Genomic DNA, 57,671 nt, shown 5'->3' on the forward strand with positions numbered 1-57,671 from the left:
TCTAGTGGATCATGCTCTACCCAACCCGGCTGTGGATAAATTTGTGTGAACTCACGTTGAGAAACGCTGACGATATTTGCATCGTGGTCAAGAATAACTGCACGTGAGCTGGTTGTACCTTGATCGAGTGCAACAATATATTTTTTATCTGTCATTACGTTGTCCTTTATTTCAATAAGTTCGTTATTAGTAAATATTATGTGTTTTTAATTAATGTGTTTATGAGTTCGCTGTTTGTAGCGCTGGTGCTTCTGCTTCTGTTCCATCGTCACACTGGTTAGGAATAGTGCAACCGTGGCCTGCATTTGGTAAATAAGGTGCGATTAATTTCGGGTAAGCCCAGCCACCAAAGCACGCGCCAAAGATAGGAGCTAAAATAGGTACGATAAAGTAAGGGATTTCTTTTGCGCCACTAAGTGCAAAGTCCCAACCCGCTAAATAAGCGAATAGTTTTGGTCCAAAGTCACGAGCTGGATTCATTGCAAAGCCAGTCAATGGACCTAAAGAGCCACCGATAACGGCAATTAAAATACCGATTAAAATAGGGTTCATTGCACCACGTGGTGCGCCGTTGTTTTCATCACCTAAGGCTAAAATAGCGAACATTAATACGGCTGTGATAACAAACTCAACAGAGAAAGCACCAAGCATCGATAATGATGGGTGTGGATAAGTAGAGAAGATCCCGGCTGTAGATAGAGCTGCTTCACTGCTTCGTAGGAAACCGTTGGCAATTTCATAGTCAGTAAACAGGTTGCTATATAAAGCGTAAATTAAGGCCGCTGAACAAAAAGCACCTAATAACTGCGAGATGATATAAGGCAATACTTTACGTTTTTCAAAACCATGAAAGGCAGCTAGTGCGATAGTAACGGCTGGATTGATATGTGCACCGGAGACACCCGCGGTACAATAAATCGCGATAGCGACACCCATACCCCACATAATACTAATTTCCCACTGACCAAACTCTGCGCCGGTTAAAACCAATGCGGCCACACAGCCAACCCCAAAAAATATGAGTAAACCTGTGCCTATAAATTCAGCAATACATTGCCCGAGTAAAGAGTGTTGTTTTTGTTGAGCCATCTTATTTTCCTTTTCAGATTAGGTTGGTTGGATGTGTTGGTGTTGAAAGAATTTACTCTTTATTAACAAACGCGCAACAAGCTAAGGACTAAAGTGTGCGTTCGAGCGCAAAGTGAGTTAATTCGAGCTTTTTGGTGTTTTTGGTTTATTTCGAAGGTCTATTTGTGTTGATATTACAGATAAAAAAGGAGGAATTATGATTTTTTATCAATTAAACCGCCTCAATAGGGCAGGATATTGAGGTAACAAAAATCGCTAAATACTTTTATTAAAATACACTAAGCATCTGATTTTTAATTGTTATTAAACAGGTTCTAGTGCGGGGGATTCAATGAGGTTTTCTTTTTTTTGATAAGGATTTTGTGAGCGTAAAAAGTTGATTAAATAGTGCCTTTAATATTAACCATAACACTAAAAAAAAGCGATTAACGCTGTTATTAACAGAATTAATCGCTATTATTTTTTTTCGTTAATGACCATTAATGGTGATTTTCAGGGGTAATGTATCAGCTATCTAGCCAATTCAGCCGCTTCACGTGTTAGACGCGCAATCTCATCCCAGTTTTGGCCATTAATTAATTTTGGCGCCACCATCCAGGTACCACCACAACAAACAACTCTATCCAGTGCTAAATAATCACGGGCGTTATTGCTGTTAATGCCACCGGTTGGCATGAGCTTTAAATCGACATAAGGGGCTAATAAAGATTTCAGCATCGCAATACCGCCTGACGCTTCAGCAGGGAAAAACTTTAAGAAGTCTAAACCTAGCTCTAAACCTTGCTCCACTTGGCTTGGGTTATTAATACCCGGCACAATGGGAATACCTTTATCTTGGCAGTATTTTACGGTATTTGGATTTAACCCAGGAGAAACCATAAAGCTTGCGCCGGCTGCAAAAGCTTGATCAACCTGTCGTGGGTTCAAAATAGTGCCCGCGCCTAATAACATATCAGGACAAGCATCTTTAATGCGTGCAATTGACTCCGCTGCTGCCGCTGTTCTAAACGTCACTTCGGCTGCTGGTAATCCGTTTTCTGCTAATGCTTTTGCCAGTGGCACGGCCAATTTTGCATCGTCGATTTGAATAACCGGAATAATTTTAATTTCTGCTAATCGTTGAATTAATGAGAGTGAAGACATTGTTTTTTCCTTAATTTTTTTGAATTTTTATAAATTTGGCATATTTTCAGGGGCAATAATCGCACCTGGATATTGAATCACTGTACTTGCTAACAAATGGCCTGCTGTGGCTGATTGCTCTACGGTAGCGCCTAATAAACGTTTACTTAAATAACCCGCTGCAAAACTGTCACCGGCGGCACAAGTATCAACGACGTTGTTGACTTTAGTGGCGGCGACTTCTGCTATTTGTGACCCGTTAGTGGCGATAATACAGGGTAATAAACCACGTTTAATGACCACTTCATTAACCCCTAGTTGAGCACAACGGGTTAAAATATCTTGATAATGGGTATCTGCAAAAACGGCTATTTCATCGTCTTCGGTTAATAACGCGATATCAGTTAAGGTTAATATTTTTAGATAACATTGTTTTGCTTGTTCGGCTGACCATAACTGTGGGCGGAAGTTGTTATCAAAAATAACCTTGCCACCAGACTGTTTAAAGGTGGTTAATAACTCGAATAACTGTGCTTGGCTCTGCTCAGATAAAACCGCCAAACTAATACCACTAAGATAAATGTAATCTAATTCAGCTAAGTGCTTTTGCAGTGGGCTAATGCCACGTGAAAAGTATTCTTTTACTGCGCTATCACTGCGCCAATATAAAAATGAACGCTCGCCTGTAGCGTCGGTTTCAACCAAATATAAGCCGGGCTGTTTATTTTCAAACTGGCTAACCAATGCGGTATCTATTTGTTCATCTTGCCAAGCGTTGATTATTGTTTGGCTTAAGGCGTCAGTGCCCATCGCTGTTGCGTAGCTGACTTGTAAGTCATTATGCTGACTCAAACGCGCTAAATATAAAGCGCTATTCAGTGTGTCTCCACCAAAACCACGTTGTAGCGGTGAGCCACTTAATTCAATCATGCACTCACCAAAAAAGGCAATTTTCATGTTCGTTTCTCTCTTTATGACAATCGCTGTTGAGATTGAGGTAATCAATGCCAACAGCGATTAAGTGAATCAGACAGTTAATTTATCGTGCTAACTGTTCCGTTTCTGGTTCTGCTACCGGTTGAGAATTATCTCCACCTTCCATTACCGAACGTTCTTCATCTAAAATCAATAACGCTTGTTCATGCGTGACTGTATTTCTTGGTGTGATGATACTCACGAACATACCCACCGCAAAGGCTGTTGCTACTGATGGTAATACTGGGTTACCCCAATATGTCATCCAGCTATCGTTGAAGATTAATGAGAATGAAGCAGCCGATGCGCCGATTAATGTAGCAATCGCACCTTGCCAATTATAACGACCCCAGAAGCGACCTAATACACCACATACAAACATACCAGACATAACCGTACTGATCATTTTAGTGATGTAGCTGATAACATCGTTTGACGTTAGTGCAAAGAGTAACGCTAGTGCAATAACTACCACTAAAGCCGCACGAGAATAATTAATCATTTGGTCTTTTGGTGGCACAGTGCCCATGACCATGATGTACACATCACGTAATAAGATAGTCACACCGGCAATCGCGTCTGAACTTGCGCTCGACATAGTTGCTGATAAACCTGCAATTAAGATAATCATACCAAAAGCGGGCGGTAATACTGAGATAGCTAAGTATGGGAATGCATAGTTTTGATTCGCTAAGTCAGGGTTTAAAGCAAACGCTGCCATACCAATAATCGCCGGAATAAATGAGAAGAACAGATACAAACCACCAGAGATAACAAATGATTTACGTACTGTGCTGACATCTTTACCCGAATAAATACGTTGGCGGAAAGAAGGTGTAGCCAATACACCAACCCCAACAACGGTTGCTAATGAGATAGCAGGAATAACCCCTAAATGATTCACCCCTAAGAAACCACCATTGCTTGCATCAACCGCTTCAGAAAGTGCTGCGAAGCCACCCACTTGGTCGACCGCTAAATAAGCCATTAAGATGAAACCAAAGAATAAAATCACAGCTTGAATGGTATCTGTCCATACAACAGCGGTATAACCACCAATAACAACATAGATAGCAAAGGCGAGTGCGATCAAGACTTTTGCAGTACTTTGGTCGATGTCTGCAATCCAAGCGAGGTACATACCACCACCCAGAATGTGCGCGCCTAACCAACCAATACTAGCGACAAAAATTAACACACCCACGACGTTTTTCACGTAACGGTTAGCGCCAACATAATAAGAGAGTTCTTCACTCATTGTCATGAAACGAAGTTTACGCATCGGTGCAAACCACCATGCGGTTAATAGGATGCCGATTGCACCACCAATGCCGTATAACGCACCCGCCCAACCATTAGAATAACCAAAACCAACTGCGCCCATTGACGAGCCTGTGCCTACCATAGTGGCGACAGTGGTACCAAGGGTTAAAAATAAGGGTAATCCACGACCACCCAGTAGAAAATCTTCTCCACTTTTTTGGTTGCGTGAGACTCTCCAACCTATCCAAATTAGGAAGATAACGTATATAACAAAGGCGCTTAAAAAGAGTGTGCTGTTCATAGCAGATCCCATTCTCGTAAAGTTTTTACCCGTGATTTCTTAGGGTATTAAATGCGTACTGTAAATATCTGTTTATCAGTACAATCGGTGCGCGAGTTCCGTTGCGCAAGGTACTTATAGCGATTTCTTCACTATAAAATTAACTGCCTGTGGCGGTTAATTACCCGTCCTACTTTGCGTATCCTGTTTTCACTGCTTAACCAACAAGTCATTACTTTTTTAAGCCTCTTTGTGCTTTTAAGTAATAGTTAGTTGGTGGTAGCTGGGTGGAGCCAGCTTGTAGGTAATAGGTGATCAATCTATTACCTGTTTTTCTAAATAATTTGGTAACTGCTCTGGGCTAAGCCATTTAGGCTAAGTTCAAGGCGAAAAAGCGCAGTTTAATATTTTAAATGAGCACTTTTTAACGCCGAAATTAGTTTGAATGGCAACGACCAGAGTAGTTACTGCTTATGGTGCTTTGTAGCACGTAACGTCTACTTCAACTTTTACGTCAACAACCAAGTCACAAACCATACAAATACGGGCTGGTGGATGATCGCCAAAGACTTCTTTGAAGACTTTGTTAAACGATTGAAAGTAACGCGAGTCGGTTAATACCACTTTTACATGGATAACATCTTTAGCTTCGTAACCTGCATTAGTCATGATGTCGATACAGTTTTGAATCGCTAAACGTGACTGCTCAATAATGCCACCTTCAACTACTTCACCATCTGTCATCGGTGTTTGTCCTGAAACGTATAAGAAACCACCGGCTTCTACTGCGCTTGAAAAAGGTAAATGTTGACCGCCAGTACCTGTACCGCCTTCTGCGCCAAAACGTTTAATTGTCATTTTTTATCTCCACTTTATTTAATAAATAGTTAATAGTAATTAGCTTCTAGCTTCTAGCTTCTAGCTTCTAGCTTGTAGCTTGTAGCTTCTAGCTCGTAGCTTCTAGCTCGTAGCTTCTAGCTCGTAGCTTCTAGCTCGTAGCTTCTAGCTTCTAGCTTCTAGCTTCTAGCTTCTAGCTTCTAGCTTGTAGCTTCTAGCTTCTAGCTTGTAGCTTCTAGCTTCTAGCTTCTAGCTCGTAGCTTCTAGCTCGTAGCTTCTAGCTCGTAGCTTCTAGCTCGTAGCTTCTAGCTTCTAGCTTCTAGCTTCTAGCTTCTAGCTTCTAGCTTGTAGCTTGTAGCTTGTAGCTTGTAGCTTGTAGCTTGTAGCTTGTAGCTTGTAGCTTGTAGCTTGTAGCTTCTAGCTTCTAGCTTCTAGCTTCTAGCTTCTAGCTTCTAGCTTCTAGCTTCTAGCTTGTAGCTTCTAGCCTCTAGCTCGTAGCTTCTTCTCTACGCATGAATCGGCCATGTCGTTGTCCAATTAAGTTGCCTTTTTGATAACTTAGTTGTCCATTTACCCAGACTTTTTCAATGCCGTGAGATTTTCTAATTGGGTCTTCAAAGGTCGCTTTATCACAAATTGTTTTTGGGTCGAAAAGCACTAAATCGGCAAAGTTTCCAATTTTTATCTCGCCACGACCCGCAAGATGATATTCACCCGCTGATAAACCTGTCATTTTATGCACCGCTTCTGGTAGCTCAAAAAGTTGTTCATCACGGCTGTAATAACCTAATACACGTGGGAAAGTACCCCATAAACGTGGATGCGGATGAGGGTCATTGGGTAATCCATCAGAGCCAACCATCGTGCGTTTATATTTTAAAACACGTTTCACATCATCAGCATGCAAGCCATGGTAAACCGCGCCCGCTGGCTGTAGACGTTTGGCTGCATCGTGTAAACTAATGCCCCAATCTTTGGCAATAACAGCTAATAACTTACCCGCTTGTTGTGGCTCGCTTTCAGACCAAGTGATAAAAATATCGAAATCATCAGTGACTTGTTTTAAGTCTAAAGTTGAAGAGCTTGCGCTATACGGATAACAATCACAGGCGACTTTTTGTGTTTTAGATTTCTCTTCTAATAACGCTAATGTTTCCGTTGTACGGCCCCAATTTCCAGCACCTGCACATTTTAAATGGGAAATAATCAGTGGCACTTTGCCATGTTCTGCTGTTTCAAAGGCTTCGTTCATTGCCTCTAAAATTTCATCAAACTCAGTGCGCATATGCGTGGTATAAATACCTTGGAATGCGGCTAACTGTTTGACTAAGGCTTTTACTTCATCAATGTTCGCTTGTTTAGCGCTTGCGTAGGCAAGTCCTGAACTTAAGCCTAATGCGCCTTGAGACATCGCTTCTTTTAACTGCGTTGCCATTTTTTCTATTTCAATATCAGTGGCTGTGCGAAACAAATCATCCATATGATTGTTACGTAGCGCAGTATGACCAATTAAGGCTGCTACATTAACGCGCGGTTCGGCTTGCTTGACGGCGTTAATATAATCTTCAAAAGTTGGGTAGATAAAATCTTTTTGTGCGCCTAATAAATTCATTGGATCAGGTGGCGCGCCGGCGAGTGTTACTGGGCTCGCACTAATGCCACAGTTACCTACAATCACGCTAGTAACACCTTGGCTGATTTTGCACAGCATGTCTGGTGTGCGAATGACATTGGTATCATCATGGGTATGCACATCAATAAAACCGGGTGAGAGCACTAAATCGGTTGCATCAATGATCTGTGTTGCTTGGCTTGTTTGTGCTGTTGTGAGGTTATTAATCGCCACAATCTTGTCTTCAATAACCGCGATATCTGCGCTATAAGCGGCTTGGCCTGAACCATCAATGAGTTGCGCATTTTTTATTATTAGATCGTAACTTTGTTCGCTCATAGTTTCTCTGCTTATTTATATTGATGTTTGCGGCTATCGGTAATAATTACTGCTTTAAATCAGTCGCCTAAAGGCTGTCTATCCACACCGCCACGGTGTTTTTCTAAATCTATTTTTAAACGTCTTAATTTTTCACGTGATTTACGTTTATGTTTAATCGCTAACTCTGTCGCTAACACATCAATGGCTGCCATCATCACGTAACGTGAGGCCGTTGGTTTGAAAATGTAATCCGTTTCAATCGGTTCCATCGGAATTAATACATCGGCAATGTTCGCCAGCGGTGTACCTGCTTTAGTAATGACCACTGTGTTTGAGTGGTGCAAACCTGCAATTTCAGCCGCTTCTAATACATCGGGAGAATAACCGCCCATTGATAAACAAATTAATGCATCGTTGCTGTCCATCGTTGCCGCTGCCATGCGCATTAACATCGGGTCGCTATAAGCGGTCGTTGCATAACCTAAACGGAATAAACGATATTGCATCTCTTGCGCTAACATCGTTGACCCACCACCCACACCAAATACTAAAATTTGGCGCGCGCCACTGAGTTTCTCAATCGCGCTATCTACTATTTTTTGAGTAATTAAATGGCAGTTATGTTCGAGTGCGGATTTTATGCCGTCATAAATACCTGAAATGCCCGTAGGCTCGGTATTAACATCCTGAGAAAAACGTTTTCCAATCACTAAAGATTGTGCAATACGTAATTTAAGTTCACGTACATTTTTACATAACACAGCTTTTGCAAAGCGCGTAATGCTCGCTTCACTCACCTCTGCTGCTTGAGATAGTTCACTAATGCTGGCATTCGCTGCAAAGTTAAGATCACTTAATATAAGCTGTGCGACTTTTTTTTCGGCATCTCTTAATTGGCTAAAACCTTCATTAATCACTGCCACAATGTCTAAATCGTTATCCACGCTAAGCTCCCTAAATTTGGTAAAGTACCCGTTATCACTCAAAATGCATTTATCAGTCACTAGCTTGGGTATCAGGACAAGGCGCAACATGATGACAATGGCTAGCCCTTATCAAATGTTGCAACGCAGTAATGATGTTCAAGCTAGCGACCCGCAGGGCAAGCCGTGAGATAAATATCTTCGTTGTTAGTAAGCTTCGATTGAACAAGTTAGACCTTCAACTTCCTGCCTAGAAACTATTCACCTCACGGCTTGCTGATTTTTGCGTCTTGAATGATGACGGGTACAAATTATAGTAATCACTATAAATAATCCTCGATATGGATCACAGTTATTATTTTAATGTTTGAAACTATCACACTTCTATTTCTTTGTGTGATTGTAATCTACATTTTGATTCGTGATGCTAGATATTGCTTAAATGCTTATGCATTATTGGATGCAAGCGAGTCTTAACCTCTTAATGGTGGAAATATGTCTGTTACTAAATATCACGAAACTGGATTTTGCAAAGGCGGTGTTGATCCGCAGTTAACGCAATGGAATTTGCTTAATGAGGACGTCAGCCTACCGGTTGCTGTCGTTTACCAATCTCGGATTGATAATAATTTACAGTGGATGCAAAAATTTGCTGACCATTATCAGGTCAAGCTTGCACCTCACGGTAAAACCACCATGGCGCCAGAATTATTTAAGCGTCAACAAGAAGCAGGAGCATGGGCGATTACGTTAGCCAGTGCACCACAAGTTGTGGCTGCTTATGACCAAGGCTTAAGACGTATCATGATGGCTAACCAATTGGTTGGTAAACAAAATATGCGTGCGATTGCTGCTTTGTTATTAAAAGGCGATTTTACCTTTTATTGTTTAGTAGACAGTGTTGAAAATGTGCAACAGTTGGCCCGTTTCTTTGCGACAACAGGCATTACGCTCAACGTATTATTAGAAATTGGCGTACCTGGCGGTCGTTGTGGTTGTCGCGATCAACAGCAGATAGATGCCGTGGTTAATGAAATTGCATTACATAACTGTATTCAATTAAGCGGTATTGAAGTTTATGAAGGGGTTATTCATGGCGATAATGCAGAACAACTGATTCGTGATTTTTTAACTGGTGTTATTAATACCCTAGATGCTTTATTAGCGGTCAACGCATTTGCAGATGAGCCGGTAATTTTAACGGGCGCGGGCAGTGCTTGGTACGATGTGGTGGCAGAAACCTTTAACGAAGCAAAATTAGCGTCCTCAATTATTCCTGTTATTCGTCCGGGTTGTTATTTAATCCACGATACGGGTATTTATTTAGAGGCACAAAATGCGGTTAATGAACGTAACCAAGTGGCCTGTGAATCAACGGGTGACTTACAGTCGGCACTAGAAGTGTGGGCTTATGTGCAATCAATTCCAGAATCGGGAAAAGCCATTATCGGCATGGGTAAACGTGATGCCGCTTTTGATGCGGGTCTGCCAACTCCTGCGTTATTTTTCCGCCCGGGGCAATCTGCTCCAACGGCTGTGGATAAAAGTTGGCTGGTGACGGATATCATGGATCAGCACGCTTATTTATCCTATCCAGAAAATGCCGATATCAAAGTCGGTGACATGATTGCCTTTTCTACTTCTCACCCTTGTTTAACCTTCGATAAATGGAAAAACATCGCCGTACTCGATGATAACTACCAAGTCACAGATATTTTACAAACTTATTTCTAGCGGGTTGTTTTCACCCACAACATGCGTGATGGTCTTACTTTGTAAGGCTTGCCAAGGAAGGCATTTTTTCTTTTTACTTTATTAAGGTATAAACATGAAAATCAAACCTTTAGCTCTACTTACTCTTAGCCTGTCGGGTTTCGCTTCGCTAGGCGCTTTTGCGGCAGCACCGAATACCGATTTAAATTTAATGCCTTATCCACAAGAGGTGGTATTAAACCAAGGAGTGCTAAAGGTTGATGCAAACTTTTCCATCGCATTAACGGGATTCCAATCGCCACGTTTACAAGCAACGGCGCAGCGATTAGCGGAACGTATCGAATTACAAACGGGATTATTCCTGAAACAACCGATGACGCGCGATAGCAAAACAGCATCACTGATTATTAATGTCAAAGAGGGGCCTGCAAGTACTTATCCACAAGTCAAAGAAGACGAATCTTATTCGTTAATTGTCAAAAATCAGCAAGCAATGATTACCGCTAACTCTCCTTACGGCGCGATTCATGCTATCGAAACGTTATTACAATTAGTGACGAATGATAATCAGGGCGCCAGCATTCCTGCACTGACCATTAAAGATGAACCCCGTTTTAAATGGCGTGGAGTGTTGTTAGATACGGCGCGTCACTGGGTCGAAATCGACACCATTAAACGCCAGTTAGATGGTATTGCTTCGGCTAAATTAAATGTGTTCCATTGGCATTTAACCGATGACCAAGCATGGCGTGTGGAAGTCAAAAGCTACCCGAAACTTACGGATGTGGCGAGTGATGGAAAGTTTTATAGCCAAGAAGAGATTAAAGAGGTGGTCGCTTACGCTACTAATTTAGGTATTCGTGTTATTCCAGAAATCGATGTACCAGGTCATGCCTCAGCGATTGCAGTAGCTTACCCTGAGTTAATGTCTGCACCGGGACCGTATCAAGAAGAGATTAATTGGGGAGTGCATAAACCTTTATTAGACCCAAGCAATGCAGATGTTTATACCTTTGTGGATAAAGTGGTGGCAGAGATGGCCGCTTTATTCCCCGATGAATACTTACATATTGGCGGCGATGAGGTTGACCCAACACAATGGAATGAAAGTAAAAAAATAAAACAGTACATGGAGAAAAATAGCTTAGCGGATGATAAAGCGTTACATGCTTTCTTTAATCAAAAAGTAGAAACTATTTTAGCGAAACATGACCGTAAAATGATCGGTTGGGATGAGGTTTATCACCCTGATTTACCCAAGAGTATTGTTATTCAATCATGGCAGGGACAAGACGCTTTAGGTGATGCCGTTAAAGATGGTTTCCAAGGTATTTTATCAACGGGTTTTTACGTTGATCAACCCATGGATACGAGCTTCCATTACCGTAATGAAATTTTGCCACAACCTTTAACGGTTGATGATCAACTGCATAAAGGCGAGACCTTTGAAACATGGTCGTTCGATATGCCAAGAAAACGTGGTAGCAACGTGCAAGGTAGTTTTACGCTAATCACTGATGTAAAAGGTGTGCAACGTGGTTTTATCGACTTTAAAGGTAAAGCACGCCGTGGTGTTCAAGATATTCAGCTTGAGAAAGGGGTCACTAGTTTTTGGTTAGATACTTGGATGGGTCATACCAGCCCTCGCTTTGAAACCCAAGGCAATAAATTAACAGGTTATACACGTGCCGGTAATGGCCAGTATGTGATGACGGGTGAAAAGATTGCTTCATCGGCACAAAAAGGCACTGCAATTCCTGATAATCGCAAACCTAATAGTGTGCCGAGCGAGCAAGCGGATCGTATTTTAGGCGGTGAAATAACATTATGGGCAGAGAACATTAAAGATGATTTAGTCGATTTACGTTTATGGCCTCGCTCGTATGCGATTGCTGAACGTTTATGGTCTGATGTCAGCCTCACCGATGAAACCAGTATGTATAAACGTTTAGACGCGATGGATAACTGGTCAACGGTATCTGTTGGCTTGCAACAACAATGGCAAGAGCATAAAGGTTTCTTACGTTTAAGTAATGGCCAAGATGTTCGCCCGTTACAGGTATTAGCGCAAGCGGTTGAACAAGCACAGTATTATCATCGTCATCATGAAAAATCAGCAGCCGGTAATTACCATAAATTCGAACCTTTAAATCGTTTTGCAGATGCATTACCTGTGGAAAGTAACCAAGCACGCAGATTAAAACTTTTAGTTGATACGTGGACGGAAGATAAGTCGAATACCGAAGCAAAAGTAGAGATGCAAACGATGTTTAAACTGTGGGTAGATAATACCCCTGCAGCGCTCAAACTGGTTGATGCGAACTACCTGTTAACTGAGATAAAACCTGTCGTTGAATCAACAGATAAAATAGCTAAATTAGGCTTAGAACTGATTGATTATATTGAGTCAGGCAAAACTTACCCAGCAGCTAAAGTAAAACAAGCAAAACAGATTATCTTTGCCGCACAACAATTCCAAGACGAGCTAGTCGTTCGTGCCGCTTACCCTGTTGAGAAGTTACTTAATGCAGCTTATTAATAATTAACTTGTATCAGTTTGTTAGATGAATAAAAAAGCCAATCAGCAATGATTGGCTTTTTTTGTTTTGATTTATTTATGCATCTGTTGCTAACACCATAAACCCTGCAGGACTGAAGTCCCACTTCCCAATAACGCGTTACCAACGTGGCCTTGGAAGTGAGCCTTTAGGCTTGCCTCTGTTGCAGCATCGACAAACCCTGCAGGACTGAAGTTCCACTTCCGAGGAACATTAGCCTGTTTTTCTTCATTTATATAAATAGCTCTCATATGTTCAGTTAATCGCGTTTTCTACCTATCCGAGTTATGCACTTGTTTTTTAAGTCTAAGTAACGTGGGTATATGATCAGATAGTATTTTTATTTGCTGTGTTGTCAGGAAAAATATTGGATAATATGGCAATAATATATTATTGATGGAGAAAATGTGATGGGTAAAAAAATGACCATGGCGGAGATTTCAAAACGACTTGGGATATCAACAATGACCGTGTCACGTTACTTTAATGATGGTTATGTCTCGGCTGAGAACCGCCTTAACATTGATGCTATCGTCAAAGAAAGTCATTATACCCCCAATATATTTGCTCGCTCAATTCGTAGCCAATCTAATATTATTGGTTTCGTTGCCCCTCGGATTGAATCCTATACAACGAGTTTAGTGATTAAAGGGGCACTGGCTGCCGCTAATGAATCACAAGTCCGAATGCTGTTTCATGCTACAGGGTTTAGCCATGAGTCAGAATGCCAAGCCGTGAGGGAGTTTAATGGCTTAAATGCATTGGGCACTATCATTATTGCTTCAAAGCACAGTGTCGAAGAGCCTTTTTATCAAACCTTAGATAATGTGCTATTTATTGGTAAAAACACCCCCCATCATTGCTGTTTATATTACCCTGAACAAGCCGCGATTAAAGCGTTAGTCTCACAAACCATCACTCAGTTAAAACAGCAGCAGGCACCGCTCGAAGCCATACATTATATTTATGATGAACGCATGCTATCAAGCCGTACTAAATTGATGCAAGAAACCATTACTGACACGATACCAGAGCTGAATTTTTCGTTGCAAGCATTGGCTGATTCGGAGCAAAAAATCGGCTACCAAGAAATTCAATTACAGCCCAATAATGTCTATTTTTGTGCCACCGATAATATTGCCATTCGTCTATATCGCCGCGCCAAAGAACAGCAATTAAAAATTGGTCATAACCTATGGATTGTAGGCATAGGGGATTATGACTACAGTGATTTATTAGTACCAAGTCTTAGTACCGTTGCTTTTAATTATTATCAAGTGGGCTACCAGGCCGTTAAAAAATTGATTAAGCGTGATTTCAGTTCAGCTGAAGGCCAATTCGATATAAAAATCAGAGAAAGCTCACAGTTTATTTGAAAACGTATTGCATCTAATTTAATTCAATCTCACTATATGTGTTAACGATAACGCATGGTGAGATTGAAGAGATGGAACACGCCAATAATATGCACTTAAAGCCACTTGCGTGGTGGAAAAAAGCGACTGCCTACCAAATTTATCCCCGTAGTTTTTATGATACAAACCAAGATGGTATTGGTGATATTGAGGGGATCATTGCCAAGCTGGATTACTTTGCTGATTTGGGTATTGATTTATTATGGATTTGTCCATTTTATGAATCACCGAATGATGATAACGGTTACGATATTAGTGACTATCAAGCAATTCATCCTGACTTTGGCACCCTTGAGGATGTCGACCGATTAATCAGTGCCGCTCATGATCGTGGCATTCGTATTATTATGGATTTAGTGATCAACCACACTAGCGATGAGCATCCATGGTTCATTGAGTCTCGTCAAAGTAAAGATAGTCCTAAACGTGATTGGTATATTTGGCGTGATGGTTGTGAGCCTACAGCTGAAAAGCCGACTCGCGATCCAAACAACTGGGAAAGTATTTTTCATGGTAGTGCATGGGAATATGATGCCAAAACTGCGCAATATTACCTGCACCTATTTTCTAAAAAGCAGCCCGATCTTAATTGGGAAAACCCTGAAGTTAAACAAGCATTGTTTAACATGATTCATTGGTGGTTGGCTCGTGGTATTGATGGTTTCCGTGTGGATGCTATTAGCCATATTCAGAAACAAGCAGGTTTACCTTCTTTACCCAATCCAAAGGGTGAAAATTATGTTTCTTCATTTGACTATCACATGAATGTTGAAGGTATTGATAAGCCTCTCTATGAGCTAAGAGATCAAGCGTTTGCACCCTTTGATATTGTTACCGTTGGTGAGGCAAATGGGGTCGAAGCAGAAAACGCATTAACTTGGGTTGCCGAAGCCAACGAACATGAGCAAGGCGGTGTTTTTAATATGATTTTTCAGTTTGAACACATGAAATTATGGTCGGAAGAACAAAGTCGCGAGCGTTTTGATTTAGTGGGATTTAAACAAATTTTATCGCGTTGGCAAGATGCATTAGAAGGCAAAGGCTGGAACGCACTTTATTTAGAGAATCACGATCAAGCCCGTAGTATTGATACCTTTGCTCATCCTGATTATTGGTATGGCAGTGCTACCGCTTTAGCAAGTTGTTATTTTTTGATGAAAGGCACCCCTTTTATTTATCAGGGCCAAGAGATCGGCATGGTAAATCGTCAGTTTACTTCTCTTAACGACTTTAATGATGTCTCTGCTAGAAATTTAATTCAAAAGTTACAGCAACAAGGACAAAGCGACGAAAATATCTTGGCGTTGTTAAATCAAGTATCCCGTGATCATAGTCGTTTACCAATGCAATGGAATGACCAGGATTTTGCTGGTTTTTCTGAGGTGTCGCCTTGGTTTGCTGTGAATCCCAATTACACCGATATCAATGTTGAACAACAACAGCAAGATCCAAACTCGATTTTGAATTTTTATAAGCAGTTGATTGCTCTACGTAAATCAAATGAAAGTTTGGTGGTTGGTCGTTATCAATTGATCCTGCCTGACGATCCTAATATCTATGCTTATCAACGCATTGCTCAAGATATGACATGGACCATTATTACCAATTTAAATGCACAAGAGAGCATCGTTAATATCGACAGTGCACAGTTAGGGGCGTTAATGCTTGATAACCAAACTCTCAATAATGAACACAGTCGGTCAGATTTTATAACTACGCAAATAGCCCCCGCTTATGCCGCGTATATATTTGTAAGAAAACATTAAATTATATTTATGGCAGGGCGTTGATGACGTTAACCTGCATTTCAACCAAGGAATTAGTTATGAGTAAATTACTATCATTTGATTTTTGGCAACGATTTGGAAAATCACTTATCGTTGTTATCGCGGTGATGCCAGCAGCCGGTATCATGATATCACTAGGTAAAGTTGTCGCAATGTATGCTGGTGGCATCAGTGCTATTGAAACAATAGGCTATATTATGGAAAATATAGGTTGGGGGATTATTGTTAACCTTCACCTGTTATTTGCTGTCGCTATTGGTGGCTCGTGGGCAAAAGAGCGTGCAGGCGGTGCATTTGCAGCGCTCATTGCTTTCATATTAATTAACCGTACCACTGGGGTTATATTAGGCGTAAATAGCGAGATGCTGATTGACCCTCAGGCGACTGTGATGAGTTTATTTGGAACTGCGCTGCCTGTCTCTCAATTTTTCACTGATATTTTAGGCGCACCTGCACTAAATATGGGTGTTTTTATCGGTATTATGTCCGGCTATTTAGGTGCCAACTTATATAACCGTTACTATGATTTCTCTCGGTTACCTGAGGCATTAGCCTTTTTTAACGGTAAGCGTTTTGTGCCTTTTGTGGTTATTTTCTATTCGGTGATCATTGCATTTGGTTTATCGATAGTATGGCCTTTAATTCAAGGTGCACTCAATGATTTTGGTCAATGGATTGCAACCTCTAAAGATACTGCACCCATCACAGCTCCTTTCTTGTATGGCACGTTAGAGCGTTTATTACTGCCGTTTGGTTTACATCACACCTTAACAATTCCAATGAATTACACCGAGTTGGGTGGTTCTTATGAGCTTTTGACTGGGGCTAGTGCGGGTTCAAGCGTTTATGGTCAAGATCCATTATGGCTTGCTTGGATAAGTGATTTAAATAATCTTAAATTATCCGATCCGGCAACTTACCAGCATTTATTGGATACTGTGCATCCAGCACGTTTTAAAGCGGGCCAAGTCATTATAGCCGCGTCATCATTGATTGGGATTGGGCTTGCGATGTATCACTGTGTTGATAATGATAAACGTAAGCAATATAAACCGATGTTTTTATCCGCCTGTCTTGCCGTGTTATTAACGGGCGTGACTGAACCCATTGAATTCATGTTTATGTTCATTGCTCCCGTGTTGTATGTTGCACACGCGGTGTTAACAGGTATTGCATTTGCATTGGTGGATGTTATGGATCTACGTGTACATGCCTTTGGTTTGATTGAATTACTCACTCGTATACCCATGATGATTTCAGCGGGCATAGGCGGTGATTTAATTCGTTTCGCGTTGGTGTGTATTGTTTTCTTTGTCGTTAACTACGGACTGTTTCGTTTGCTAATTGTGAAGTTTCATTTACCAACACCGGGGCGTATGGGTAACTATCTGGATGAAAATTCAGAAGCCATGTTGCAAGAGGATAAGCTTGACATTATTATTCAAAATTTAGGCGGGCGTGACAATATTGCTGAGATTGATGCTTGTATGACCCGCTTGCGTATAACGGTTAATGATCCGCTATTGGTTGCTGAATATTCGTTATGGAAATCTACGGGAGCACTTGGATTAGTGGTTAAAGAGCAGGGGGTACAAGCTATTTATGGTCCGGGAGTGGATGTGATTAAATCTAGGTTACTTGATAAGTTTTCAGCACAACCTGCGTAATTCGTTCTTTATACCCGTTATCATTCAAAGTGCTTTGTTCAGTCGCTAGCTTGTACACCAAGGCAAGGCGCAACATGATGACAATGGCTAGTCCTTATCGAGTGTTGCAACGCTGAATTGGTTTGCAAGCTAGCGACCCGTAGGGCAAGCCGTGAGGCAAACATCTTCGTTGTTAGAAAGCTTCGATTGAACTAGTTAGACCTTCAGCTTTCTGCCTAGAACCTGCTCACCTCACAGCTTGCTGAATTTAGCAACTTGAATGATAACGGGTATATATTAGCTGTAAATAACAAGTGAACAATATCGATAAACGCAGTATTGATGCTGCGTTTTTATCTCCGTACATTTAAATAAGCGAATAATAAATGAAGTTATTGACGCTAAATACCCACAGTTGGCAAGAAGATAAACAGTTAGAAAAGTTGGATATAGTCGCGCAAGCCATTATTGAACAAGGGTGTGATGTGATTGCATTACAAGAGGTTAATCAATGCCAAGATAGCTCGGTCGTTGATGCCAGTATATTAAGTAATCATCCCGTGCTAGCTAATAACTATGGTTATTTATTACAGCAAAAATTGGCGGAGCATGGTCATCACTACCAACTTACATGGGATTTTGTTCACCAAAGTTATGAAGTATATCAAGAGGGGTTAGCATTTTTGACGCGACTGCCCATTCTTGAACATGAGGTCATTGATTTAAATGATAACTATGATGTGAGTTTTTGGAAACATCGACGAGCAGTGCGTATTAAAGTGGCTTCTCAACAAGGTGAATTCGATTTTTATAATTGTCATTGCGGCTGGTGGAATGACTCAGAGAGCCCATTTGAGGATCATATCAAGCGTATCACGGCGACATTATCAACAGGGTTGAGCTTTCTATTAGGTGATTTCAATAACCCGAGTCATATACGCAATGAAGGTTATGATTATGTATTACAGCGCGGTTTAATTGATTGTTATGAGATGGCAGAAAAAAAAGATGCTGGTACCACTGTGATTAAAAATATTGATGGTTGGCAACACAATAGCCAGGCTTTACGGATTGATTTGATTCTTAGTAATCAATTGGTTGTGGTAAAGCAGCATCAGACGATTTTTAATAACGATTTTTATCCGATTGTGTCGGATCACTTTGGGGTGTTGGTTGAAGTGGAAGTTGCTTAGTTTTTATTAACTCATTGATTGCTTTGCAAAGAGTGTATCCATGAAATTAATAATAGGTTTGTTTATTTTAGAACTCATCGCATGTTTATGAATCATATTTGCTATAACTATAAATTATTCAAGGAGAAAAAATGTTATCTGTTGTTGCTGACGTTGGTGGTACAAATATCCGACTTGCTGTTTGTGATGTTAAAACGGGGGAGTTGAGTCAATTAAATGAATTTGCTTGTGCCGAATTTATAACACTTGAAGTTGCACTGACTCAATACTTTGAAATATTACAAGGTGAAGTGAAACACCTTTGTATTGGTATTGCTTGTCCCGTTGAAAATGATCATGTTGTGATGACCAATTTAAGTTGGGATTTTTCTAAGCAAGCACTTAAAGAAAAATTAAAATTAGCGTCGTTATATGTCATCAATGACTACACTGCAATTTCATTCGCGGTACCCTTTCTTTCTTCAGTAGAAAAAATACAAGTCGGTGGTGGTGAATGTAAAGAGAATGCTGTTACGGCTATCTTTGGTCCTGGGACAGGGCTCGGTGTTTCACACATTATTAAATCGGCGGATAAATGGATCAGTTTAGAGGGTGAGGGTGGACACGTAAGTTTCGCTGCTAATACACCAGAACAGGCTGATATTTTATGTTTACTACAAGCGCAATTTGGTCACGTTTCTGCAGAGCGTATTTTGTCCGGGCAGGGTTTAGTTAATTTGTACCAGAGTCTTTGTGCTTTATCTAAACGTGAAGTTAAATTTGAGCATCCGAAAGAGGTCTCTAAAGCTGCATTAGACGGCAGTTGTGATATGGCACGGAGAAGTCTGGATGTTTTTTGTCAAGTTATGGGCAGTTTTGCTGGTAACCTTGCATTAAACCTAGCTTGTACAGGAGGTGTTTACATCGCGGGCGGTATTGTACCGCGCTTTGTTGAGTTATTTCAATCTAGCGAGTTCAGGCATTTCTTTGAAGATAAAGGGCGTTTTAAAGCGTATCTATCATCTATTCCCACTTTTTTAATTACCCATAATAACCCTGGGTTATTGGGAGCGAGTGTTTATCTTCGTCAAGAGTTAGGTTTATTAAATAATGATGCATTAGGGTGAGATATTCATGACCAATAGGGCTGACTATTAGCTGCTTAAATTTATAATGCACAGTAAATGTTGAATCTGCGTTGTTAATAAAAATCCTTTCTCATTAAAAAGTGAGAGAGGATTTTTTAAATATGTGTAAGTCGCCACAGAGGGCAATTGCCATAAACTCGAACCTTTAAATCGTTTTGCAGACGCATTTAGGATTAGAACTGATTGATTATATTGAGTCAGGCAAAACTGACCCTGCAGGACTAAAGTCCCACTTCCCAATAACGCGTTACCAATATGATTTTGGAAGTGAGCCTTTAGGCTTGCCTCTGTTGCTAATTCTGCAAACCATGAAAAATAGAGCTAATTTTTTAACCTAAGGCACACAAATTATGATGATATTTTACATTTGCCGTGAATAGCGTAGATTGTGCGCACTATTAATAAGGAATATGACCCATGAATCCAATTATCCAAACGTTAAAAGATCACGATGTTAGTGATCAGAAAATTGTAGAAGTTTTTCAAGCATTAACGGAAAATCCGCTTGGCGCAATGGCTATCATTACGACATTAGGTATCCCACAAGAGAAATTACAAGCGTTAATGATGATGGTAATGACTAACCCTGATTTGATTAAACAAGCGGTTGAAGAGTTAGGTTTAGACTTTGCAAAAGTTGAAGAAGCAAAAGCAAAATTACAAGAAAACCAATAAACAGCGGTTAATATGAGAAAGCCGGTTGTTACGGCTTTCTGTCTTACCTTTCACCCTCTTAGCAACTCTCTGTCTACCTCTGCTACCTGCTACCTATATGCTTAACTTATTGCGCTACGATTATTGATAGACCACATCGTTGTTAATATAAATCACTTCAACACGACGGTTTTTAATGCGCCCCGCACGGGATTTATTAGAAGCAATCGGATTATCTTCACCTTTCCAACCGGTATTGATAGCTTCTTCATGCACCCCTTGGCTAATAAAATAATCTCGAACGGCCAGCGCGCGTTTTTTAGAAAGTTTTAAATTGTAAGCTGCTGGGCCACTGTTATCGGTATAAGCGACGATATCCACACTGATTGCTTCTTGACTCATACGCATTTTTTTCGCTAATTTAGCTAATGCACTGGGATCGCGAATTTCTGCACTATCAAATTTAAACAGTGTGCTGCTATTGATGGTGATAGGCACAATGACCGATGCAGGTGGTGCTACTACTTTATCGGATTTTTGTGTGACGCCAAATTTGTAATTTAAACCGACGCTAAACTCATATAAATCATCTTCCACATTAGGCACATCACCAATCAGACGGTAACCGGTGTCTAATTCCCATTTGCTCGAAATTTGGTATTTTAAACCAATACCGCCACTGAGATTTAAATCGTTATCCATAAAACTATTACCAATTTTTGCGTAAACAGCTGCTCTGTCTGAAAGGTAATAACGGCCTACTAAATACGTTGAAAAAACCATTAAGTTGCCACTGTCAGGGCCTCGTTGTAATTTTCCTAGGTAATTTACATCTGATTCTACGGCGAAAAAATGATTAATATTGTAACCTAGTAGTACACCCATGCTTGCCGTTGATGGGTCTTTATCGGGCTGATTATTATCATCAGAAGCTTTGTTCTCTATATCAATGAGTGTTGCCCCTAATTTTCCGCCCAGATAAAAGCCGTGATCGTTATATAACGACTCTGCGCTGGTAAAACCTGAATAGAGTAATAACAGGGTTAATAGATATAAACGCTTCATAGGGTCACCTCAAACATCACCGTGAAATGGTCGGCATAACTGCTTTCTTCAACATCTTTGACTGAGATATTGTCGTAATTGACACCGAGGGTAAACGGGATAAGTGTTGAATCCGGTGAAGTGATTTCGGCTTTTCCATCATCCACCAGTTTACCCTTACTCACTAATTGACTACCTGAGCTACAGCCTTTGCAAGTGATGCTATACGGGATAGAGGTTGATCCACTGTTCACTGGTTTTAAGGTGTAATCATTGGTCTTTTTATTGATTAAGCGAAAGGTCAGGCCATTTTCAAAATAACCTAATGCCGATACTTTAAAACCCGTTTGTCCACTCACTGTATGTGCCTTGGTATCGTATTTAGGCACGATATGACCTGTGCCTAATACGTTAATGCGTTTGATAACACTGGGGTTATATTCAATTTGCACGGAAAATGTAATGGGAATATTACGGTAGGTTTTCACCGTTTGTGACGCATCCACAAAGAAGCCATAACTTGCAATTGCACTCACAGTGCCAGAATAAACACCTTTGCTTTTGCCTTTAAGCTGGGCAATTAACACGGCTTTATCCAATTTAATAATGGGCTGTAAGGCAGTAAAAGGTGTTTCGGGTTGTTGGTAATTAAGACGACTATCTGCAATACAATAACCATGACCCGCCGTGCGTTTAACTGTCGCAATGGAAGATAATTTTGTTTCATTACAGCTTGGATAAATATCTGAATACCAGCTGCTTTCCCATATTGGGTTAGTCTGATAATTCACGCCACTTAAGGTCAGTGGCACAGAAACATGTTCATTACCGCTACTGAGCTCAATATAAAGATCTGTCATTGAGGTAAAAGTCCCCGGAACCCAAGCTGTTGTTTTAGGTAGATTACCCGGTTTGAACCAATAATTCGGTGTGAGGTATTGACCATCACTGCTGGCATTAAACCAATCTAGTTTTTCGCCGGTCAGCTTGCCGTTAATAGTAAATGCATGTGCATTAAGGCTTAATAAACATAGCAGTAATAGGTAGCGCATATTATTCCCCTTGCGTTAGTGTGATCTCTTCTTTGAATGTTTCATCGTGGTTAAGCATGATCACATCAAGGTTGTCACGTTGTAGTTCTTTAGGCAGGTGTAAAATGCGTGTTCTACCCGCGAGTAAGGTGAACGTGGTTTTACACAAGGCTGGTTTTTTATTACTCTCTTCTTGAACATTATTTTTACACTGATCAATGAGTAATGTGAGCATGGTATTACCACTGTTTTTAGCGGTGATATTTTTGCCGTCATAACTTGCTTGATACTCAACCTTGCTCTCTTTAGCTGGAATAATGTAGTAGGGCGCAAAACCAAATAACATGCTGATGTTTGATTGCTCTTCGCCTTCATTGCTATAAGAAACCGGTTGAATATGGATTTGAAACACTTGGTCCACCGTTCTGTCACATTTGTTGCCACAGATACTTTCAATTTGAATGTCTTTCACCATGTTTGGCTCAATCACTAATTTTGAAGGTTTAGTGGCTATCTGCCAGCGATCTAAATTTTTTCGTGTGTACGGTGTTTTAATAATTTGGTTATTTTTAATTTCTACTTTAGACACCGAGGTCTTTAAGAAATAAGTAATATTATCGGTATTATCAAGGGTTAAAATACCCGCTTGATCGTCCGCATTCGCAAGCATTAAGCTACTAATCGCCATTGCTGATACCGGTGTTATGTTGATGATTAAGCACATCATTAAAAGCTGTTTCATTATTTTCATTATTTAATCCCAATTCTGTGTAAAGTTGTTTTTCTCGATAGTGCTTAAGGCGTACAGGCTTAATTCATTTAATAATGTTTGCTGTTGTGCCGTTAGCATTTCTGTATTGCTGACATACAGGTATTGGCGGTTACCCACTTCACGAGACAGTGTTTCAATACCTGCGGCTGTTAATTTTTTAACGGTTTGTGGATAATCCGCATCACCATCCGTGTTTTCATCGGCTGCGTTATCAAAGGAGCCTAAAAAGTAATATTTTTTACCATTGAGCTGTATCGCTGGGTTATCGTTATTAGCCAATGACCAAGCGCCTCCTTGTTGTAATCCTGGTAGGCAATAGTTATTACCCAAGTTACTAATGGTGCTTGAATTTCTGTCTAAGCTGGGTGTGACACAAATTTGTTGTTGTGAATACAATCCATAATCACTGCCTGCAATCACTGAGACTTTAAAAACACCTTGCTCAATTTTCTCGATATCGACACAACCTTCACCTGCACATTTAACTTCTGAGATTGCGTTGTTATTAAGATCATCAAAGGAGCTAATGAAGGTTTTAATTTTCACTAAGTCCATGTCTAAACTAATCACTGTGCCGGGTAGGGCATAACCACTGGTTTGGTGTTCATCATCACTGATGTAGTTAGAAGACTCAGTATCTAAAAATACGTTAAAATCTTGGTATTTATCAATCGCGATCACCGTGTCTTCTTGGTTAATGTTTTCGTTATAACCCAGCTCTTGCTCGTGATAAACAGATAACAAACCACGATGACTATCGTCTTCTTGCTGGTTGTTGGCATCAACGACCACGTAGGCATCACTTTTCTGTGCGGTGATATAAACCTTGCCCGTATTAGAGATAACTTGTGTTGTGGATAAGTTCGCATTGAGCGATTTAGTGCCATCAGAGCTTAAATAAGCATAACTGTCGGCCGTGAATGCACGGTGCTGGTAGTTTGCTGAGCTACTGATATCGGTACTGGCATAACGTTCTGCATCGCTACCGGTATAAGTCACGCCCACTTCAGTATTCACCGATAAGTTATCAGTTACTTGCTGGCTATTAGTCAGGCTATTACGGAACTCTTCTACCCCTTGGTGACCTAAACTCATTGATGAGTTAGCGCTCCAATCTGTTGATAAAGGCACAGACCAAAGAATTCCTGCGTACCAATCGTTTTTGCTCCAGCGGTATTCTTCATTTTGGTAAGTCGCTGAAAAGTTTAATGTTGAGTTGGCGATAAAAGCATGAGAATAACCAGCGCTCACCGACCAGTAATCGCTTTGGTCGACGTATTGATGTTGGCTATTGGCGAGATCAATGTTGTTATTAACTAATAACAGGTAACCTTGACCGCTATAAATATTGGCAGATACATTGACGCTTAAACGGCGGTAACCAATATTGGATAACATGTAATTATCTAAGCTGTATTCTGAGTCTGCAGAGCGGTATTGCTCGTAACCCACACCAACGTTATAAATATTGGTGTCGGCTGATAAAAACTGGCTGCCGTTATCAAAAAGAGCGTATTTCACATCGCTGCTTATCTGCGTAGCAAAGGATTTTTTAATGCCTATTTCTGCCATGGTATTATCGACATTAGACAATAAACGCGCGCCTATTAAGGCACTGTCGAATAACTGGTACGTGCCTTTTGCTTCGGCAAAACTATTGTTGTCTAACCACAGGTCATAACGTGGTTTGTTGATGTCGAATGATGCGCTTGAATCATTGTTTCTTTTATTCTCTTTTTCGTAACGATCATTTAATAAACCCGCTGCAAAACTAAAGTCATACTCACCTTGGTTGAGTGAAAAGGCATTGTTATTAAATATTTGCTGTCTTTCTGTTAATAACTCACGGCCACCTGAGATAACAACAATAGTGGCCATGTAGGAGCCATAAGGTAGTTCACGAAAAGAGAGGCTTTGTTGGCCTGAATCGACATTTTTGCTGTAAATAAGATTACCTTCACGGTAAACCTCGATACGACCTTGATTGGGTAATAAGTAATACAAGCTACGGCTATTTTGTTTGCCGCCGCTGATTAAGTTGTTAGAGGAAGCGTAACTCACCACTTCTTGTGAATAGCTACCCGTTAAGTCTAAAAAAGAGGTGCTGTTTTGCTCATAACCGTATTTGAAATGACCCACTTGAAGGCGACGGTTTTGAAATTCATAATCGTAAGATAACTGTTCAACGTCTAAATCATTAGAGGCGCTATCAAGGTAAAGGCTGCTTCTCATATTGCCGTATTTAAGGCCTAATAAACTTTTATCACGCAGAATAAGTGATGAGCCACTGTCGCTAAAGTAGTGATAATTAAAGTCCATATTGTTAATAAAACCGTATAGGTTGTTATCTGAATCATGGAAAACATGGCTCGTTTTGTTTTTGTCTAATAGCTTATTATTCGCAAAAAAAGTGATGTGTTTGAGTTCATAATCAAATGAAAACGCAAAGGTTTCCGGGATCATGCTGCACTCTGCGACTTTACCGTGGCAGGCGCTGTCATTGGTCATATTGTTTTGCATGGCATTAATAATGGCGCTGACTTGCTGTTTTTTAATATTATTTTGTAGCAGGTAATTTTCTACTTTATTAATGCTGGTGGCATTTAAAGTGGCTGATGTTGGCGTTGACATCACGCTGATAGTTAACATCTCTGGCGCACTGGCCATTTCAAAAGTGAACTGTTCTTGGCTGCCTTCGTATAACGAAGCAAATTCATCGGGAATAATAATGCCTTCACTTTGTATAGAGGCAATGCTTAGGCTGATGTTGAAAAGTAATGAAGCGATGATTAGACATTTAATTTTCATATCTCTAACTCCACACTCATTTGGATAGACCCACTACAGTTATCGTCACCGTAGTTAAGCGGGTCGAAAGAAAGGTCAACGTCTAAACTGCGCGTTTTCCCCTGCATATCTAATTCATCTAAGTCTTCGTTAATGAAGGTATCGCCCATTAGCATCTGTTTTCCGTCTACCCAGACAGTAGAGAAGTCTTTAGTAGCGGTTTCTGCGCCAGTGCTGTCGTAACACTGCGATTGGTTTTCAACGAGTGTCAAAGCAAAGCTATCCACAGGATCAGATTCGCTGATGGAGGTTGCTAGTTGTAATTGATCTGAAATAGTCTTGAATTGGTAATTTGCTGCATCGAATTCGAGCTCCCAGTTTTGTTTCACAAATTCAAACTTAATGATATTGCGGTCAAAAAACTGGGCTAACTCGATGTTGGTATCAACACGAAATTGTTGCTGTAATGATGAAGCGTCTGCAAGCGCATGCACATTGGTACTCACTAAAAGTAAGCGAGTAAAGATGAGCAAAGGATGCAAAAAAAGGGCTTGAGAACGCTTCATATTCACCTCTAAATTAGATCGCTTTAGATGAGTTGATAACAGAGTGAACTTCGATGTTTTGACCAACCGCTAAAGGCGCATCTGCAACTGTTTCGTTTTCTGTGGTGAAAGTCACTGTGCCTGCTGTTGCTTCAATAGGTACTGCTTGTGTCATTGCCACGCCGTCCATATTGACAACAGTGCCTAGCGCTGATGTGTCAGTGGTACCAATCACAGTATCTAACATGCTCATTGTCCAAGAAGCATCACTGATTAGGTCACCAACAGCATCTGCAGACTCGCCTGTAACAAAGGCACTACCTTCTGCACATTTACCAACAGTAACGCCATCATCACAAGCGCGGTAATGTAGTTCTAAGGAAATTTTATCTGAAGTGAATTGACCTGATGTATCTGTTACTACTAAGCCTGCAGAGTCTGCGTAAGGTAATGCGCCACCTGGGCCTGTAATAATCACTGACTCACCCGGTGCGACTGATGGCACAATGCCTTTCCAATGTAATGTTGTTGTTGCATCAGTTGATGCCGCTAATACAGAAGCAGAGGCTGTTAATAAAATGATTGGTAATAGTAGTTTGTTTTTCATAGTGAACCTTTATCAGTTAGAGTTAATTAAGCCGCTTAACCTGCATAAAACTGCGTTAGCTAAGCTTGATAACTATGATAAAGGTGTGATGTTTTGTGAGACAGGTCACGTTTGAAATTCAAAAAATAGAAATGCCTACCTGTTAACCATTTGTTAATAAGTCTATTGTGCTGGCAGGTAGTGTGTATCTAGCTTGATGGTAGGTCTTTGATGATGATGAAAAATCCTTTTAAGTAATAAAAAAACCACAAAATAAATTGTGGGTAATACCGATACGCTTAACTATTTAGTCGCCTTAACGTATTAAGGCAGATAACAACTGACTAATACCAAGTAAATTTAATGTGCTTGGTCTTTTTACTTGGTCTAATTTCAATTAAGCGCACGGTATAAAATCGTTTAAATATCGTATTTATCAAAAATACCGTTGTTATTAATATCTTTCTCGGCATCAATGCGATCCGCATGATTATTTTTATAGTTACCGATAATATGACTGTAAGGGCTGTAGTGGTTACCGTTATAGGTATCCTTATATAAAAACTCTAACTCATCACCAACACTATCGCCGTCACTGTCAGAAAGTACCGGTTGTGAGCAATATTCAACTCTGTCTGCTTGGTAACTCTCTGGATATTTTAAACATTCAGCTACCTCTTGTTGTGTTGAGAAACCATCATTATCTAAGTCCGTTAAATCGATTAACCCCGGTTTATCATCGAACCTATCAGGAGGATAAACACTCACCCCTGAGTCCGATTGAGGCACAACCGCGCCATTCATTTTAAAGTCGATGTAAGTACAACCCGATATAATATAAGGGTAGGTAATGTTTTTTGTATCAATGTTGCACTCAAAGACTTTATCAACCCGTTTGAGCGGGTTAATAAAGCGCCAGTGGTTGCTGTTATCCGTTTTGTCATCACGGCTAAAATAGGTGCTTTTACCTTGGCCAGAAGTGGCAGTCAGGCTGGCATAAGAGTTGGCTGCATCACCGATAATATTGGTGCTATGCGCTCTTTCTTCTTCGTGAAAACCAGCACTGGTTAGGCTGTATAATCGATGGTTCTCAAGTAATACCATTACCGCATTAGAGGTGTTTTCATAAAACAGGACCTTGCCTTTGTCTCTATCACTAATATTGCCAAAATTGAGGGTTAAATCGACCGGATCACCATTGGGTTTTTTCTCAATATGGTATTGTGCATAACCGGCTAATTTTAAATTGGCTTTGTCACCAAACATATAACTAATAAAATTAGGCCCTTGCTGGTAGTCGTTTACCTTCTGTGCAACCTCTTTAAACTGATAGCGTTCACCATTTTTTCTACTGCCGTTAAACAAAGCGTATAAGACACCTTGTTTGGTGAGGGCCGCGATGCCGGTGGTGGTTTGCGTAGATTTAATGACCGTTTCTTTTTTGTCATTCATCTTATCAACAAAGTTTAAATAGAAGTTAGTGCTTGTGTCTTTTTTAGATTTAAATCGGTAAAAAGGTTTTTGTTGCCCCCACGAACCCGTGTTGGCTTTTAGGCAATAAAAAGAGCCATGTGTGCCCGCATTCCAGCATTGCAATGCTAGTTCTTTAAAGGGCGAGAAGTCGGTTTTAATCAGCGTAGCTGGAGTATCCTTTACAGCACAATCAATACCATAGTAGGTAGACTTACCATTATCAAAATGCACCACAGCAGAAGTGATACCAAAGCTTTCCACAGACTCAACACCGGATAAATGCTGGTTATTAAATAGATCCGTAAAATCGGCATAACAGAGGTTCTTCGTGCCATAGATTTGATTAACCGCGCGTGCTTCATTTGCTTGGTTGACGATATAAATAACGCCACCATAACCCAAGCTACGATCGTTATAGGTCAATCCGTAATAAACACGGTCGGTTGCCGGTAAATCAATTAAGGTGTCGGTGGGTTGCAGTGCATTCAGCGCACTAAATAAAATAATACGATTCTCACTGCCGTCTTCACTGCTCATATCAATGCGGTAATTACCAAAGCCAATATTATCTAGCGCGGTGGCATATAAACCATTATTTTGCATATACGGTAGCAGATCTTCTTTAAAGGGTTTCATAAGGGTATTACGGCCCACAGCGCCTAATCCACCATCACTAAAAAGTTTGATAAAGCCATTATAAGAAAACTCAATTTGGCCTTGTCGTACTTCGCCGGTATGAAAGGTTATTTGACCTGTGCTCACCCCATTTAATTGATGATCGTAAACACTGTAATTCACCACAAATTCGCCGTCGTCGATGGGGCTAAATTCAAAAGAGGTATTCGTCACATCATTACTATCGCTAAGTTGCACATTTGCGCCCATCGCTTGTACTGAGACTAATTGAATCGCATCACCTTCTGCATCACTCACTAATGGCGAGCCAGAAAAATTCATAATATCCACTGTGATCGTTTCACCCACGGGTACTAAGCGCGCGTAGGTATCATCGCTGGTGATCGGCGCATTATTACTATCACCTGACACATCGATATTAATACGGCCGGTTTTTACAATGTCTAATTCATCAACTACCGCATAACTGACTACGGTTAAACCAATTTCTGTTGGGTCATAAATAAAATTACCCATGTCATCTAAATTAGCCACACCACTGCCTTGCACAATGGTGGAAGAGATAAATTCCGGATTAGTGAGGCTTAATAATTCACTGCTGATTTCATCTTGAATATTAAAAAGGAGATTGGTATCTACCGTGACGCTTTTGCTGATGTCAGTAAACTGACCGGCTTTGCTTGAAGACTTTTTGCTGGTGGCATTTTTGGGGCTGTCGTCTGTTTGATCATCTTGATTGTCTGACGAACCTTGTGGCACTGAAAAACTGATTGTTGCAAACGCCGTTGCTTGGTTATTTCCATCGGAGACCGTATAGGCTAAATCGCAACTGCCTGAGCGCATGGGTTTGATAGCAAAACTTAATTGCGCTGCTTGCTGATTTTCTAGCACACATAATTCAGAGTCTGTTAATACTTCAATGTGGCTGAGAGTGAGGTTTTTATGCGCGCTAGAGCCGACAAAATTAGAGAAGTTAAAATTGAGTATTTGACCGGCTTTATTGGCACGGGCATTTTTTACAAAATCGACTGCATAAACAGGGTTCTTAACAATGACGGGAGTTGGTGGTTGTGTTGGCTCAGGGACGGGCTGTGTGCTTGAGCCTGATTCGCTGTTACAACCGAATAGCGCAGCCAGGAAAATTAATACTGTAAAGTGCTTTAATAATTTTGTCATTATCTACCTCAGTCATATCAATAAACCAACTCAAAGAGTTGCAATTTACAGATAGTAACTGAGTCAATAATTATCAACAGGGCGAGATTTTAAAGCAAAGTTTAACTATGCCTAGTTATCTATTCTAGTCATAACCCTAAATCGCTTTTGAAGAGCTAATCACGGTATGCACTTCGATATTCTGACCTACCGCTAACGCAGAGCCCATTGCAACAGCATTTTCAGTATTAAAAATAACCGTGCCAGAAGTGGCAGTAATCGGCGTGGATTTATCCATAGTGACCCCATTCATTTTCACTTCAGTCCAGGTAAAAGGATATGCAGTTTGCTGTGTGCCTATGACGGTTTCAACAGAGTTCATGGTCCAGCTGGCATCATTAATAATATCACCAACGGCATTTATATCATCAGTCAGAATGGTCTGCTGTGCTTCACAATCACCCCCACTATCGCCGTTTTGGCACTTACGGTAATGCAGTTCTAAGGCAATATTATCCGAGCTAAATACACCGCTACTATCTTTTATCACTAAACCTGCTGAATCAGCATAAGGGATAACGCCATTAGGGCCGGTAATAATCACTGAATCACTGGGTAAAATAGAAGGGGTGATCCCTTTCCAGTGTAATGTATTAGTTGCACTATTAGGGGCTGCTAATGCAATACCACTGAGGTTCATTAAGGTGATAAAAACAGCTAATTTGAGTTTCATAACTTGCCTCTCATGTTATTAGATAGAAATAAAAATTAAGAGGCTAGTGTAAGTTTTATTTTTTTGAACGACAGGGCGTTGTTGAAAATACGAGGGGCAACAATGCCTATCTAAATCAGGCTGGTTAAGCGGTCGTAATACTGGTGAGCGACTAATTTTTTTTGCTATTAACTAATTCAGGGTGCTTTTTCAGCCAGCTAATTACGCCATGGTTTGATAAAAATTCCTCACGCTGAATGGACATTATTTTAGGTTGGCCATTAATATGTTCTTTTTCTGTGGGTATTTTTTTAATGAGTTTAAAACCAATGTTTTTATGAATTTTAGCCATGTGTTTATTCAGAACAATAGAAATAATTTCTTTAATATCCATATCATTACAAATGATATCTAACATGCAATAACAGTTATATAACCACCAATCGAAATTAAAACGACTAAAAGTATGTGCAAAGAGGAACTTATCCTTGCTAACGGATTGACTGCGAGGCACCTTATAAAAACCTTTTATATCAGAAACTAACAGCGCTTTATCATTGCTATCATGGACTGAATGCAAGGAATGAGCACATAATCGTTGATCTTCATCTTCGCAGGTAACAACAAATAGGTTGTTGCTTTTTTGTAACGCGATGGCTGCCGCTATTCTATCGGTTAAATTTACTTCTGGTAGGTCAAAGATACGCGCAGTGGCAGCATTGATTTTTTTCAGTTGCTTAACATCCTCGAGTGGATTCTCTGCGTTATAACGAATATAAACGGGGTTATCAACAGGGTAAAAAGATCGTAATAAAACTTCTTCTTCTTGGGAATGCGCATCGGCTAACTTTTGAAAGTTATTTATTTTTGTTTCCGAGAGCTTCAGGTTTAGCTTCAGTAAATAACTTATTTTATCATAGTGAGCAAAGCCTAAAAGGTGCACGATACGCAGTGTTGATGGCATAGAAACACCACGTTCCCAACGGCTATAAGTGATTAAATCAAGGTGTTCAAAGTTCACATCAAATAAAGAAAGCTGTTCGACCATGTCTGCTTGAGTCAGGCTTAACTCTGTCCGTATTTGTTGTAATAAAGTGGATAATTCCATTGAGTTCTCTGTGACATTAGTTATCAAATTTTGATTTAGTTAAATTCTAACAAGTATGGGCAAAGAAACCCAGCACCAGAGGCTATGTTGGCAAATACTTAGTTAAATAAGATTCTGATTTTTAATGGGTTATGGGCGTAATTGCATTTAATAAAGGTAAAAAAATAGAAGGATTTGTTTGTCTTGTCACGTTTTTATAAACATAAAAAACAGCTAAAAAGAGGGATGATCAGGCGACAATGTAATATGCACCTGTTAACTACTTAATAAGATTAAGAATTTCTTTAAAACTATCAGAACGACAATCTTTTAGCAGTTCAAACAAACACATTTCTACTCCGGTAATATCAATGCCTTTATTTACTAATGCGTTGATAGCGAGTTGTTTGTTTTCTAAAGTACGAGAAGAGGTGCAATCGCTCACTAATTGTATTTGATAACCACGCTGCAACAAACCGAGTGCGGTCTGATAAACACAAATATGGGTTTCAATGCCACAAAGCAACCAGGTATTTATTTTCTTTGCACTGATGACCTCGATGAATTTAGCTTCATCACAAGCATTAAAGCTAAATTTACTGATGGCCGTATTGTCAGTTAATAAAGGGCTTAGCTGATCAACGGTAGCGCCCAGTTTATCTGGGTTTTGCTCAAGGAGAATGATCGGTAACCCTAATGCCTGTGCACCTTTAATTAGTTTTTCACAATGCGTAATCATGCTCTGACTCTCATGTACCAAACGCGCTAATTTACCTTGTATATCAACAACGATAAGCCCGGTATTTTCTTTGCTTAACATAAAAGATCCCTTACGGTGGTTATATTATTACGTGTTCACACTGCGCATTAATTTAATGCCACCGACATCTGTTGAAAAACCAAAGCTTGAATAGAAAGCTTCCATTTCAGGCAGGCAATATAACTCGAAGTGTTTTACTTTTGTTAGCTGTTCATGGTTTTTAATCAGGCCCATTATTTTTTTCCCCACACCATTGCCACGCTGGCTTTCACAAACAATGACATCAAAGATAATCGCTTTGTAGATAAAGTCACTGATGATGCGCGTAAAAGCGATAAGCTCATGGTTCTCATCAAGCAGGCCAATACAAATTTGCGACCCTTTGATACAAGCGGTTACTTCTTCTAAGGAACGGTCTTTTGCCCACCAAACCGTTTTGTATAACTGATGAACTTGTTTTATCTGCGGCTCGGAAAATTGGTAGATAGTTTTCATGGTAAGTCTGACCTTGTATCTTTTATTAAATTGGTGTGATTAGTTGTTTTATTCACTGTTATCTGCTTGCTCGTTTTCATTATCTTTTGGCGCGACTCGGTTAAGCAGTTTGTCGTAGTGCCATGAAAAGAGAGCAAACAACAGTGCCACAATAAAGGTGATGACTAGATTACCTATCTGGTTTGATGTGTTATTGGTGAATGAAAAAATCAACGCAAAAATCATCAACGCACAGACGATATTTGAGGAAGTAACAATGAGCCACCTAAAAGTGCTCATGATGTAAAAAAGGAAAGCTTTCATGGATGGTCCTTAATAAACAACAGATTAGTAATCTGTTAAGTTTAAAGCGTTGCGAGCTGATAACCAAGCGCTTGGCATAGTTATCGTAAGCGAACGTTATTTTGTGTTAGTGTTATTCATTCGTTAAATCACCCTCTATTTAACTTTTATCTTTTACCTTTTAACTAAAAAGTACTTATCATGACTAACAAAGTAGCACATAGACCTCGTCCACTGATTGACATGCTGGTGAGCATTATTATTCCGTCAGTTATCCTAATGAAATTTAGCGGTGACTCTGATCTTGGGCCTAGTGGCGGACTCATTGCTGCGCTGGCCTTTCCACTGGCTTGGGGATTATTCGAATTAATTAAGTACCGTAAGTTTAACTTTATCGCGTTGTTAGGTTTAGTCAGTGTGTTGCTAACCGGTGGTATCGGTTTATTTGAGTTAGATACAAAATGGCTTGCGATTAAAGAGGCTGCGATTCCTGCTACCATAGGTATTGGTGTGTTAATTTCTACTTTTACGCCTTATCCCTTGGTCAAAGCCTTGTTGTTTAATCCTGAGATTATGGATGTGGAAAAAATAAAGCAAAAACTACAAGAGCGTAATAGCACTGCATTTTTTGAAAAACGCCTGATGAAAGCCACTTATTTGGTGGCCTGTTCTTTTGCCTTTTCAGCAACCATGAATTACATCCTCGCTAAGTGGCTGGTTACTAGCCCTGCTGGTACGCCTGAGTTTAATGCGCAATTAGGTAAACTGACGTTATATAGCTATCCGATGATTGCATTGCCATCGATGATCATGATGTTAGGCATTTTTTATTATTTATGGCGCACTATTAGTGATTTAACAGGATTCAAATTAGATGATGTGATGGCTGGAAAATTGAAAAAATAGGCGATTAGCACTGATGAAAACATGGAAGGTGTAATCTAATAACCCAGTGCTAAAGCAATTTATTGATTGTTATTGGTATTTAGAAAAATCATCTGAAGACGTGGTTGAATTACACCCTAAGCTGATTGCTAACCCCGCGATGCATTTGATTATTGCAGGGCAGGAACAGCCTTATTTATATAGCCAAGATGTAAGTCAAAGTGCGGGGTTAGGTTGCCACCTTTTACACCCCGCGAGTAAAAGTACACAGCTGCATCATAGTCATGCTTTCTCGATTATTGGTGTGAAATTTTTACCCGGCGCTGCTTTTGCCTTGGCCGGTTTATTGCCACAAGTGGTTGTCAATAAAGTGGAAGATTTTAACAATAAACAGATGTGTCTACTTTTGCAGGCATACCTATTTAAAGGTGATGTGGAGCAACAGGAAGTTGTCAGACTGTTAGATGAAAGCCTGCTTCCTTTTTGTCAACAGGTGAGCATCAATAAACACTATCAACAAAATCAACACTGCTTACAATTATTAGCAAAGAACAAAACGATTAAGCAGCTTGCTGAGCAGCTGTTTTGTTCAAAGCGTACGCTTGAGCGAAACTTTCTAAAAGTAACCGGCTTAACCCTCAAGCAATATCAAACCATGCAACGTTTAGAGTTGTTAGTCACTTACCTTTATCAGCAAGGGCAACAGAAACAAAATTGGGCAGAGATTGCAGCGCAATTTGGTTTTAGCGACCAACCACATTTGATTCGTTATCTAAAACAGCAAATTGGTTTATCCCCGAACAACTACCTTAATCAACGTGATTTAACCATTGATGTATATGGTGATTTTGAGGATTAGAAGCAAGCGGTCAGCTTTAAGTAAGGTCAAAGACTAACATCAAAAGCACTTAACTACGAAGGCATGAAGTTCACCAAGAAATAAAAATAAATGGAGCCACCTTTAGATTTTCTTCGTGTTCTCTGTGTAGTGCCGCGCTTCGTGGTGAGTTTCGTTTGCTATAAAACAAAAGTTGTCGCAAATGTTCAATAAATCTGTTTTTTAGTTATCTATACTGTTTTTACTGCATAACCGATTGGTTATTTATAAGGAAAACAGATGCATAATATTAAACAACTTAAAGCTGGCCAGACCATCCCATTATTTTCAGATTATCAGATACGTTTGATCCAAGCGCAAGATTTAGACGCTATCAAACTGATGCTTGATGATCCTAAAGTGACCGAATATCTCTTTTTTGCACCTGCGCCAGCAGAGGTCTATGAAGGTTATTTTAATCCGATGATCGATGAAATAAGTACGGCGATTAAAGCAGGTGTGTGGGCTGATAATTTGGTCTTCATTGTGTTGGATAAAGAAAACCAATTTGCCGGCATGGTTGGTTTAACGCAGGTGGCTATGTTGGCAGGGAATTATGAAATTGGTTATCAAGCACCGCAAAAAAGTTGGGGAAAAGGTATCACAACACATGCCTGTCAATTAGTTAGCCAACTTGCTTTTGAAACATTAGGAGCACATAAAATTACCGCTGACTGTTACGCCTCTAATGAAGGCTCTTATCGTGTGTTATTAAAAAGTGGTTATGCACAAGAAGGGCTGTCTAAACATTATTACAAGACCGAGCAGGGCTTAGAAGATAGATTGTACTTTGGCTTGAGCAAATAAACGAAATGCGGCACTTCGTTTATTGCTTGTGTTTGAGACAACCGATAAACGCTTTTTTAATAAAGTATTTATCGGTTTGAGGATTACTCACACTCATTATTCTATTTTTTATTCGCTTCACTTTTTTCTTTAACTTTGCTGACAAAATGAAGGAAGTTACCCGCTCCGCCTGAAGTTGCCGCGCCAAGAAAGGTCGTTGATGTATTCATTTCATCTAATTGCATCTGTTTAAATTTTTGATGTGCTTGTTGATTAGTTTGGGCGTGCACAGGATCACCTATGCGTTCAAACCCTTGTTCAACAAGTTGCTCTTTTTCTGTTAAGAAAGAGGGGCTATCTATATTCAAATGTAATATCAGCTCATCTTTTTCGAAAAAGTGAAATATTGCTTTTTTACCAGATTGAATATTATTAAATTGATCGTATGCTAGCTGACTATTTGCGGCTTCTACTGCATCACCTAGTTGCTTGAATCCTTGTGCTGACAGTTGTTCTTTTTCAACTTCAAAAGTGTGACTGGTAATATTCAAATGTAAAATAACGTCGTCTTTTTCAAAAAAATGAAATGTTGGCATTTTCCCTCTCCTTAGTTTTTTTCTTTCTTTTTATCTCCAATGACATAATATGACCGACAAGGGTTTGATGCAAATAAAAATCAAATACTTAACAAATCCCTGATCTGTATTGTCGTTTATCGCTCATTGTTAAGCGCTCGTGTTAACAAATAATGACTAAAGAACATCTGTTTGGCGTTGTTTAGTTATTATTTGTTATCATCAGGTTTTCACCTTCAATATTAAGCTGAGCATGAATAAACAGTTGTTATTAGACACATTATTAATTGAACTCAACCGAGTGCAGCAAATTGCTGTTGATGCCGTCAAACGTGCACATGCGACTGCTTCTGATAAGGCGAATATCCCCGAAAATAAATACGATACATTAGCGCTTGAAGCGGGTTATTTAGCGCAAGGGCAATCGAAACGTGTTGAGCAGTGCACGGCTGATATTCAATGTTTCAAAAAGCTTAATCATCTCGCCTCTGAGAAAGTGAAAAGCGGTGCATTAGTGTTGTTATTAGATGAAAACGACCAGGAAAAATGGCTGTTTTTTGGTCCTGCAGCCGGTGGGCTGAAAATTGTCTTTAATGACAAAACCATTGTTGTGGTTACTGTGAGTTCACCTTTAGGCAAGGCGATTAATCAAGCCGAAGTTGGGCAAGAAGTGAATGTGAATATTGCGGGTAAACAGATGAGTTATGAGATGATGGAAATTCATTAATCCTGTTTCCCACTTTGTTAGCACTCGTTTTATTTAAAAACTGTGTTTAAGACAGAGTCTGTTGAATACTGGCTCTGTTTAATAACCTCCGGCCCATTGATCGAATTCGAGAATTGTCGCTTTTTCTTCTTTTGTGAACGGCGCGGGATAGTAGGGTAACGCTAATAATTTATCGCTGGGTAATAATCTCCACCGAGCATTCATTTTTAATCGTTGTAAAACCCCATCAATTTCTAGGTACATATAATAACCATCGGCATGAGTATTTGCGTAACTGGCAATACTGCCTACTTGACCATTGGGTAAGCCTATTTTTCGCCCAAGCGGAAAAATTTGATGCAGTGCATAACTCACGTCTGCACTGTTTGTTTCACCGGCTCTAAATTTTTCTAATCCAATCGCAATGGCTGCATTGCAGTGATTCCATCCAACATCTAATAAATTAGATAGTTTTTCAGTGAAAGACTTACCCTGTGTATTACCTAAAGAGTCCACAAATTGTGCAACAATTTGATCACCCTGTTGTTCATGAATGATTAAAAATTCTTGTGCATTTTTGTTCGAGAGCAGTTGCATAAATACCTCATGATATCGGCCTATCTGTGCCTTTATTTGTTAAAAAAGGATAGAGATAAGTGCAAGTGAACTCTTTGATTTAGGTTACTTTATTGTTTCTTTTTCTTCGTCTATACAACATTCATCTTGTAAAAAACTGATCACCGAGGCTAATTTTCCATATTCTGCCACACAGTAAAGTGTTCTACTTTCACGACGCTGTGAAATTAAACCGGCAGATATCAAACTTGAGATATGGTGAGAAAGTGTAGACCCTGGAATCTCAAGTTTGCTTTGCAAGCTACCTACGGCAATACCTTGAAATCCTGCTTTGATAACCGACTTATAAATAACTAATCGTGTTGGATGGCCTAATTCTTTTAATGCTTTAGCGATGATTTCGATTTCCATATAACTCTCCCTAAAAAATGATATATCGATAATACTCGAAATATGTTGATCAAGCTAGTTTTAAGGAGTACATTTCGATCAATCCAGAAATTTAGAATTAAAAATAAAATTGAGAGGTAAGTTATGTTTGATATGAATATGGTGAAAGAAACAGTGAATATGTTCCTGTTTTTAGCAGTAGAGTTAACGTTACTATTTTTATTAATTAGTTATTTGGTTGGTGTACTTCAGGAGTATATCCCACCAGAAAAAATTCAAAGTATTCTCAGTGGTAAGCATGGTAAAGGTTATTTAATTGCCGGATTTTTAGGGGCGATAACCCCTTTTTGTTCTTGTTCTACTATCCCATTCTTAAAGGGGTTATTAAGAGCGAGGGCTGGTTTTGGTACGATGATGGTTTTCTTGTTTGCTAGTCCGTTATTAAACCCGATTATTATTGGACTCTTTGCAGTGACCTTTGGTTGGAAAGTAACGCTATTTTATTTTGTAATAGCAATGGGCATTTCAATTATCGCCGGCATTACATTAGAAAAATTAGGTTTTGAAAAATATGTCAGAGAAGAAGCTTATATCGCGCCACAAGCAAAGGGTTGTGCTTCAAGTTGTGGTGGCAATAAAGCGCCAGTCAGCAAATGGAAAAGAATATGGGACACAACGTGGACTGATTTTAAAAAAGTGCTTCCTTATTTAATCGGTGGTATTGCAGTGGGTTCGCTTATCTATGGCTTTATGCCAACGGAGTTTGTAGCAAGTATTTCTAGCGAAGATAACCTTTTTGCTATTCCGGTTGCTGCTGTGATTGGTATTCCATTGTACATTCGTGCTGAAGCGGTTATCCCATTAAGTGCGGCATTAGCGGCAAAAGGTATGGGACTTGGGGCGGTAATGGCACTGATTATTGGTAGTGCAGGAGCAAGTTTAACGGAAGTGATTTTACTTAAATCTATCTTTAAAAATCAAATGATTGCCGCTTTCTTGTTTGTCATTCTGTTTATGGCAATCAGCGCAGGTTACTTGTATTCATTTATCTTCTGATAAGTACCAATAAACTCTAATTTGAATGGTAAAAGCAAAATCCCCCTCGTTGAACTTTCAGCGAGGGGGATTTTTTGTTAATGAGTCTTAGGTAATATCACTGTATTTCATTGGCCATCGGAAGCATTGTTTGGTGTTTTTAAGCGTATTTTTATTCTGCCATCGTAGTTCAGCTGGTTTAAGCTTTTTGACCAATGCTTCATGATTAAACGCTCAATGAGACCATTTTTCTGTGCATTTTCTAATGCGATGGTTAATATTTCCTGGTGTTGTTTACCTGCATTAGGGCCTGTTTTACTGAGATAAAATCGGAAATCTCGATCATAAATAAGCATCAGATTTTTTTCGATCGCTAAATTAGGGTGTTGCTCTAATTCGCCAATAATTTCGTTGATGCCTCTCGGAAAATAATGATGCCGAGACCCCTGTGCAATCATGGCAAAGATTTGTTTCCACTTTGCATGCTCACTATAACGAAGATCGTTGGCCGCCCACACGGTGGCATCAAACCATTTTTTCCCTAAATTTGCCTCTAGGTTTAATTTTCTAAAACTATCAAGGTCGGTCACATGGTTATAAAGGTGCTGGTCTGCGGGGTTAATTAATAACAACCTTTTACCTATTAATTTATTAGTGATGCCTACTTCAATCGCAATATAGTCTTTATCTCTTTGTTCTGATTCAATCATCCAATATAAGCTAAGTATTCCTTTGCCGAGGTAGCTTTTAACTCTAAGTTGAGGCAGGTGTTGCACGATTAAGTTTGGCGTATGGCCCGCTTCTTTAATGGCCGTTTCGAGTAGCTCATGAAAGAATTTATGTTGATGAGGATTTTCTTCAAGAATAGGAATCTGTAAGGTGATGACTTGTGCTTCCACTTTTTCAGAAAAGTAGGTCGAGAGGAAAATAGCGGTAATGAGTAGGTATAAAAAAGTTTTTTTCATCGCGCTTCCTCATCTTGTGTACTGAGATTGCTGTAAGCGCATCGACTACAAATTAACGAGGCTTTTTATCAGCAAGCTGGCAATTTTGATTAAGATAAAATTCGATTATTTTAATGTTAGAAGTGAATAACAGCGCAGTCAAAGTGTTTTCAGTGCGCCTCTTAGTGGAGGCGAAATAGAAAGATTGCCTGTTGTTGGTTATTTTGATTAGATAATAGCCTGGTAATATTTTTTATCTGTTTATCGCTACTTTTTACTTATGAAGGTCATTATTGTGCAACTCTTTGATTTTGAAAATATCCCTATTACGGTGCTGGATAACGATGGGAAAATAACTTATTGGGATAATTTTCTCACTGAAAATGAAGCAATAAACTTATTTAACCAGTTATTAACCGACAGTGAATGGAAAGAAGAGATGATTTCTGTTTATGGCAAACGTTATCAACAGCCTCGATTGACTTGTTGGTACGGTGAATATGGCGTATTGGCCGACGGTGGCTATCAGGCGATCGCAAAGGCAATGCCTTTGACTGCTAGTTTGCAGTTTTTGAAAGATAAAATTGAGCAAGAAACGGGTTATCGGTTCAACTGCATTTTGGCTAATTTATATCGCGATGAAAATGACAGTGTTGGTTATCATGCTGATGATGAGCCGATCTTAGGTATTAACCCTGTTATTGCTTCCTACAGTTTAGGTGAAACAAGGCGCTTTTTGGTTAAACACAATCAGCAAACATACAATAGTTTGAAAGTGGATTTAACGAATAATTCGTTGTTATTGATGGATGGTTGTTTGCAACATTTTTGGCAACACGCAATCCCAAAAACAAAACGTCCTATGAACGCACGTATTAATTTAACCTTTAGATTGATGCCTGCAGAAAATAAGTTTTTATCTCCGTTAATAAGGAAGGGCACATGGATTTTCAAATCACCCCAATAGGCAAACAGTACGATGCCATCGTTGGTGACATTATTAAAGCGGTAGGTGCTGAACATGGTGCGATTGGTGAGGGGTTTGGTCCTTCTGATCTGGAAGTGACTTGCATGAGCGAGCATTACCACGATTGCGATAATAGCTTGTATTTGGTGGCGCTTATTGATGGAAAAGTCGTAGGGGGCTGTGGCATTGCTCAATTTGCAGATGATGAAAAGGTCTGTGAATTACGTAAGTTATTTTTGTTACCAGAGAGCCGCGGTTTAGGCCTTGGAAAAACATTAACAGAGTCTTGTTTGACGTATGCTAAATCGCAGGGTTATTTGCAATGTTATCTTGATACGTTATCGAATATGCAACCGGCTATTCGTTTGTATGAAGGATTAGGTTTTAAGCATTTAACACAACCCTTAGCGGAAACAGAGCATAGTGGTTGTGATGTATGGATGTTAAAAGCGCTCTAAGAAAGTTTATCTCTTCTACATCGATGATTGAGTGTTTATCTGAGCAGGCTTTTCTTGGTGCAGTTTGAGCGATCAAAAAAGCCAGCTAGAAGCTGGCTTGAGTCGTGGGTGCTAACTCAAAAATCGTTATTAGTGTTTGTGACCTTCATGTTTTTCAGTGGTTTCATATAACTGCGCATCCACTTCCTGGCCTTTTGCTGGGCGCGGTACAATTTCAAATGTTTCATCAAATTCAACTAATGAAGCAAGCAGTTTATTTAATGTTTCTTTGTCACCTTTTAAACCAGCTTCTTTAGATTCAAATAATGCTTTTAAGTTAGTTTGTTTTAAGATGATTTTAGTAATATCTGCATCGTTGATGTATAAAGTTGCATCTGCTTTTAATGCTTTGTCTACTTTGATGTTGTTTAAGTTACCGTTAGACATCTCAACAAAGTAGGTTTCTTTGCTATCCGGGATGACAACATTTAGCGTAAAGGGTGTGTACTGCGCTTTAACAGAATCCACTTTCACTGCGAAGAAGTCTAATAGGTTTTCAACGCTCATCTCTGCTAATACATCTGCAGAAGCTGTTTTAGGGTTACCTGGCATGGTGCCTACACGTAGCTCTTGTGCGCCGGTTAGGTAAGTATTTCTCCAGCCTGCACCTTCAGATTGGTAACCTAATTGCTCAAACGTATCTGCCAATAATTTACGTGCCTCTTTATTGTTTGGCTCTGCTTGCATCACTTTATTTAACGCGGTTGCTACAAAGCGGTATTCACCTTTAGCAAAATCAGCCTGTGCTTTTTCAACAATCATTTCACTGCCACCCATGTACTCAACAAACTTCACAGACTCTGCGTTGATAGGTAGCGGGTTTAAGTTTGCAGGGTTCATATCAAAGTAACCCAAGTACATGTTGTAAACCGCACGTGCATTGTGTGAATAAGTACCGTGGTAACCATTAGTGTGCCAGCTTTGCTGAATACTCTCAGGCATCACTTCGTAGATTTTGTCACCTAAGTCTTGCATAACATAACCATCATTCGCTAAACGTAATGTTTGGTTATGGGTAAAGCCATAAGCGTCACGTTGCATTTTGAGGTACTCAGAAATTTCTGTATTTCCCCAGATTGGCGCTGAGTGTGATGCAAATAAAACATCTGTTTGTGCTCCCCATGTGACGAGCATTTCATTGATTTTTTTAGACCATTTTAATGAGTCACGTACTTTAGCGCCACGTAAGGTGTAAATATTATGCATGCCTTGGTAAGTGAGTTCACCTGTCCATAATGTATTGATGCTGGGAATAAAGGTGACCATTTCTGAAGCCGCCTCTGTGCCCGATGCATCCATAAATTTCATTTCTAACCCGTCGATCACTAATGTTTCAATTTCGTCGTTATGGTTTAATTCGTAATCGGGTAATACGTAAGTGATTTCACCTTTTGATAAACCTTTAGCGAGCGCTGCATCTACAATACCGTGTTCATGGCGATTCAAAGTTGCACCATACTGATAAGCTGCACGACGAGACATAGCATTACCCGCTAATACATTCTCATCAACTATCTCTTTGGTGATGTTTTTTGAGCCGTACACTTTTACATCTGGAAATGCTTCTTGGATTGCGCGAGATCCACCAAAATGATCTGCATGAGAGTGTGAGTAGATCATCGCTACAATCGGTAAGTTACCGGCTTCTGGTACATTTTCTTGGAAGAATTTCAGTGATTGTGCCGCTGACTCTTTGGTTAATAACACATCGTAAACAATCCAGCCGCTATCACTTCTGATAAATGAAATTGATGATAAGTCGGTGCCACGTACTTGGTAGATTTTACCCGGTACCACTTCGTATAGGCCTGTTGCTGCTTGGTTTAATACTGCTTGGCGCCACAATGATGGGTTAACTGAATCTGGTGCGTTATCCGCGTTTGCCACATTAGCATCAATAAAATTAAAGCTATTGCGAATAATATCACCGGTTGCTTGGTCAAACTCTGCAATCAAACCGCGGTTATTATTATCAAATGAACGTACATCTTTAAAGTTCAGTGTTTTTGCAAATTCAGTATTGTATTCGATGGTTGCTTTAGTCGCGTCTTTACCACCTTGTTCTCCCACTGTGCTTAAGTGTGCGTGGTCATGATCGGCTGCTATAGCAGCAAATGAAATAGACGAAATAACGAGAGCTAATGTAGTTTTTTTCATAATATCACCAGTTAAATAATTGTTTATTAAAATCATTGGAAGTCTTAATTCATAAGATTCTCTTATGAGGTTTGCTTCGATGTAGAGATAATAAACAGTCACGGTAGATAAATGAACGGGGTAGTAGTTATGCTTAGTATAAGCAGTGCTTATGAAGGGAGAGGGGTTAAAAATTAATGAGTTTATTTTTGATTAGCGTTCGTAGGGCTTGGTGGTTTTTATCTTTTAGATAACGTTTGTGGTAAATCAAATGGAAGTCGATTGATTTCATAGTGAAAGGCGGTTCAAGTACTTTTAGCCCTAAAGAATCGGCAATATGACAAAGTCCTTCTGGAATAGCCGCAATATAATCAGAGTTTTGTACGGCGAGCATCATATTGGCTGGGCTTGAAACCTGCACTCTAATATCACGCTTTTTTAATGCTGTTTTAGCAAAATATTCAACTGCACGCAGTTTGTTACGTACGAGCTTCATGGCTACATGACCTAGCTGTAAATATTGCTCCATGGTAATGCTATCACCGACACTCGGATGGTTTTTACAGCAGACTAATTTAAGGTGCTCTTTACGTACTAATTCAAAGCAGAAGCTATTATCTTGCTGGGTGATGTTATCAATCGCGATGTCAATTTTACGCATGCGTAAATCGTTAAAGGTATCGTCTTCACTATCAGGCGATTCTATTAGCTGAATATCGTGAATATCACTGAGTTTAAGTAAAATACTTTCTGGTGCATAAACAATGAAACGCTCTTTATTGCCTAACGCATTATCAACAATATCTAGCACGGAGGAGACTTGATCATAAAAGCTTTGTGCATTTGGGGTTGGGCTTAAATTACGCCCGCTACGAATAAATAATGGATAACCTAAGAAGTTTTCAAGACGTTTAATAGACCCACTGATGGCTGGTTGAGACACCTCTAATAACTCAGCTGTTTTAGTAATAGAGTTTAATTCATAAACTTTTACAAAAGGTTTGATTAGGTTCATATCAAAGTCGGTCATGCATCATTCCATTACTGTGATTCGCTTGTTGAGGGACGGTAAAGATAATAGCATCTCTTTGAGAGATCATACAGGGAGTCACAGAGCGGGGGGGAATGCGTAAAGCTTGTTAATAGAAACAAGTTATACCCGTTATCGAGATACGTTAACGGGTATAACTATGACTAAGGGTGAGTACCTTAGTATTTGTACGTCAGACCTGTTGCAATGATGAAGCTGCTTTCATCATAAAAGTCGATGTCTGAATCTTCTTGGCTATAACCTGCCATGATATTAAAGCTAAACGATTCCCAATCAAAAGGCTGCTTATAGCTATAGATAGAGAAGAAGCGTAGGCTAGTTGAATCTTGTTTTACATTAAATACAGGGTTGATAATATCAAATTGTTTCATACCTAAGCTAATTGTTGAAACAATAGTATGTTTACCTTGCCTTGCAAGTACAGAAAGTTGCGCAGTATATTCGTCGTAGCTATTCGCTTCGCCATCTGCATTTCGCACTGTATATTCTAGTGAAGGGCGCATATATATCATAGCAGTAACCGGTATCACCACTTCTACTTCAGCACGATGAAACGCACTGTCACGCTCTAAGCTTTGCATATCTCCAGGTGTAAGATCTGTACGGCTTGAACCACTTGTTTCATTTTCTACATCGTTAGCTGCGTAAGCGTATTTAAATGCAAACGGACCACCAAATAATTGCTCGATTGCAATACGACCACCACCCGTTGATTCTTTTGTTGTTTCACGTGCTTGATCCGTTAAAAAAGGGTCTTCCCACGTATCGTTAAACATAGAAAGTTCTGGGAAATAAGCGACAGTGATTTTAGTTTGGTTTTTGAACTGGTGGATGAAACCTAGCTCATATTGAAAACGCGCTGTTGCAACTTGGTCTTGGCTGTTACCTAAATACACCTGAGTTTGTAAAGAATCAAAAGTATATTGAATACGACCCAGTGGGAAGATGATAGGTGTTTGTAAAGACTCCCCTGAGTTAGTTAGATTATTAGTTACTTCGTTATCTTCGTGTGTTGTAAATTGTGATTCGACGTTACGAGAACCTGCATAAAAAGCGAGTGTTAATCCAAAGCCTGGCTCTTTATCAAGAGGACGCGCTTGCGTAGAGGGGACTAATGCAGCGCTGGCCATTAATAAGATTGTGTTGAGCAGTTTGGACATTTGTATTCCTAATTATTAAGTTATTATAGATTCCACTGTATTTTATATGTAAATTTAGCATTTGTAATGTTTATTTTAACAAACTATGAAGATATTTTGACAAAAACACTGCTATAACTGTTAAATGTGCGCATAGATCGCATATGATGCTTTTATTAATTTTGTGCTAAAACGGAGGTTTAACAGCTTTAAAGCAGGATTTTTGATAAAACTAATGATTATCACGTTACAAAAGGTGGAAAAATCCTTATACTGACGTGCTTTATTTTTAGGCTCAAAGCTTTTTAGCTTTTTGCCGTACTTATTGGCTGGCTTGTTGATAAGTATTATTAATATTTAACACTGGATAGATGAGTTATGAACGCAACAAATACAGAAAGCAACAGTAGTTCAATGGACGGACTAAAATGGGCTGTTACCATTGTTTTATTAGTCGCTATTATCGTTGGTAATTACATGTTTGGAGAAACTGTTCATGTGGTTGCACGTGTTCTGATTCTACTTGTAATGGCTGCATTAGCAGTGTTATCAGCAGCGCTAACAGAGAAAGGCAAAACATTTGTCGGTTTTGCACAAGATTCACGTTTAGAAGTACGTAAAGTGGTTTGGCCTACACGCCAAGAAACAATACAAACAACACTAATTATTCTTGCAGTATCAACCATCGTTGGTTTAGTACTGTGGGGACTTGATGGTATATTTGTTCGTGTTGTTGCTTTCATTACCACGTCTATTTAAGTTTAAGGGTTTAATATGTCTGAAGAAGTACAAAAGAAAAGATGGTACGTAGTACAAGCGTTCTCTGGTTTTGAAGGTCGCGTACAAAAAACGTTAATCGAGCATATTAAATTAAACGAAATGGAAGAACATTTCGGTGAGATTTTAGTGCCAACCGAAGAAGTGGTTGAAATGCGCGCGGGTCAAAAGCGTGCAAGTTCACGTAAATTCTTCCCAGGTTATGTATTAGTTGAAATGACGATGAACGACGCAAGTTGGCATTTAGTTAAAAATACAGACCGTGTAATGGGCTTTATTGGCGGTACTAAAGAACGTCCTGCTCCTATTTCACAAAAAGAAGTGGATAACATCATGGATCGCTTGAAAGCATCTGTTGATTCTCCACGTCCTCGTACGTTATTCGAACCAGGCCAAATTGTACGTGTTACTGACGGACCATTTGCTGACTTCGGCGGTACGGTTGAAGAAGTTGACTACGATAAGAGTCGCTTAAAAGTATCTGTTTCTATCTTCGGGCGTGCAACGCCAGTTGATCTTGAGTTCTCTCAAGTAGAAAAAGACTAATTAAAAATAGCTTTCAGTTATTAGCTGTTAGTTATCAGTAAAACAGCACTTCGCGAACTTCGCGGGTGTTAGTAGGGTGAAAGATCTGCTTCTCTTTTAAGAGGACAGCGCTTTCACCCTTTTTTTTGGTCTCGAATTATAGCCAGAAGCCCCTGTTTTTAAAGGGTTGCTGGTTATCCATGACTGACAGGAGATAGCTGATAACTAACGACTGCTTGCTATAGTTCAAAAAAACAACAAAATAACTTGTGAAAGAGGGCGAATTATAGGTATAATTTGCCGCCTTTTTATTTTCTGTCTAACAGGAAATAAAGAGAGCATTTATTCGAAACGGGAAGCTGACCTTAAAAACCAGCGTTAAACCCAAACATAGGTAGTATTATCATGGCTAAAAAAGTACAAGCGTATATCAAGCTGCAAGTTTCAGCTGGTATGGCTAACCCGTCACCACCAGTTGGTCCTGCACTAGGTCAACACGGTGTTAACATCATGGAATTTTGTAAAGCATTCAATGCAAAAACAGATTCTGTTGAAAAAGGCGCGCCAGTTCCTGTAGTAATTACAGTATATTCTGACCGTTCTTTTACTTTCGAAACTAAGACTCCACCTGCATCTTACTTACTTAAGAAAGCTGCTGGTATCAAATCTGGTTCTGGCGTTCCTAATAAAGACAAAGTTGGTACAGTTACACGTGCTCAACTTGAAGAGATCGCTAAAACTAAAGAAGTTGATCTAACGGGTGCCGATCTTGAAGCGATGGTACGTTGTATTGCGGGTTCTGCTCGTTCTATGGGCTTGGAAGTAGAGGGTTAATACTATGTCTAAATTATCTAAACGCATGAAAGCGGTACGTGACACTGTAGACGCTACTAAAGAATACGAAATCAATGAAGCGGTTACGCTTCTTCAAAAACTAGCAACTGCTAAATTCAACGAAAGTGTTGATGTTTCAGTTAACCTAGGTGTTGATTCTCGTCGTAGTGATCAAAACGTACGTGGCGCGACTGTTTTACCACATGGTACTGGTCGTGAAGTTCGTGTTGCTGTATTTACACAAGGCGCTAATGCTGAAAAAGCAAAAGAAGCTGGTGCGGATATCGTTGGTATGGACGATCTTGCTGCGCAAGTTAAAGCTGGCGTAATGGATTTTGACGTTGTAATTGCATCTCCAGACGCTATGCGTGTTGTTGGTCAATTAGGTCAAATCTTAGGCCCACGTGGTCTAATGCCTAACCCGAAAGTTGGAACTGTAACACCTGACGTAGCAACAGCAGTTAAAAATGCTAAAGCTGGTCAAGTACGTTACCGCAACGACAAGAATGGTATTATCCATTCTACAATCGGTAAAGCATCGTTCACTGCTGAACAAATCCAAGAAAATCTTGAAGCACTTCTAGTTGCGCTTAAACGAGCAAAACCAGCTGGCGCAAAAGGTATTTTCTTGAAAAAAGTTACACTATCTACAACTATGGGTGCTGGCGTTAAAGTTGACCAAGCATCTTTAAATACTGTAGTAGCGTAATTTTTTATAGCAGCAGCTCACAATTTCATTGTAAAACTGTTGCTATACAAGACGATAAATTATCTGTATAATTTGTCGCCTTACTTTGGAGGGCCTTAGGTCCCTTCTTAGACCGTAGGTGTAAATGTTTGATTCGTCAGATAGATACTTAATTTCCTACGTAGATGGTGCCGGACCCCAGAAAGAATTATTCTACTGGATCCGATAACCGAAATAGTGCCCCATTATTTATGATGGGGGTGTTTACTGGTGTAATAACCAGTGGAATCCAGGAGTAAAAACCAAATGACATTAAGACTCGAAGACAAGCAAGCTATTGTCGCTGAAGTTAATGTAGCTGCTACAGCTGCACTGTCTGCTGTTGTAGCCGATTCACGTGGCGTAACAGTTGGTGCAATGAATGAACTTCGTGCAGCAGCTCGTGCAAATGGTGTGTATTTACGTGTAGTACGTAACACTTTAGCTCGACGTGCACTTGAAGGTACTGACTTTGCATGTTTAGCAGAGTTGTTTAGCGGTCCTACAATCCTTGCATTTTCAAACGAACATCCAGGTGCAGCAGCACGTCTTATTAAAGACTTTGCTAAAGCTAATGAAACGTTTGAAGTGAAAGGCTTGGCATTTGAAGGTGAGTTCATTGAACCATCTGATATTGACCGTCTAGCGACACTACCAACATACGACGAAGCAATTGCGAAACTGATGGCTACTATGAAAGAAGCTGCAGCTGGCAAACTTGTACGTACTCTGGCTGCAATTCGCGACCAGAAAGAAGAATCTGCAGCTTAATCGCTGTAATACTACTTAATTTATTAATAGGAATTGACTCATGTCTCTTACTAAAGACCAAATCATTGAAGCAGTTGCTGAATTATCAGTAATGGAAGTTGTTGAATTAATCGAAGCAATGGAAGAGAAATTCGGCGTATCTGCAGCAGCTGCTGTAGCTGGCGTTGCTGGTCCTGCTGAATCTGCTGAAGAGCAAACTGAATTTGACGTTGTAATGACTTCATTCGGCGAAAACAAAGTTAAAGCAATCAAAGCAGTACGTGGCGCTACAGGTCTTGGCCTGAAAGAAGCTAAAGCTGCAGTTGAAGCTTGTCCAACAGTTGTTAAAGAAGCTGCATCTAAAGAAGAAGCAGAAGCTCTTAAAGCTGAACTAGAAGCAATCGGCGCTGTTGTTGAAATTAAATAATTTAGTCTTCTAAATTGTTTAGCCATGAAAATGGCAATGGCTGGTGATTTTTTAATCACCGGCCTTTTTGCGCTATAGGATACCGTAATTTTTCATTGTTTTTTACGGTCATCGGACATTAAAGATGGTGTTATATAACACGCCATTAATACAAAACATTGTGCGCGGTTGTCGAACAAAGAAGGCCTTGATCAAGGTCAGACAGCTATGATTACTTATCAGCGAGCAAAGGAACCACATGGGTTACTCTTATACTGAGAAAAAACGTATTCGTAAGGATTTTGGGAAGCGCCCACAAGTTATGGAAAAACCATACTTGTTGGAGATTCAACTAGATTCATTTAAACGATTCATTGAAGTCGATTTAACTGGTGAAGTAGGCTTAGAAGCTGCTTTTAACAGTATTTTCCCTATTGCTAGTTACTCTGGTACATCGGAACTGCAATATGTAAGCTACCGTCTTGGTGAGCCGGTATTTGATGTTAAAGAATGTCAAATCCGTGGTATTACATACTCTGCGTCTTTACGCGTTAAATTACGTTTAGTAATTTACGATCGTGATGCACCTGCAGGTACAGTAAAAGATATCCGTGAACAAGAAGTTTACATGGGTGAAATGCCACTCATGACTGAAAACGGTACTTTTGTTATCAATGGTACTGAGCGTGTTATCGTTTCTCAATTACACCGTTCTCCTGGTGTATTCTTCGATCACGATAAAGGCAAAACACACAGTTCAGGTAAAGTTCTTTATAACGCACGTGTAATTCCTTACCGTGGTTCTTGGTTAGACTTTGAATTCGATCCGAAAGATAACCTTTTTGTTCGTATTGACCGTCGTCGTAAATTACCTGCGACTATCATGTTGCGTGCACTTGAGTACACAACTGAACAAATCCTAGATATGTTCTTTGATACCACTAAATTTGAAATCAAAGATGGTGTTATCTCAATGGACCTTATTGCTGATCGCCTACGTGGTGAGCAATTATCTTTTGATATCGCAAGCGCTGGAAAAGTGTATGTTGAAGCTGGCAAGCGTGTTACTGCTCGTCATATCAAACAACTACAAAAAGACGGCATTACGAGTCTTGAAGTATCACTTGATTACCTTGAAGGTAAAGTTTCAGCTAAAGATTACATTAGCACTGAAACTGGTGAAATCATTGTTAACGCAAATGATATCTTCACACTTGAGCTACTTGCTGAACTTGCACAATCTGGTATTAAAACATTCGAAGTTATTTACACGAATGAACTAGACTGTGGATCATTTATCTCAGATACATTACGTGTTGATTCATCTACTAACAAGATGGAAGCACTAGTTGAAGTTTACCGTATGATGCGTCCTGGTGAGCCACCAACTAAAGATGCAGCTGAAGGTTTATTCCAAAACTTATTCTTCGCTGAAGAGCGTTACGACCTTTCTAAAGTTGGTCGTATGAAGTTCAACCGTCGTGTTGGCCTTGAAGGTGATTTAGGTTCAGGTACATTATCTAACGAAGATATCTTAAGTGTAATGAAAACACTTATTAATATCCGTAACGGTAACGGCATCGTAGATGATATCGATCATCTTGGTAACCGTCGTATTCGTTGTGTTGGTGAAATGGCTGAAAACCAATTCCGTGTTGGTCTAGTACGTGTTGAACGTGCTGTTAAAGAACGTCTATCTCTAGGCGACCTTGATGCAACTATGCCTCAAGATCTTATCAACGCTAAACCTATTTCTGCTGCTGTTAAAGAGTTCTTTGGTTCCTCACAACTGTCTCAGTTTATGGATCAAAATAATCCGTTATCAGAAGTAACACATAAACGTCGTATCTCAGCGTTAGGCCCCGGTGGTCTTACACGTGAACGTGCGGGCTTTGAAGTACGTGACGTACATCCAACGCATTACGGTCGTCTATGTCCAATCGAAACGCCAGAGGGACCAAACATTGGTCTAATTAACTCATTGGCAACATTTGCACGTACTAACGATTACGGTTTCTTAGAAACACCTTACCGTAAAGTAGTAGATGGCAAGCCAAGCGAACAAATTGATTACCTTTCTGCAATCGAAGAAGGTTCATTTGTTATCGCACAGGCGTCAGCAAGTGTTGATGAAAGCGGTTCACTAAATGAAGAATCAATTCCATGTCGTCATCAAGGTGAAACAACCTTCATGTCGCCTGCTGATATTGATTACATGGATGTGTCACCACAACAGATCATCTCTGTTGCTGCGTCACTTATTCCATTCCTAGAACACGATGATGCTAACCGTGCCTTAATGGGTGCGAACATGCAACGTCAAGCGGTTCCTACTTTACGTGCTGATAAACCATTAGTAGGTACAGGTATTGAACGTCGTTTGGCAATCGATTCTGGTGTAACAGTTATCGCTAAACGTGGCGGTGTTATCGACTATGTTGATGCATCACGTATCGTTGTTAAAGTTGATGATGCTGAACTACTTCCTGGTGAAGCTGGTATCGACATCTACAACTTAACTAAATACACACGTTCAAATCAGAATACTTGTATTAACCAAAAACCAACGTGTAAGCCAGGCGAGCCAATCGTTCGTGGTGACGTATTAGCAGATGGTCCATCTACTGATATGGGTGACTTAGCACTTGGTCAAAACATGAAGATTGCCTTCATGCCTTGGAATGGTTACAACTTCGAGGATTCAATCCTTATTTCTGAGCGTGTTTCGCAAGAAGATCGTTTTACTACGATTCATATCCAAGAGTTCTCATGTGTTGCACGTGAAACTAAATTGGGTAGCGAAGAAATTTCTGCCGATATCCCTAACGTTGGTGAAGCTGCGTTAAGCAAACTAGATGAATCTGGTATTGTTTACGTTGGTGCTGAAGTTAAACCTGGCGATATCTTAGTAGGTAAAGTGACACCTAAAGGTGAAACACAACTTACGCCAGAAGAAAAACTATTACGAGCTATCTTCGGTGAGAAAGCGTCTGACGTTAAAGACAGCTCTCTACGTGTAGCTAACTCTACTTACGCAACAGTAATTGACGTTCAAGTCTTTACTCGTGACGGCGTAGAGAAAGATAAACGTGCTCTTGAAATCGAAGAGATGCAACTTAAAGCTGCGAAGAAAGATTTGAATGAGAAATTCAAAATCTTAGAAAACGCTATCTTTGAGAAAGCATTAAGCATCTTAGTTGGCGCAGGCCAAGATGAGCAACGTCTACAACAGATGCCTCGTGCACAGTGGTTAGAAGTTGCAATTGATGATGAAGAGAAGCAATCGCATCTTGATCAAATCATTACTCAATACGACCAAGTTAAAGCTGATTACGATAAAGAGTTTGATGTTAAACGTCGTAAAATCACACAAGGTGATGATTTAGCACCTGGTGTTCAGAAAATTGTTAAAGTATATCTAGCAGTACGTCGTCGCCTACAGCCTGGTGATAAGATGGCTGGTCGTCACGGTAACAAAGGTGTTATCTCTAACATCGTTCCTGTGGAAGATATGCCTCACGATGAGTTTGGTGTTCCAGTTGATATCGTACTTAACCCACTGGGTGTACCATCACGTATGAACATCGGTCAGATTCTTGAGACTCACTTAGGCCTTGCTTGTAAAGGTGTTGGTGAAAAACTTGAGCGCATGATTAAGAACCAACGTGAAGTTGAAATGCCAAAAGTACGCGATTTTGTACAGAAAATGTACTCTTTCGGTGATGCGCCTTGTCATGTTGATCTTAACGATTTCGATGATGAAGCAGTACTACGCCTTGCTAAAAACCTATACAAAGGTTTACCAATTGCAACGCCTGCATTCGATGGTGCTTACGAGTCTGAGATTCGTGAATTACTAAGAATGGCTGATTTACCAGAATCTGGTCAATTACAGCTAACTGATGGTCGTACTGGTCTTGAATTTGAACGTCCAGTAACTGTTGGTTACATGTACATGTTAAAACTGAATCACTTGGTTGATGACAAAATGCATGCTCGTTCTACTGGTTCGTACAGCCTAGTAACTCAGCAACCACTTGGTGGTAAAGCTCAGTTCGGTGGCCAGCGTTTCGGTGAGATGGAAGTATGGGCACTACAAGCATTTGGCGCGGCGTACACGCTTCAAGAAATGCTTACTGTTAAGTCAGATGATGTTAATGGTCGTACTAAGATGTATAAAAACATCGTAGATGGCGATCATAGAATGGAACCAGGCATGCCTGAATCATTTAACGTATTGTTGAAAGAAATCCGTTCATTAAGTATCAACATCGAGCTAGATGAATCTAACTAAGATTCATTTTAGTTAAAAAATATGTGGCGCCTTAGTTATTAAGGCGCCTAGTTTTAACTCCTATGGGAGAACAGCGTGAAAGACTTACTTAAGTTTTTAAAGCAGCAAAACAAAACCAAAGAATTTGATGGTATTAAAATTGGCCTAGCGTCACCAGAACAGATCCGCTCGTGGTCTTTTGGTGAAGTTAAGAAACCAGAAACTATCAACTACCGTACATTTAAACCTGAACGTGAAGGTCTTTTCTGTGCTCGTATATTTGGCCCAATCAAAGATTACGAATGTCTTTGTGGTAAATATAAGCGCCTGAAACACCGTGGTGTTATCTGTGAGAAGTGTGGCGTTGAAGTTACACAATCTAAAGTTCGTCGTGACCGTATGGGCCACATCGAATTAGCATCTCCAGTTGCACACATTTGGTTCCTTAAATCACTTCCGTCACGTATCGGCTTAATGCTTGATATGACGTTACGTGATATCGAACGTATTCTTTACTTTGAATCTTTCGTTGTTGTTGAACCTGGAATGACTGACCTTGAGCGTCGTCAAATTCTTCTTGAAGAAGAATACCTAGACATGCTTGAGCAATGGGGCGATGAATTTGAAGCTCTCATGGGTGCTGAAGCTGTATTCGCACTTCTTAAGCAGCTTGATCTTGATCACGAGATTGCTGAAATGCGTGAAGAGCTAGGTACAACTAACTCTGAAACTAAACGTAAAAAATTAACTAAACGTCTGAAACTGGTTGATTCATTTAACCAATCTTCAAACAAACCAGAGTGGATGATTTTAACAGTACTTCCAGTACTTCCACCTGATTTACGTCCTCTAGTACCACTAGACGGCGGACGTTTTGCTACTTCTGACCTAAATGACTTATACCGTCGTGTTATTAACCGTAATAACCGTCTTAAACGTCTTTTAGATCTAGCTGCACCAGACATTATCGTACGTAACGAAAAACGTATGTTACAAGAGTCTGTTGATGCATTGTTAGATAATGGTCGTCGTGGTCGTGCAATTACTGGATCAAACAAGCGTCCTCTTAAATCGCTTGCAGATATGATCAAAGGTAAGCAAGGTCGTTTCCGTCAAAATCTACTAGGTAAACGTGTAGATTACTCTGGCCGTTCTGTAATCACAGTTGGACCGACGTTACGCTTGCACCAATGTGGTCTTCCTAAGAAAATGGCACTTGAATTATTCAAGCCATTTGTTTACGGAAAACTAGAAGCATTAGGTCTTGCAACAACAATCAAAGCAGCTAAGAAATTAGTTGACCGTGAAGGCGGGGAAGTTTGGGACATCTTAGAAGGTGTTATCCGTGAACATCCAGTGCTACTTAACCGTGCACCAACACTTCACAGATTGGGTATCCAAGCATTTGAACCTGTACTTATCGAAGGTAAAGCGATTCAGCTTCATCCTTTAGTATGTGCGGCTTACAACGCCGATTTCGATGGTGACCAAATGGCGGTACACGTACCGTTAACAATCGAAGCACAGCTTGAAGCTCGTACATTGATGATGTCTACGAATAACATCCTTTCGCCTGCAAATGGTGAACCGATTATCGTACCATCACAAGATGTTGTACTAGGTCTTTACTACATGACGCGTTCAAAAATTAACGCGAAGGGTGAAGGCATGTGGTTCCAAAGTGCTAAGGAAGCTGAAAAAGCTTACCGCGCACGTGTTGTGGACATGCAAGCAATTGTTAAAGTACGTATGACGCAAGTTCATGTTGCTGAAGACAAATCACGTACTTCAACTACAGAAATTGTTGAAACGACTGTCGGTCGTGCAATCCTGTCTCTTATCATGCCTGAAGGTCTACCTTTCAGGCACGTTGATTTAGACATGGGTAAAAAAGCAATCTCTAACGTACTGAACGCTTGTTACCGTTTATTAGGTATTAAAGATACAGTCGTATTTGCTGACCAACTTATGTATACCGGTTTTGAATATGCAACATTGTCAGGTGCCTCTGTAGGTATCGACGATATGGTTATTCCAGACGCGAAGAAAGAATTAGTTGAAGAAGCTGAAGAGCAAGTTTCTGAAATCTATGAGCAGTTCCAAGCAGGTCTTGTAACAGCGGGTGAGCGCTACAACAAAGTGATCGATATTTGGGCAAGTACCAATGATCAAGTTGCTAAAGCGATGATGGATAACTTATCTAGCGATACAGTTGAAAATGCGCAAGGCGAATTCGTTGAGCAAAAATCTTTCAACAGTGTTTACATGATGGCCGATTCAGGCGCACGTGGTAGCCCAGCGCAGATTCGTCAGCTTGCTGGTATGCGTGGTCTAATGGCAAAACCAGATGGTTCTATCATTGAAACGCCAATCGTAGCTAACTTCCGTGAAGGTCTAAACGTACTTCAGTACTTCATCTCAACGCATGGTGCACGTAAAGGTCTAGCCGATACAGCACTTAAAACAGCAAACTCGGGTTACCTAACTCGTCGTCTTGTTGATATTGCACAAGATTTAGTTATCACTGAAGAAGATTGTGGTAGTACAGAAGGTCTATTAGTTAAACCACTTATTCAAGGTGGTGATATTGTTGAGCCGTTACGTGAACGTGTACTTGGTCGTGTTGTATTACACGATGTTATCAAGCCGGGCACTAAGAACGAAATATTGCTGGCTCGCAATACATTATTAGATGAAAAACTGTGTGACCTGATCGAAGAATGTTCAGTGGATCAAATTTGGGTTCGTTCTGTAATCACTTGTAAAACTGACTTTGGTGCTTGTGCTGCTTGTTACGGTCGTGACTTGGCACGTGGACATGTTGTTGGTCAAGGTGAAGCAATCGGTGTTATGGCTGCACAGTCAATCGGTGAACCTGGTACACAGTTAACAATGCGTACGTTCCATATCGGTGGTGCTGCATCGCGTGCTGCTT

At 39.9% G+C, this 57,671-nt stretch carries 50 protein-coding genes (2 of these 50 cut by a window edge); 23 read left to right on the forward strand and 27 right to left on the reverse strand.

The features are described 5' to 3' along the window. The 8 genes from glpK to CXF74_RS02530 form a co-directional block, all read right to left on the reverse strand. Nucleotides 1-155: the start of a glycerol kinase GlpK gene (glpK, locus tag CXF74_RS02495; RefSeq protein WP_101080820.1), read on the reverse strand. Its footprint begins 1,369 nt before the window's first position; only the first 155 of its 1,524 coding nucleotides appear in the window; its start codon is at nt 153-155; its stop codon lies beyond the left edge, outside the window. A 64-nt stretch (nt 156-219) separates the two neighbouring features. Beyond that, on the reverse strand, nt 220-1,089 hold the full coding sequence (locus tag CXF74_RS02500) for an MIP/aquaporin family protein (RefSeq protein ID WP_101080821.1): 870 nt from the start codon (nt 1,087-1,089) through the stop codon (nt 220-222). A gap of 510 nt (nt 1,090-1,599) precedes the next feature. Continuing rightward, on the reverse strand, nt 1,600-2,232 hold the full coding sequence (locus CXF74_RS02505) for a bifunctional 4-hydroxy-2-oxoglutarate aldolase/2-dehydro-3-deoxy-phosphogluconate aldolase (protein WP_101080822.1): 633 nt from the start codon (nt 2,230-2,232) through the stop codon (nt 1,600-1,602). A gap of 27 nt (nt 2,233-2,259) precedes the next feature. Next, nucleotides 2,260-3,168: a sugar kinase gene (locus tag CXF74_RS02510; RefSeq protein WP_101080823.1), complete on the reverse strand. Its 909-nt coding sequence runs from the start codon at nt 3,166-3,168 to the stop codon at nt 2,260-2,262. An 82-nt stretch (nt 3,169-3,250) separates the two neighbouring features. Beyond that, nucleotides 3,251-4,750 (reverse strand): sodium:solute symporter family protein, encoded by a 1,500-nt coding sequence (locus tag CXF74_RS02515; RefSeq protein ID WP_101080824.1) that lies wholly within the window; start codon nt 4,748-4,750, stop codon nt 3,251-3,253. A gap of 450 nt (nt 4,751-5,200) precedes the next feature. After that, nucleotides 5,201-5,587, reverse strand: coding sequence for a RidA family protein (locus tag CXF74_RS02520; protein WP_101080825.1), 387 nt, complete (start codon nt 5,585-5,587; stop codon nt 5,201-5,203). Between the two features lie 466 nt (nt 5,588-6,053). Further along, entirely contained in the window at nt 6,054-7,517 is a 1,464-nt protein-coding gene (locus CXF74_RS02525; RefSeq protein ID WP_101080826.1) for an N-acyl-D-amino-acid deacylase family protein, read from the reverse strand. A gap of 59 nt (nt 7,518-7,576) precedes the next feature. Next, complete coding sequence (locus tag CXF74_RS02530; RefSeq protein WP_101080827.1) at nt 7,577-8,443, reverse strand: MurR/RpiR family transcriptional regulator; 867 nt, start codon at nt 8,441-8,443, stop codon at nt 7,577-7,579. 474 nt (nt 8,444-8,917) lie between these two features. Here CXF74_RS02530 and CXF74_RS02540 point away from each other — a divergent pair, with 474 nt between their 5' ends. From CXF74_RS02540 to CXF74_RS02580, 8 genes are all read left to right on the forward strand, one after another. After that, on the forward strand, nt 8,918-10,156 hold the full coding sequence (locus tag CXF74_RS02540) for an amino acid deaminase (protein ID WP_101080828.1): 1,239 nt from the start codon (nt 8,918-8,920) through the stop codon (nt 10,154-10,156). 94 nt (nt 10,157-10,250) lie between these two features. Continuing rightward, complete coding sequence (locus CXF74_RS02545) at nt 10,251-12,674, forward strand: beta-N-acetylhexosaminidase (protein ID WP_101080829.1); 2,424 nt, start codon at nt 10,251-10,253, stop codon at nt 12,672-12,674. Nucleotides 12,675-13,103: 429 nt separating this feature from the next. Continuing rightward, nucleotides 13,104-14,069 carry a LacI family DNA-binding transcriptional regulator gene (locus tag CXF74_RS02555; RefSeq protein WP_101080831.1) on the forward strand — a complete coding sequence of 322 codons (966 nt, stop codon included), beginning with the start codon at nt 13,104-13,106 and terminating at the stop codon, nt 14,067-14,069. A 71-nt stretch (nt 14,070-14,140) separates the two neighbouring features. Beyond that, nucleotides 14,141-15,874, forward strand: a complete 1,734-nt coding sequence (locus CXF74_RS02560) for an alpha-glucosidase (RefSeq protein ID WP_101080832.1) — start codon at nt 14,141-14,143, stop codon at nt 15,872-15,874. Between the two features lie 59 nt (nt 15,875-15,933). Beyond that, complete coding sequence (locus tag CXF74_RS02565) at nt 15,934-17,562, forward strand: PTS transporter subunit IIBC (RefSeq protein ID WP_101080833.1); 1,629 nt, start codon at nt 15,934-15,936, stop codon at nt 17,560-17,562. A gap of 365 nt (nt 17,563-17,927) precedes the next feature. Beyond that, on the forward strand, nt 17,928-18,734 hold the full coding sequence (locus CXF74_RS02570) for an endonuclease/exonuclease/phosphatase family protein (RefSeq protein ID WP_198552755.1): 807 nt from the start codon (nt 17,928-17,930) through the stop codon (nt 18,732-18,734). A gap of 131 nt (nt 18,735-18,865) precedes the next feature. Further along, complete coding sequence (locus tag CXF74_RS02575; RefSeq protein WP_101080834.1) at nt 18,866-19,840, forward strand: glucokinase; 975 nt, start codon at nt 18,866-18,868, stop codon at nt 19,838-19,840. A 438-nt stretch (nt 19,841-20,278) separates the two neighbouring features. After that, nucleotides 20,279-20,536 carry a DUF2999 family protein gene (locus CXF74_RS02580; RefSeq protein WP_101080835.1) on the forward strand — a complete coding sequence of 86 codons (258 nt, stop codon included), beginning with the start codon at nt 20,279-20,281 and terminating at the stop codon, nt 20,534-20,536. A gap of 120 nt (nt 20,537-20,656) precedes the next feature. On the opposite strand, the gene CXF74_RS02585 is transcribed toward CXF74_RS02580, so the two are convergent. The 12 genes from CXF74_RS02585 to CXF74_RS02640 all read right to left on the reverse strand — a co-directional run bounded on the left by CXF74_RS02585 (nt 20,657) and on the right by CXF74_RS02640 (nt 33,901). Continuing rightward, complete coding sequence (locus CXF74_RS02585) at nt 20,657-21,580, reverse strand: OmpA family protein (protein ID WP_101080836.1); 924 nt, start codon at nt 21,578-21,580, stop codon at nt 20,657-20,659. Continuing rightward, on the reverse strand, nt 21,577-22,611 hold the full coding sequence (locus CXF74_RS02590) for a hypothetical protein (RefSeq protein ID WP_101080837.1): 1,035 nt from the start codon (nt 22,609-22,611) through the stop codon (nt 21,577-21,579). Before CXF74_RS02590 ends, CXF74_RS02585 begins: the two co-directional genes overlap by 4 nt. A 1-nt stretch (nt 22,612) precedes the next feature. Continuing rightward, nucleotides 22,613-23,341, reverse strand: a complete 729-nt coding sequence (locus CXF74_RS02595) for a hypothetical protein (protein WP_198552756.1) — start codon at nt 23,339-23,341, stop codon at nt 22,613-22,615. Nucleotides 23,342-23,344: 3 nt separating this feature from the next. Further along, nucleotides 23,345-26,170: a CS1-pili formation C-terminal domain-containing protein gene (locus CXF74_RS02600; protein ID WP_101080839.1), complete on the reverse strand. Its 2,826-nt coding sequence runs from the start codon at nt 26,168-26,170 to the stop codon at nt 23,345-23,347. Then, nucleotides 26,167-26,715, reverse strand: coding sequence for a hypothetical protein (locus tag CXF74_RS02605; RefSeq protein WP_101080840.1), 549 nt, complete (start codon nt 26,713-26,715; stop codon nt 26,167-26,169). The genes CXF74_RS02600 and CXF74_RS02605 overlap by 4 nt, the downstream gene beginning before the upstream one ends. 13 nt (nt 26,716-26,728) lie before the next feature. Next, nucleotides 26,729-27,301, reverse strand: coding sequence for a hypothetical protein (locus CXF74_RS02610; protein ID WP_101080841.1), 573 nt, complete (start codon nt 27,299-27,301; stop codon nt 26,729-26,731). A gap of 399 nt (nt 27,302-27,700) precedes the next feature. After that, on the reverse strand, nt 27,701-30,565 hold the full coding sequence (locus CXF74_RS02615) for a hypothetical protein (RefSeq protein WP_101080842.1): 2,865 nt from the start codon (nt 30,563-30,565) through the stop codon (nt 27,701-27,703). A gap of 136 nt (nt 30,566-30,701) precedes the next feature. Next, nucleotides 30,702-31,277 carry a hypothetical protein gene (locus CXF74_RS02620; protein ID WP_101080843.1) on the reverse strand — a complete coding sequence of 192 codons (576 nt, stop codon included), beginning with the start codon at nt 31,275-31,277 and terminating at the stop codon, nt 30,702-30,704. 151 nt (nt 31,278-31,428) lie between these two features. Continuing rightward, nucleotides 31,429-32,364: a helix-turn-helix domain-containing protein gene (locus CXF74_RS02625; RefSeq protein WP_101080844.1), complete on the reverse strand. Its 936-nt coding sequence runs from the start codon at nt 32,362-32,364 to the stop codon at nt 31,429-31,431. 259 nt (nt 32,365-32,623) lie between these two features. Next, a complete protein-coding gene (locus CXF74_RS02630) occupies nt 32,624-33,163 on the reverse strand; it encodes a hydrolase (RefSeq protein ID WP_101080845.1) in 540 nt (179 codons plus the stop codon). Nucleotides 33,164-33,190: 27 nt separating this feature from the next. After that, complete coding sequence (locus CXF74_RS02635; RefSeq protein WP_101080846.1) at nt 33,191-33,598, reverse strand: GNAT family N-acetyltransferase; 408 nt, start codon at nt 33,596-33,598, stop codon at nt 33,191-33,193. Between the two features lie 48 nt (nt 33,599-33,646). Further along, nucleotides 33,647-33,901: a hypothetical protein gene (locus CXF74_RS02640; RefSeq protein ID WP_101080847.1), complete on the reverse strand. Its 255-nt coding sequence runs from the start codon at nt 33,899-33,901 to the stop codon at nt 33,647-33,649. A 180-nt stretch (nt 33,902-34,081) separates the two neighbouring features. Here CXF74_RS02640 and CXF74_RS02645 point away from each other — a divergent pair, with 180 nt between their 5' ends. The 3 genes from CXF74_RS02645 to CXF74_RS02655 all read left to right on the forward strand — a co-directional run bounded on the left by CXF74_RS02645 (nt 34,082) and on the right by CXF74_RS02655 (nt 36,449). Then, nucleotides 34,082-34,786: a VC0807 family protein gene (locus CXF74_RS02645; RefSeq protein ID WP_101080848.1), complete on the forward strand. Its 705-nt coding sequence runs from the start codon at nt 34,082-34,084 to the stop codon at nt 34,784-34,786. A 46-nt stretch (nt 34,787-34,832) separates the two neighbouring features. After that, entirely contained in the window at nt 34,833-35,624 is a 792-nt protein-coding gene (locus tag CXF74_RS02650) for a helix-turn-helix transcriptional regulator (RefSeq protein ID WP_101080849.1), read from the forward strand. A 258-nt stretch (nt 35,625-35,882) separates the two neighbouring features. Then, a complete protein-coding gene (locus CXF74_RS02655; protein WP_101080850.1) occupies nt 35,883-36,449 on the forward strand; it encodes a GNAT family N-acetyltransferase in 567 nt (188 codons plus the stop codon). 101 nt (nt 36,450-36,550) lie between these two features. On the opposite strand, the gene CXF74_RS02660 is transcribed toward CXF74_RS02655, so the two are convergent. After that, complete coding sequence (locus CXF74_RS02660) at nt 36,551-37,024, reverse strand: hypothetical protein (RefSeq protein ID WP_101080851.1); 474 nt, start codon at nt 37,022-37,024, stop codon at nt 36,551-36,553. 232 nt (nt 37,025-37,256) lie between these two features. Here CXF74_RS02660 and CXF74_RS02665 point away from each other — a divergent pair, with 232 nt between their 5' ends. Continuing rightward, nucleotides 37,257-37,730 (forward strand): GreA/GreB family elongation factor, encoded by a 474-nt coding sequence (locus CXF74_RS02665; protein WP_101080852.1) that lies wholly within the window; start codon nt 37,257-37,259, stop codon nt 37,728-37,730. Nucleotides 37,731-37,808: 78 nt separating this feature from the next. Here the strand turns inward: CXF74_RS02665 and CXF74_RS02670 are convergent, their stop codons facing one another. Both CXF74_RS02670 and CXF74_RS02675 read right to left on the reverse strand, forming a co-directional pair. Continuing rightward, nucleotides 37,809-38,306 (reverse strand): hypothetical protein, encoded by a 498-nt coding sequence (locus CXF74_RS02670; protein WP_101080853.1) that lies wholly within the window; start codon nt 38,304-38,306, stop codon nt 37,809-37,811. An 84-nt stretch (nt 38,307-38,390) separates the two neighbouring features. Beyond that, nucleotides 38,391-38,696 (reverse strand): ArsR/SmtB family transcription factor, encoded by a 306-nt coding sequence (locus CXF74_RS02675; RefSeq protein WP_101080854.1) that lies wholly within the window; start codon nt 38,694-38,696, stop codon nt 38,391-38,393. Nucleotides 38,697-38,819: 123 nt separating this feature from the next. Between CXF74_RS02675 and CXF74_RS02680 the strand changes: the two genes are divergently transcribed. Further along, a complete protein-coding gene (locus tag CXF74_RS02680) occupies nt 38,820-39,731 on the forward strand; it encodes a permease (RefSeq protein WP_101080855.1) in 912 nt (303 codons plus the stop codon). A 107-nt stretch (nt 39,732-39,838) separates the two neighbouring features. On the opposite strand, the gene CXF74_RS02685 is transcribed toward CXF74_RS02680, so the two are convergent. After that, a complete protein-coding gene (locus CXF74_RS02685; RefSeq protein WP_101080856.1) occupies nt 39,839-40,675 on the reverse strand; it encodes a hypothetical protein in 837 nt (278 codons plus the stop codon). 274 nt (nt 40,676-40,949) lie between these two features. On the opposite strand from CXF74_RS02685, the gene CXF74_RS02690 reads away from it, so the two are divergent. Both CXF74_RS02690 and CXF74_RS02695 read left to right on the forward strand, forming a co-directional pair. Next, a complete protein-coding gene (locus CXF74_RS02690; protein WP_198552757.1) occupies nt 40,950-41,621 on the forward strand; it encodes an alpha-ketoglutarate-dependent dioxygenase AlkB family protein in 672 nt (223 codons plus the stop codon). Beyond that, nucleotides 41,597-42,079, forward strand: coding sequence for a GNAT family N-acetyltransferase (locus CXF74_RS02695; protein WP_101080857.1), 483 nt, complete (start codon nt 41,597-41,599; stop codon nt 42,077-42,079). The genes CXF74_RS02690 and CXF74_RS02695 overlap by 25 nt, the downstream gene beginning before the upstream one ends. 129 nt (nt 42,080-42,208) lie before the next feature. Here the strand turns inward: CXF74_RS02695 and CXF74_RS02700 are convergent, their stop codons facing one another. The 3 genes from CXF74_RS02700 to CXF74_RS02710 form a co-directional block, all read right to left on the reverse strand. Then, the gene (locus CXF74_RS02700; protein ID WP_198552758.1) at nt 42,209-44,275 is read right to left on the reverse strand and encodes an alkyl/aryl-sulfatase; all 2,067 of its coding nucleotides are present in this window, start codon (nt 44,273-44,275) and stop codon (nt 42,209-42,211) included. A gap of 166 nt (nt 44,276-44,441) precedes the next feature. Further along, on the reverse strand, nt 44,442-45,284 hold the full coding sequence (locus CXF74_RS02705) for a LysR family transcriptional regulator (RefSeq protein ID WP_101080859.1): 843 nt from the start codon (nt 45,282-45,284) through the stop codon (nt 44,442-44,444). A gap of 179 nt (nt 45,285-45,463) precedes the next feature. Beyond that, nucleotides 45,464-46,465: a DUF2860 domain-containing protein gene (locus CXF74_RS02710; RefSeq protein ID WP_101080860.1), complete on the reverse strand. Its 1,002-nt coding sequence runs from the start codon at nt 46,463-46,465 to the stop codon at nt 45,464-45,466. 357 nt (nt 46,466-46,822) lie between these two features. Between CXF74_RS02710 and secE the strand changes: the two genes are divergently transcribed. From secE to rpoC, 8 genes are all read left to right on the forward strand, one after another. Further along, entirely contained in the window at nt 46,823-47,203 is a 381-nt protein-coding gene (gene secE / locus CXF74_RS02715) for a preprotein translocase subunit SecE (protein WP_101080861.1), read from the forward strand. A 15-nt stretch (nt 47,204-47,218) separates the two neighbouring features. Next, a complete protein-coding gene (nusG, locus tag CXF74_RS02720; RefSeq protein ID WP_101080862.1) occupies nt 47,219-47,767 on the forward strand; it encodes a transcription termination/antitermination protein NusG in 549 nt (182 codons plus the stop codon). Nucleotides 47,768-48,151: 384 nt separating this feature from the next. After that, nucleotides 48,152-48,580 carry a 50S ribosomal protein L11 gene (rplK, locus tag CXF74_RS02725; RefSeq protein ID WP_101080863.1) on the forward strand — a complete coding sequence of 143 codons (429 nt, stop codon included), beginning with the start codon at nt 48,152-48,154 and terminating at the stop codon, nt 48,578-48,580. A gap of 4 nt (nt 48,581-48,584) precedes the next feature. Next, entirely contained in the window at nt 48,585-49,289 is a 705-nt protein-coding gene (gene rplA / locus CXF74_RS02730; RefSeq protein WP_101080864.1) for a 50S ribosomal protein L1, read from the forward strand. A gap of 285 nt (nt 49,290-49,574) precedes the next feature. Next, nucleotides 49,575-50,078: a 50S ribosomal protein L10 gene (gene rplJ / locus CXF74_RS02735; RefSeq protein WP_101080865.1), complete on the forward strand. Its 504-nt coding sequence runs from the start codon at nt 49,575-49,577 to the stop codon at nt 50,076-50,078. 40 nt (nt 50,079-50,118) lie between these two features. After that, nucleotides 50,119-50,484: a 50S ribosomal protein L7/L12 gene (gene rplL / locus CXF74_RS02740; RefSeq protein ID WP_101080866.1), complete on the forward strand. Its 366-nt coding sequence runs from the start codon at nt 50,119-50,121 to the stop codon at nt 50,482-50,484. 238 nt (nt 50,485-50,722) lie between these two features. Then, complete coding sequence (gene rpoB / locus CXF74_RS02745) at nt 50,723-54,757, forward strand: DNA-directed RNA polymerase subunit beta (RefSeq protein WP_101080867.1); 4,035 nt, start codon at nt 50,723-50,725, stop codon at nt 54,755-54,757. 75 nt (nt 54,758-54,832) lie between these two features. Then, on the forward strand, nt 54,833-57,671 hold the 5' portion of the coding sequence (gene rpoC, locus CXF74_RS02750; RefSeq protein WP_101080868.1) for a DNA-directed RNA polymerase subunit beta'. Its footprint extends 1,382 nt past the window's final position; the window shows 2,839 of its 4,221 coding nt (coding positions 1-2,839); the start codon lies at nt 54,833-54,835; the stop codon falls past the right edge of the window.

Source organism: Psychromonas sp. Urea-02u-13, assembly GCF_002835995.1.
Taxonomy (GTDB): Bacteria; Pseudomonadota; Gammaproteobacteria; order Enterobacterales; family Psychromonadaceae; genus Psychromonas.

Excerpts from the sequence above, each read along its gene's own strand:
- CXF74_RS02500 (WP_101080821.1), bottom strand. The coding sequence starts at position 1,089 with ATGGCTCAACAAAAACAACACTCTTTACTCGGGCAATGTATTGCTGAA.
- CXF74_RS02505 (WP_101080822.1), bottom strand. The coding sequence starts at position 2,232 with ATGTCTTCACTCTCATTAATTCAACGATTAGCAGAAATTAAAATTATT.
- CXF74_RS02510 (WP_101080823.1), bottom strand. The coding sequence starts at position 3,168 with ATGAAAATTGCCTTTTTTGGTGAGTGCATGATTGAATTAAGTGGCTCA.
- CXF74_RS02515 (WP_101080824.1), bottom strand. The coding sequence starts at position 4,750 with ATGAACAGCACACTCTTTTTAAGCGCCTTTGTTATATACGTTATCTTC.
- CXF74_RS02520 (WP_101080825.1), bottom strand. The coding sequence starts at position 5,587 with ATGACAATTAAACGTTTTGGCGCAGAAGGCGGTACAGGTACTGGCGGT.
- CXF74_RS02525 (WP_101080826.1), bottom strand. The coding sequence starts at position 7,517 with ATGAGCGAACAAAGTTACGATCTAATAATAAAAAATGCGCAACTCATT.
- CXF74_RS02540 (WP_101080828.1), top strand. The coding sequence starts at position 8,918 with ATGTCTGTTACTAAATATCACGAAACTGGATTTTGCAAAGGCGGTGTT.
- CXF74_RS02545 (WP_101080829.1), top strand. The coding sequence starts at position 10,251 with ATGAAAATCAAACCTTTAGCTCTACTTACTCTTAGCCTGTCGGGTTTC.
- CXF74_RS02555 (WP_101080831.1), top strand. The coding sequence starts at position 13,104 with ATGGGTAAAAAAATGACCATGGCGGAGATTTCAAAACGACTTGGGATA.
- CXF74_RS02560 (WP_101080832.1), top strand. The coding sequence starts at position 14,141 with ATGGAACACGCCAATAATATGCACTTAAAGCCACTTGCGTGGTGGAAA.
- CXF74_RS02565 (WP_101080833.1), top strand. The coding sequence starts at position 15,934 with ATGAGTAAATTACTATCATTTGATTTTTGGCAACGATTTGGAAAATCA.
- CXF74_RS02570 (WP_198552755.1), top strand. The coding sequence starts at position 17,928 with ATGAAGTTATTGACGCTAAATACCCACAGTTGGCAAGAAGATAAACAG.
- CXF74_RS02575 (WP_101080834.1), top strand. The coding sequence starts at position 18,866 with ATGTTATCTGTTGTTGCTGACGTTGGTGGTACAAATATCCGACTTGCT.
- CXF74_RS02580 (WP_101080835.1), top strand. The coding sequence starts at position 20,279 with ATGAATCCAATTATCCAAACGTTAAAAGATCACGATGTTAGTGATCAG.
- CXF74_RS02585 (WP_101080836.1), bottom strand. The coding sequence starts at position 21,580 with ATGAAGCGTTTATATCTATTAACCCTGTTATTACTCTATTCAGGTTTT.
- CXF74_RS02590 (WP_101080837.1), bottom strand. The coding sequence starts at position 22,611 with ATGCGCTACCTATTACTGCTATGTTTATTAAGCCTTAATGCACATGCA.
- CXF74_RS02595 (WP_198552756.1), bottom strand. The coding sequence starts at position 23,341 with ATGAAAATAATGAAACAGCTTTTAATGATGTGCTTAATCATCAACATA.
- CXF74_RS02600 (WP_101080839.1), bottom strand. The coding sequence starts at position 26,170 with ATGAAAATTAAATGTCTAATCATCGCTTCATTACTTTTCAACATCAGC.
- CXF74_RS02605 (WP_101080840.1), bottom strand. The coding sequence starts at position 26,715 with ATGAAGCGTTCTCAAGCCCTTTTTTTGCATCCTTTGCTCATCTTTACT.
- CXF74_RS02610 (WP_101080841.1), bottom strand. The coding sequence starts at position 27,301 with ATGAAAAACAAACTACTATTACCAATCATTTTATTAACAGCCTCTGCT.
- CXF74_RS02615 (WP_101080842.1), bottom strand. The coding sequence starts at position 30,565 with ATGACAAAATTATTAAAGCACTTTACAGTATTAATTTTCCTGGCTGCG.
- CXF74_RS02620 (WP_101080843.1), bottom strand. The coding sequence starts at position 31,277 with ATGAAACTCAAATTAGCTGTTTTTATCACCTTAATGAACCTCAGTGGT.
- CXF74_RS02625 (WP_101080844.1), bottom strand. The coding sequence starts at position 32,364 with ATGGAATTATCCACTTTATTACAACAAATACGGACAGAGTTAAGCCTG.
- CXF74_RS02630 (WP_101080845.1), bottom strand. The coding sequence starts at position 33,163 with ATGTTAAGCAAAGAAAATACCGGGCTTATCGTTGTTGATATACAAGGT.
- CXF74_RS02635 (WP_101080846.1), bottom strand. The coding sequence starts at position 33,598 with ATGAAAACTATCTACCAATTTTCCGAGCCGCAGATAAAACAAGTTCAT.
- CXF74_RS02640 (WP_101080847.1), bottom strand. The coding sequence starts at position 33,901 with ATGAAAGCTTTCCTTTTTTACATCATGAGCACTTTTAGGTGGCTCATT.
- CXF74_RS02645 (WP_101080848.1), top strand. The coding sequence starts at position 34,082 with ATGACTAACAAAGTAGCACATAGACCTCGTCCACTGATTGACATGCTG.
- CXF74_RS02655 (WP_101080850.1), top strand. The coding sequence starts at position 35,883 with ATGCATAATATTAAACAACTTAAAGCTGGCCAGACCATCCCATTATTT.
- CXF74_RS02660 (WP_101080851.1), bottom strand. The coding sequence starts at position 37,024 with ATGCCAACATTTCATTTTTTTGAAAAAGACGACGTTATTTTACATTTG.
- CXF74_RS02665 (WP_101080852.1), top strand. The coding sequence starts at position 37,257 with ATGAATAAACAGTTGTTATTAGACACATTATTAATTGAACTCAACCGA.
- CXF74_RS02670 (WP_101080853.1), bottom strand. The coding sequence starts at position 38,306 with ATGCAACTGCTCTCGAACAAAAATGCACAAGAATTTTTAATCATTCAT.
- CXF74_RS02675 (WP_101080854.1), bottom strand. The coding sequence starts at position 38,696 with ATGGAAATCGAAATCATCGCTAAAGCATTAAAAGAATTAGGCCATCCA.
- CXF74_RS02680 (WP_101080855.1), top strand. The coding sequence starts at position 38,820 with ATGTTTGATATGAATATGGTGAAAGAAACAGTGAATATGTTCCTGTTT.
- CXF74_RS02685 (WP_101080856.1), bottom strand. The coding sequence starts at position 40,675 with ATGAAAAAAACTTTTTTATACCTACTCATTACCGCTATTTTCCTCTCG.
- CXF74_RS02695 (WP_101080857.1), top strand. The coding sequence starts at position 41,597 with ATGGATTTTCAAATCACCCCAATAGGCAAACAGTACGATGCCATCGTT.
- CXF74_RS02700 (WP_198552758.1), bottom strand. The coding sequence starts at position 44,275 with ATGAAAAAAACTACATTAGCTCTCGTTATTTCGTCTATTTCATTTGCT.
- CXF74_RS02705 (WP_101080859.1), bottom strand. The coding sequence starts at position 45,284 with ATGACCGACTTTGATATGAACCTAATCAAACCTTTTGTAAAAGTTTAT.
- CXF74_RS02710 (WP_101080860.1), bottom strand. The coding sequence starts at position 46,465 with ATGTCCAAACTGCTCAACACAATCTTATTAATGGCCAGCGCTGCATTA.
- secE (WP_101080861.1), top strand. The coding sequence starts at position 46,823 with ATGAACGCAACAAATACAGAAAGCAACAGTAGTTCAATGGACGGACTA.
- nusG (WP_101080862.1), top strand. The coding sequence starts at position 47,219 with ATGTCTGAAGAAGTACAAAAGAAAAGATGGTACGTAGTACAAGCGTTC.
- rplK (WP_101080863.1), top strand. The coding sequence starts at position 48,152 with ATGGCTAAAAAAGTACAAGCGTATATCAAGCTGCAAGTTTCAGCTGGT.
- rplA (WP_101080864.1), top strand. The coding sequence starts at position 48,585 with ATGTCTAAATTATCTAAACGCATGAAAGCGGTACGTGACACTGTAGAC.
- rplJ (WP_101080865.1), top strand. The coding sequence starts at position 49,575 with ATGACATTAAGACTCGAAGACAAGCAAGCTATTGTCGCTGAAGTTAAT.
- rplL (WP_101080866.1), top strand. The coding sequence starts at position 50,119 with ATGTCTCTTACTAAAGACCAAATCATTGAAGCAGTTGCTGAATTATCA.
- rpoB (WP_101080867.1), top strand. The coding sequence starts at position 50,723 with ATGGGTTACTCTTATACTGAGAAAAAACGTATTCGTAAGGATTTTGGG.